The sequence below is a fragment of the Streptomyces paradoxus genome, assembly GCF_014202475.1.
Classification (GTDB): domain Bacteria; phylum Actinomycetota; class Actinomycetes; order Streptomycetales; family Streptomycetaceae; genus Streptomyces; species Streptomyces paradoxus.
Genome location: NZ_JACHGV010000016.1, coordinates 1 through 57,006 on the forward strand (window position 1 = coordinate 1; position 57,006 = coordinate 57,006).

Sequence of the window (57,006 nt, forward strand, 5' to 3'; positions counted from 1 at the left end):
CGGGCGTTGGCTCCGCTGACGCTCCGCCAGATTCCCGCGCAAGCGCGGGAATTTGAATTCCGCAAGCGGAATTCTAAAAGCGTGTCAATTCGCGCAAGCGCGAATTGACAGGAATCCCGCAAGCGGGATTCCTGAGGCTGGCTACGAGGGGAGGGTGCATCACGCTTGGGCCTGTGTAGCTACTGGGAAACCAGCCCACTACCCCCGCAAGGCAAGTGACGGTGCGTCGGCGTGAACCGGGCACCTGCCACGCCGCAGTGACGGGTTCCGCTGTGCTCCACCCGAACCCCCTCGCTGACTCCCCCAAGCCTGTGAGCCCTCCCCACAGCACCCCAATCAGCATACACGTGAACTGTCAGTCAGGAGGCGTGACTGTCTACGTGTCACTCCGGTCAACCGGAACTTTACAAGAGGAGTGCATCATCATGATGCACTGTGTAGAGTTTGGGAGTAGACGGCATCCCCGGGCGTGGGCTCTTCCTGGTTCGGATTTGCTCGGCCCTTGTGTATGCATGGGAGGTAGTAGTGCATGGTGAAATCGGGCAAGTGGTTGGCAGTGTGGAGGGTTGGACGCCTGTGCATCAGGCCGTAGAACTGAGCGACTACGAGGCGCTCACTGTGCTTCTGGATGCCGGAGCCGACCCGAACGAGCTGTGCTTCGGTCACACGTTGCTTACCCATGCCATTGACATCGAAGGAGACGGCCATCTTCAGTCGGGTCACCCGCTGAACACAGCTGCTACCTCGATCCTGTTGGCCTACGGCGCTGACCCGCAGATGCCGGCCGCGGACGTGACACCCCTTTGCAGGTCGCGCAGCACTACAACCATGAGTTGGCAGAGCGCTTGCTCCGTCGCTACCTGGCACTGGATGAGGGACCGGGTGCTCGGGAAGGCAGGGGGCGGCTGTGAAGCTGCGTGACCATCAGATTGAGGCCGTTGACGCCATCGTCCGCGGTCTCGATGTCCCGCCTGGGGGGATTCCCGCGGCCGGCCTGCGCGGGCAGGTCCATGCGGCGTGCGGGACCGGGAAGACCATCATGGCCGCGGCCGCTGCGCGGCGGATGGTGCCTCATGGGCGGGTGCTGGTCCTGGTGCCGACCCTGGAGCTGCTGGCCCAGACGGTGAAGGCGTGGCACGAGGCCGGGCACAAGGGGCCGGCGGTTGCGGTGTGCTCGCTCCAGGACGACCCGGAGCTGTGGAACCTGAAGGTGCGCTCCACCACGAACCCGGTGCAGCTGGCGCTGTGGCACGGCCAGGGGCCCGTCACCATCTACGCGACCTACGCCAGCCTCGGTGTCCTGGCGGAGGCCTTCGAGGGTGCCTACGGCCAGAAGCTTGATCCAGTAGACCTCGCGGTGGTTGATGAAGCCCACAGGGCTTCGGGTTCGATGGGCAAGGTCTGGGCGGACATCCACGACCAGAGCGTCATCCCGGCCTGCCGCCGGCTGTACCTGACGGCCACCCCGCGGATCTGGGAAGAGCGCCTCCATCGGGAGGTCGCTGAAGGGGTACGGGATCCGCTGCCGCAGGAGATGGCGGCGTCCATGGACGACGAGAAGGTCTTCGGGCCCGTCCTGTACAAGCTCTCGCTCGCCTCCGCCGTATCGCGGGGCCTGTTGGCGCGGTACCAGATCATCGTGCTGGAGCTGAAGGACCCGGTCCTGACTCCCGAGCGGCTCTATGGCGAGGACCGGTACAGCGAAGAAGTCCGCGGGCAAAGGCTCGGGGCGCTCCAGGCCGCGCTGCTGCACACTATGGCGCAGCACGGTCTCCAGACGTGTATCACCTTCCACCACCGGACGATAGAGGCACAGGCGTACGCGGAGGGCCTGCAGCGCGTCGGGGCCAAGCTGCACGCCGACCAGCCCGAGAAGTACCCGAAGCGGATCTGGGCCAACTGGCTGTGCGGCGAGCACGCCCCCGAGCGCCGGCGGGAAGTCCTCGGCTCGTTCGGGTCCACCGCGCAGCGGGCCGTGCTCTCCAACTGCCGCGTCCTGGGCGAGGGCGTCGACATCCGAGCCGTGGACTCCGTAGCCCTGCTCGACCCCAAGGGCGCCCCCCACGACATCGTCCAGGCCATCGGCCGCGCATTGCGGCAAAAGCCCGGACAGGGAAAGCTCGCCTCATTGATCGTGCCGGTATTCCTCCAGCCGGGAGAAACACCAGAGGACATGATCGGCTCCGGATCATATCGCCCCCTGGTGAAAGTCCTTGAAGGGCTGCGCGCCCACGACGAAGAAGCCATCGAATTGCTCGCCATCCCGCAAGAACCGCAGAAAGACGTCGCGCAGCCATCCGTGAACATCGGCACGGAACCCGAGGAAGACGAGGACGAATCCCGCCTTCTGCTCCGTTTTGCCGCTCCGCGCGACCCGGTGATGGTCGCGAACTGGGTGTCCTTCAACGTGATCGACACCGAGAAGCAGGACTGGGCGCGTGGCTGGGCGAAGCTCAAGGCGTACGTGGAGCGGGAGGGCCATGCCCGCGTGCCCTACGGACACCGCGAGGGAGCAACACCCCTTGGGCAGTGGGTCGCGGAGCAGCGCAGGGCCTACGCGGCCGGGGAGATGAACGGCCAGCGCGCCCGCCGGCTCGAGCGGCTCGGCATGGTCTGGTCCATGGCCGACGAGCGGTTCCAAGAGAACCTAGAGGCGGCCAAGGCCTACTACGACCAGCATTGGACCCTCTGTGCCCCGAGGTCCGCAGTGGCCCTGGACCGGCCGGTAGGGCAATGGCTGTCCAACCTCCGGCGCCCGGGTGCGCTGGACGGGCACCCCGAGTGGAAGCAGGCGCTCGTCGAGGTCGATGAGCACTGGAACCCCGAGTGGCCGGCCGACTGGCAACGCCACTACGTCTGCGTACGCGAGCTCCTACGCGACGAAGACGGCCAGGCCCACATCCTCCCCGGCGTCACCATCCACGGAATGGACATCGGCAAATGGCTGGCCCGACAGCGCAAGCCCGAGGGGTGGGAGGCCCTGACGGACGGGCAGCGCCAGCGCCTGGAGCAACTCGGCATCACACCGCTGCCGCAGGAGCAGGAGACGCCCGCCAAGGCCCCCAAGACGGCCTCCGGCGCCTTCGAGCGGGGCATTGCGGCCCTCGCGCAATACAAAGCCCGCACGGGCTCCGTGAAGGTCCCCAGGGGCCACGTAGAACGGCTGGAAGACGGCACGGAGGTCCGACTCGGGGTGTTCCTCAGCAACACCAAGACCAGGCGCACCAAACTCACCACCGACAAACTCACCGCCCTCGCCGACCTCGGACTCGACTGGGCTGCAGAACAGTCCGGGCGCTGAGATCTGCCGATGGACGGGCATGCCCATTACCGGATGGGCCGATAAGCCGTTTGGTTCTGTATGCAGGATGCCGGGTGGGACGGAGCGAGGGCACCGCTCGAAGTCGAGTCGGTGGATGTGCTGTTCCAGGCTGCAGGCGGGGCTAGGGAGTGTTGGAGATGGTCGTCAGCCGCCGCCGAGGTGGCCTTCGAAAATTGTCCGCCACTGAAGCCGTTCCCGGCCCGCAAAGGCAAGCGGCTGGCGCCGGGGTGGTGGTGGTCGGCCACAGCCGGACGGCTGGTGCACCACGGGTCCGCAGCGATGCGAATGCACGTGATGCTGCTCGACCGCGACCCGCGCGTCAGCGCTCTGGCCGCCCGGCTACCCCGTGTTAGCTGATCCTGCCGAGGGTTGCATGGTTCCAGTCCCAGTTCTTGGCCAGGTGTTGCCTGTCTACGAGCCTATGGGCGAAGAGAGGTGTGCCGAGCTGGGTTACCGGTGGATTGTGAAGATCAGGCGCCGACCACCCCAGGAGGCCAGGGCCATGATGTAGGCCGCGGCTAGGGCCCCGAAGGCTTTGAGCGCGAGGGCTCCGTCGAGCCAGGACAAGCTGGGCAGGAGCGGGTCGAACATGCCCCACACGGCGCCTGCACCGATGATCGCGTGCGTTGTGATCCGCCAGCGGGCGAAAGGATCGGTGGTCGATCCGTGCTTATGGGCCGGCCGGAACACGAGGTACACGGCCTGGTTCACCAGTACGCCCAGAAGGAGGACCCTGACGTAACCGATGCCGACGGAGAGGATGTTCCGGACGAGCGTTCCCGCAAGGTCTTCGAGACGGACAGGACCGAGCAACCTGCCGCCCAGCCAGTGGGAAACCAGGGAGCCTGTCACTGCGAGCGGGACAGCTGGGAGCAAGTGGAATCTCTCCCGCCCGGAGTCTTCGGCAGGCATGAGGCTCACTCGGGCGAGCTCCCGGTGTCCGAACCTCGTCCCGAACGCTAAATAGCTGCTGCTCTTAGTGTAGGAACCAGGCGGAAGGCGGTAGAGCTCTCGAAGGGAGAACGTCCCCTCCCCCAGGTCGGTAGGCCGTCGAGCCAATTGCTGTTCCAGGCTCTGGGTGTGGGAGCCGGCCTGTTCCAGCTCCCGGTACTGCCGACGCGTCGTCTCCAACAGGTCATCGATTTCGGCTGCCGCCTTGGCCTGGGCCTCACGAGCCAGGTCACGCTCCGCGCGTAGGCTCTCCAACTGAGGGCAGACGCTGCCGAGAATCTTTCCGACATGGTCCACCAGCGCCTGGTGGTCAATCAGGCCTACGTCTCTGGCGTGATGCTCCGTCATCCAGGACATGCGGCGCAGGGTGTCTGCCAAAGTCTGGTGGATGCGGGTCAGCTTGTCCCTGAGGTAGGCGTTCAACTCCTCGGGGTTGGCGCCGTCGAGCAGTGCATCGAAGTGGAGGCGGCGCAGGCGTGCGTCCTCCTCGTCGCTTACCGGCACGCCAACCTGCTGGCCAGCGAAGGCCAGAACATCGATGAAAGGGGCCGGGGCGGTGCGCTCGCCGCTTAAGAACCGCGAGATGGAGGTGTAGTCGTAGTCGACCTTCTCGTCCGGGCGCTGGGCGGCCAACACCTCGCCATAAGACTGAAGGATCTTGTGGGACAGGCGTCCACCGGTCTTAGGCGCTTCGTCCTGGATCCTGCGGTACACGGCCCGCAGAGCTCTGGCGTACTGCTTACGTGGGCCGACCGCGCCGGCGTCGGACGCAGGCCCGCCATGTTCTCTATAGCTCCCCACGGCATCTTCCCCGTCTTCCACGGTGTCTCCCGCTTTCCCGTGGCTGCGGCGCTTCTCGCCCCCATGCCCCCGCAAGCCATGCTCGGGTGCTGGCCAGGCGGTAGGAGTCGGTTCCGGTCTCGATGATGGTGCCGTTGAAGGTGAGCCGGTCGACGATGGCGGCGCAGAGACGGGGGTCGGTGAAGGTCTTTGTCCAGCCGCCGAACGACTCGTTTGAGGCGATGGCGACGCTGTTCTTCTCCTCCCGCTCGGTCAGAACCTGGAACAGCAGCTCGGCGCCGTGCCGGTCCAGTTCCATGTATCCGAGCTCGTCGATGCACAAAAGATCGACGCGACCGTAGCGGGCGATGGTCTTATTCAGCTGCTTCTCGTCCGCGGCCTCGACCAGCTCGTTCACCAGCTTCGTGGCCAGCGTGTAGCGGACCCGGTAGCCCTTCATGGCCGCCTCGGTGCCCAGAGCGATGAGCATGTGGGACTTGCCGGTGCCGGAGTCGCCGATCAGGCAGAGGGGCTGCCCCTTTTTGATCCACTCGCAGCTGGCGAGGGTGTTGACGGTGGCCGCGTCGATGTTGGGGTTGGCGTCGAAGTCGAAGGTCCGCAGTGACTTCTCCCTCGGGAACCCGGCTGCCTTGATCCGCCGTTCCGAGCGCCGACGGGCCCGGTCGTCGCACTCCGCCATCAGCAGCTCGGCGGGGAACCCGCGGTAGGTCATCTGGTCCTTGGCGGCCCGGTCAGCGATGTCGGCGAACTCGTTGCGGATCGACGGCAGCCGCAGCAGACGGCAGGCGGTGTCGATGGCGGTGGTGGCGGCCTGCTCGGTCAATCCTCGCTGGCGGGGCAGGGTCACTGTACTTCTCCCTCTCGGTGGTCACCGCCGCTGGCGCGACGTCGGAGCAACTGGTCGTAGGGCGTCACCGAGGGAAGCGGCCTGGTGTCCGGCGGCAGGTGGTTCAGCTTCCACTCGTGCAGGAACGTCACGGTCGCCGGCGGCTGCCCGGTGGCCAGCGCAGACGAGGTGGCTGGAGCAGGTTCGTCCTCAGTCGGGGCGGCTTTGCGAGCCTCCAGGGCGACCGCGTCCGCGGTCAGGGCCCCGGCCCGCAACGCTGTCGCCAGACCGGCGACCAGGTGCTCGTGCGGGATGTGCCGGGCCATCAAGAGCACCTCGATCAAGGCCTGGGTGCCCTCCGTGTCGCCATGTGCCTTGACCGCTGCCGTCCACCAGGCGTCGTGGACAGGGGTGAACTTGCCGGCGGAGCGGGCCTGCTCGAGTGCGGTCGCGCCGGGGAAAGCACCTGGCTTGCGAATCAGGGCTTCGAGGTAGTGGTCCAGTTCCAAGCGGCAGCCGCCCTTGGCAATCAGCCGCTCATGGCGGGCCACTTCCACATTCCTGTCGTAAACCACCAGGTGAGAGGCTACCTCGAGCTGCTGCCCGTGCGCTGGCAGGCCATCACCCCCGCCGGCATCACCATCCACCACCGCACCTACGACCACGATCTCCTCGCCCCGTACCGCGGCCAGACCTCCCCCGTCGCCGGCCGGGGCGGGAAGTGGGAGATCCACTACAACCCGCATGACGTCCGCCAGATCTGGGTGCGCCTGCCCGACGGCGAGCTGACCGAAATCCCGTGGATCCACCGCGACCACGTCCACCAGCCGTTCAACGACCACACCTGGCAGCATCCGCGCCCACGCCCACCACAGCAACCACGACGACACCCAGCAGCATGAGGCCGGCCTGGCCGACGCCCTCGACCAGCTCATGCGCCGCGTCCACACCGGCCACGCCACCACCACCGAACAAGCTCTCCTCGCCCGCGCCACCACGCTGCCGGTTCCCGCCGCCCGGCACCCGCACCACGGCACCGGCCCCACCACCGGCGAGTCGGCGCAGCACGACGAGGACGACAGCATCGACGAACTCGACGACCTCCCCGAGGACGACACCCGCCCCGCCGCGGCCGCCGGATTCGGGCTCTACGACGCATACGAGGAAGCCGACAAGTGGTGAATACCCGCCCCCACCCCGCAGCGCACCGACCGCCCAGCGCACACGCCGACCCGGGCAGCGCCGACAACACGGCCGAGCCGTCCTGGCCCCTGACCACCTGGCAGGGCTGGCAGCACTTCGCCACCACCGACCCGCCCGCCCCGCCCCAGCCCGACGACCCGCCCCGCAGCCGCGACGAACGCCGGACACCCGTCGAGCTCGGGGCAGGCAGGTCAGGCACTGAAACTCTCCCAGGCGTCGGGCCGCCGCGCTTACGGCCATCGGCATGCTCAGCCGATCATCGCCGCGAGCAAGGCCAAGTGGGAAGCCCTCGCACCCACCGGCAGTCGGGCGGGGGCCACAGGCTCTCGCCCGCCCACCGGCATACCGCCCAGGCCCCAGAAAGCCTTCTCGGTCACTGCTTCATACCGCGTCCGAGAGCAGTTGATGTGTGTCCAGATCAAGTTGCGGCGTGCCAGGTCAGAGGACCTCGAATTAGAGAAGCAGCAGGTCAGACGTCTCAGAGAGTTGTCCGGCCCTAGTCGAGATCCCGCAGGCCAGAGGCTCTCAAGTCGTCGACGCAAACCTCACCTCTGGCTGGTCGTGACACCACACAGGAGCAGCCGGGAGTGGTGGTCTACAGGACGGTGCCGGACAGGGCGCGGCGGTCGCCGGACATCGCGTAGCGGCGGGCGGCGAGGCCGTGCTCGAGGGGGCTCGCCGATCTCCTCGCATAGCGGGGCGAGGTCGGCAGCCTCGGCGTTGGACAGGTAGGCCGGTGCGACTTCGCGCATCAGCTCGCCGATCGCCCAGGTGCTGGCGGCGAGTTCGTCGATGCCGCGGCGCAGCGTGGCGAGCGCGGGATCCGCCGACGGATCGGCGGGCGGCGGAGGCGGTGCGGTGCGGATGTCGCGGACGGCTTGGAGAACCACCGCCCGCACCGTGGGCTCATCGAGGACCTGGAGGCCGCTGAGGGCGAGCGTGGCGAGTCGGCGGTTGATCAGCTCCGCGACGTCGCCGCTACGGCCGGACACGGCGATCAGGGCGCGCCGGGACAGACCGTAGTCGAGCGCGGCCGCGGCCGGGCCTGTGTCTCGCGTGCGAGACGCCTCGGTGCCGGCGGTGACGGCGCCGTGGATCGCAGCGAGGGAACGGGCGACGTCGAGCAGCCGGTACGCCTGCGCGCGACTGATGCCCGCGAGCGGCATCAAAGGGACCGCCCTTGGGGGCGAAGTTCTTGCATGAAAGTGGCCGGGGGGCGGCGGCGCGGGCACGGCTAACCATGCGTGAGATCCTCATCCGCAGAACGGAGACTTCTCGGGCTTCATGTGCCACGGTTCATCGCTGACCAGGCGCACCCCCTTCGGCTTCTGTGCCCAGTCTTCCGCCTGCTTGACGAGCCCGCCGCTATCCCGGCGCCACACTTTGCCGTTGGGGTCCAAGATTTCCAGCCGGAGTCTGCTCAAATCTTGCTCTGTGAGATGTTTCCTCACCCACGGTTCCTTGGCCGACATGGCGCTCATCAGCAGTCCGGTAGGGATGTCAAACTGTTGGCATGGTGGGAGAGCCTGGAGATCCCACCACACCTCGGGGTCCTTGAGGACGAGGCGCACATCCATGATCCGAGTACTACCGTTGACAACGGTCAGTGTGTTCATATCCCGGTAAAAGTCCACGCGCCGCGCGTACGTTGACTTGTCCCGCTCGCTGGCCTGTTGCTGCTCGTCCCTTGCGCGTGCCTCGTCTCGGATGGCGCGCCTCTCCTCGGATTTGGCTCGCTGCTCGGCTTGGGCAGCACGTTCCTCTTCTTTGATGGCTCGTTGCTCAGCCCTGATGCCGAGAACAAGCCCCCCCAGGGCAGCCAAGACGGTTATGACCGTCGCCGCGATCGTTCCAAGGCGAGCCATGTCCATTACCGGAGAGTCGGAAGCGGGCTCCGCTTCACCATCGCCTTGAGCCTGTCCCGCGGCAGGACCTCTCGTATTTTCCTCCTCGCCTGACGCCCATCCCCCCTCGCCCATACTGGCGTCTGCTGGTGGGGCCGGCGTGTCGTCGTCGGGCGCACACGCTCTCACGTCATCATCGTTGCCCCGCCCTGCCGTGCCCCGGTCATCGGACACTGACCTCGCGATGTCCCCGCTACCGCCGGACCTGCGGTCTTCATCACTGGGTGCAGCCATGACTCATGGCTGTCCCGGCTGCGGATCATCCAATCGCTGTTTCCAGGGCGAAACGTCTCGGCAGCGTTGATGATGGGCGCAACTCTGCGGGCGAACTCTTCGGTCGAACTCGCGACTGGGAATCCGCGTGGACTGAGGAGACGGTCCCGCGGATCACTACCGAGAGCAGTGGCTGTGGTGCACTGCCGGCCGAACCCTTCGTCGTCTTTGTCGGCATAGGCAAGGAAGGAGACCCCTGCGGCGCATGGCCTGGTCGCGGCCGCGGCACCGGGCGGTGCAGAACTTGCGCGGACGACGAATCCCGGAGCGTATGCCGCGTCGGCTGACCGGTACATCACCACCGACAGATCCTACCGGCTCTGCACTGCCATCCCCCGTCCGCTGTCTCCCTCGCTGGACGCGGCCGCGCACCTCACCGGCCGTGACGTCGCCGCGGCGGAATGTGCGTTCGCCGGCACCCCGTCCTGCACGCACTGCTCCCACTGACCCTTGCGACACTGGAAACGGCCCGCCTCCGGCAGCTGCAATGCCAGGGGCGGGGCGGTGTCACCGGGTGGCTACTCGAGCCAGACAATGTCCAGCACGGACAGGTGCCGCAGGGCGCGGTTGACGAAGTAGATCACCGAGAGCTGGCCGACGGACGCGATCCGAACGTCCTCGCCTTCCGGGTCGTCGGCGTCCCACTGCGGGTAGCCCCAAGGGGCGCCGACCGCCGCGTCCAGGACGTCGTGCACCAGCTGCGCGTCCTGATCGATGCGGTCACGCCGGACATCTGATCCGCGACCACGGACGTCGACCTCCTGACAGGGCGTGAGCGACGTCGAGCAGCGACTACGCCTGGGCACGGCACGCGGCTTGGTCTCGGGGGATCACCGGGCAGATTCGCTGTTCGGCGGCATCAGAATCGGTCGGCGGCCTCGCCTTTGGTTGTCGGACAACATCGAACGGAGCTGCCTGATAACGCATGCTTCCAAGTCCGCGATCAGCGGCACGCCGCCGTCGACCGCAGGGTCCTCTATGAACCCGACCACAGGGTCGACGATGTCGTCGGCTCCGTCCTTGCACCATCTAACGGTCCAGCCTGGCGGGGCAGGGAAGGCGTCGGCGTAGCCAGCGCTCTCGCGTACAGCCACGAAGCCGGGTTCCTTGTTGGCCTGGACGAGACGGCCGGCCTTGCGATCCAAGATCAGAGCGTTGCCCCCGTCGTCCCAGCCTGCCACTGGCTTGGGGCGTTCGAACGTCTTGCCCAGCTCCGTCACCTTGAACACGGCAACCCAACGCGAGTCGGCCATACGAGTCCCCTTCTGACAGCCTGTCTGTGCGCGGTAAGAGTAGGACCGAATACTCATGTCACCTGGCAATAGGTACAGTCTCGGACACCGGACGCGTCCTGATCGACGCGATCACGCCGGTAGTCTGCGTCGGCGCCGCCCCCGCCGCAGTAACAACGCTCATGGGCACCTGGTTTGGCATCAGGCTGACCCGGCGGAATCAGCGGGCCGATGCCACCGCCGCGGAACGGGAACGCGGCCAAGGCGCGGGCGACGTCCAGCAGCCGGTACGCCAGCGGGCGGCTGATGCCGAACTCCGCCTCGCAGCACGACACCTAAGCGCTGTCCCATAAATGATCTACGACGGGGTTCGTTGACCTGCCTGCCCCTTCGTCACCCGGCGAGGGCGAGGTTGTGCAGGCGGGCGATGCCGAGCATCGCGTGGTGGACGCCGTCGCCCTTTGAGACGGCAGTCGCGGAGGATCTTCCAGGTCTTCATCCGGGCGAAGGCGTGCTCGACGCGGGCACGGACCTTGCGGTGAGACGCGTTGTGTTCCTCTTTCCAGGGCGGGAGTTCGGTCTGGCCAGGTTCGCGGCGGTGCGGGATGACCAGGCCGGTGCCGCGGTAGCCGCCGTCGGCGATCACGGTGGCGGTGCCGACGGCGTCCTTCGCTCCGGACAACTCCCACGTTTCCACCCTGACATCTGTCAGGTACCCGCCCGGCAACGCCCCCTGGTAGGCATGTGACATGTCAAACAGAGCCAGGAAGGGAACCACCATGAGGAACAAGCTCCGCAACCTGCTGGCCGTGGCCGCCGTCGCCGCTGCGACCGGCACCACCGTGCTCATGGGCGCGACCGGCGCCTCCGCCGCCGCTCAGGCGGACTGGGCCGGCTGCCCGGACGGCAACGTTTGCATCTACGCCGAGGGCCGCTACAGCAACATCGGCGCCGGAGACATCACCAACAAGTACTTCCGCTACGCCACCTACAACCTGTCGAACCAGGTCAACCAGCACTGGGTCCTGAACAACCAGAACGGCCCGTTCGAGGACGCGTACGTGAAGCTGTGCACCGGTTACAACGGCACCGGCGACTGCAGCAAAGTGCTGGGTCCCGGCTACGGGGAGTACCTGAACCTGACCCCGATCAACTCGATCGTCCTGTACCGGTAATTCCCAGCGGTCCCGCGATCTCCTCCGCCATCACCCGGCCCGCCTCGAACTCCAGCGTCTCGTCCCCCATGGCCTGGTCGGTGTCGAGGCGCTTGCCGATCCCCGTCTCCGCAGGGGCAGTTGGCGCTCCGAGAACGACGTCGACGGTGGCGAAGACGTGCCGGAGGACACTGGCGGTGAGGACGGCCAGGAGCAGGACCTCGTTCCGACGGTCGGGGTCGCGGCAGCGGGAGTACTGCGGTTCAGCGAGGAACGCGACCCGACCGTCCTCACCCAGTTCGTCCGGCTGCGGGTCATCGACCCCGAAGGCGCCTACTGGCGCCGTGGCATCGAGGCAGCCACACGGTGGTTGCGCGAGACCGGCAGCAGCGAGCTGCGCGTGCCGTACACCTTCGTGTGTCCGGAGGACTGGGACAGCAGTGCGGGACATCCGCTGGGGGTCTGGGTCGCAGATCAACGCCGCTATTACGCGGCCGGGACGCTGGACGCCAAGCGGGTCACCGCGCTGGAGAACCTCGGCATGGTCTGGTCCGTGCACACCTCCGCGTGGGACGCCGGCCTCGCCGTCGCCCGCGACTACGCAACCGTCCACGGCCACTGCCTCCCAGGCGCCGCGGTGGCCTGGGACGGCTTCCCCCTGGGGACCTGGATGATGAACATGCGGGCTGCTGCCAGGAAGGCCAGTGAGAACGCCGCACGCCGCGCGAACGGCGAGACCGACATCTCGTATGCCGGGGAGCTGTCCGAGGCCCGTATGGAGGCGCTTTCCGAGATTGATCCGGGGTGGGCACCCGAGTAGGAGATCGGCTGGCAACGCGCGTACCGGCTGACGCTCGCACACGTGCAGGCCGGCGGCGCGCTCCCGGCCAGGCCGGGCGACGTCGTCGTCCAGGGCGAGGACCTCGGAGTGTGGATCGCCGGGCAGGTGGCCGCGTGGGACAAGCTGACGCCGACACAACAGTACCTCCTGCAGACGATCGGCGTGGATCCCGAGAGCAGGGGCGTGGTGGTGCCGGCGCGGCGTTCGCAGAGCGACCGGTGGGCGGCCAACCTCGCGGCCGCCCGCCAGTTCCACGCCCGGGAAGGGCACTTGCGGCCGGCGCGCAAGCACATCGAGATCGTCGACGGTGAGGAGATCAAGCTCGGATCGTTCCTGGACAACATCCGCCGCCGTGCCGCGAAGCTGCCAGCAGAACGGCGCGCGGATCTCGACGCCCTCGACATGCGCTGGTAGAAAGCGCGGCTGCCGGCGTCACATCCGCGCCAGATTCCCCCATTACAAGTACACCGGTGAAGTTGGAGCGCTCACCGTCAGACAGCAAGGCCCGGACCAGCAGCGGTCCGGGCCTTCCTCGTCGCCCGGGACCAGACAGGAAAGCAAGCTAACCGACGGTCTAGTGCTCAGGAGCAGCCGTAGTGCGAAGGCTGCGCAACTAAGGGCTGTGTCGCAACGATCTTGGCTCCGAGTACGGAGCGGCCTGAAGAGCCGGCGAGGTGCTCAGCTGGTGGTTCGTGAGGTGTTCAAGGACCGGACGTAGTCGGCGAGTGTGCGGAAGTCGTTCTCCCGCAGGCCGATCCGCGGGTTGACGTGGTGGAGGAGCCCGGGGCCTTGGTGGTGGGCGGTCACGTACGTCTGATCCAGCTCGCTCTGCTCGTCGTCCACCCAGGCGAAAGGACGGCCGCCTGCGTAGTCCACCAGCGGTCCGGTCTTCCAGTGGACTCCATCAGGGCGTTCCTGTAGCAGGACGGCGCCGAAGTCCACGAAGGGAAGTTCCGGAAGGCCGAGGACCGGTGCGATCCGCCGGTTGGCGTCGTCCATCCATGTGGTGGCCCAGCACAGTTCGAAGCCGAGCTGGAGCAGGGTTCGTCCGTGCTCTGGGTTGAGCCAGAGACGCAGGGGGCGTCGTCGGGAGGAGAGGCCCCTGTCGTCCTCATGGGCATCGTTCCGGGGGACTCTGAGTGTGATGTAGCCGTCGGGGCGCCTCTCCGGCTTGGCCGCGTAGGGGTTGAGCGGCCCGTCCACGTCGAGGAACAGCAGTGGTCGGTTCACGGTTTCCCCCGGTCTTGCGCACTGTGGACTGCCCCGATCAGCGTAACTGTGGGATTGTCTCGGCGTTGGGCCGGCCTGAGTGATGATCATGATGTGGCGAGTGTGATCACGGCATCGGAGCCGTCCTGGATAGCCCCGTTCGCGGCGCTGAGCCCGCGCTGCTTCGGCAAGCTGCTGACCACGTTGCGACGCGATGGAGCAGATGTGGTCCACCGAGGCCGGCCGTGGAGACTGCCGCTGGAGGACCGGGTGTTGCTCGTCACGACCTACTGGCGCACCAATCTGACGTTACGGCAACTCGCTCCGCTGTTCGGCGTCTCGAAGTCGACGGCCAGCCGAGTCATCAACCACCTCGGACCCCTGCTCGCACTCCAGCCCCGCAAGCGGTTCGGCAAGGACACCGTGCTCATCGTGGACGGCACCCTGGTGCCCACCCGCGACCACACGATCGCCGAGCGGTCGAAGAACTACCGGTACTCCACCAACCATCAGGTCGTCATTGATGCCGACACCCGCCTGGTCGTCGTGGTTGGCCGGCAACTCGCCGGGAACCGCAACGACTGCAAGGCATGGGAGGAGTCCGGCGCCAAGGACGCCGTCGGCAACACGGTCACGATCGCCGACGGCGGCTACCCGGGCACTGGACTCGTCATCCCGCACCGCCGCGAGCGCGGCCAGGCCCAACTGCCAGCCTGGAAAGAGAAACACAACAAGTCCCACAAGCAGGTCCGCGCCCGTGTCGAGCACGTCTTCGCCCGCATGAAGACCTGGAAGATCCTCCGCGACTGCCGCCTCAAAGGCGACGGCGTCCACCACGCCATGCTCGGCATCGCCCGTCTGCACAACCTCGCTCTCGCCGGATAGGCAAGCAGGCCGCACAGCGAGCCACCATGCCCGAGGTAACCAGAAGATCATTTACGGGACAGCCCTTAGACCGTGTCCTACGTGGTGAGGCGGTCGTTGGTCCGCGCATGGGGCGGGGTACGTGGAGTTGGATTGTTCCGGACGGGCTGTGGGAGATCGCGCAACCGCTGATCCCGCCCTCGAGAGTGCGGCCGCAGGGCGGCGGAACGCAGGACACCCCTGATGAGACGTTGTTCGCGGCGATCGTCTACGTGTTGGTAAGCGGCTGCGCTTGGCGTCAACCGCCGCCCTGTTTCGGCATATCGAAGTCGACGGCTCACCGCCGGTTCCTGATCTGGTCGAGAGCCGGTGTCTGGGGCCGCCTCCACGAGGCCGTGCTGCACCGGCTCGACGACGCCGGCCTCATCGACGTCACCCGCGTCGTCCTCGACACCGCCCACGTCAGGGCTAAAAAGGGGGCGAACACACAGGTCCGAGCCCCGTGGACCGGGGCAAGCCGGGTTCCAAGATGCACATCCTGTCGGACGCGAACGGACTGCCCCTCCTCGTCGGCATCTCGGCCGGCAACACCCACGACAGCGAAGGGCTCAAGCCCATGATCGAGGGTCACCAAACGAGACACGACCCTCACAACGGCCGCCATTTCAAGCCCCAGCGGCTCCACGCCGACAAGGCCTACGACAGAGCCGACCTGCGCAGATGGCTCAGATGGAAGCGCATCGGCGTGCGCATCGCCCGCAAAGGGATCGAGTCCAGCGAACGATTAGGGCGACGCCGCTGGGTCATCGAGCGGACGATGTCCTGGCTGTCCGGCTACCGCCGACTCAGCCCACGCTACGAGCGTCACCCCCGCAACTACCTGGCCTTTCTCGGCCTCGCCGCCGCACTCTGCTGCTACAAGCGACTCGTCCGCCTCACCACGTAGGACACGGTCTTAGTGCTGTGACCGGGAATGTTCGCCGGGGTCAGCTCGATCAGTCCGGTCGTGCTGCTTCCCACCTCCATGAGGTTTGGCGGGGGAGGCCGTCGAGCTCTCCGCAGCCGGTGCACCAGAGGAGTACCTGGGTGGGGTCTCCGGGCGGGGCGGCGGGGAAGAGCCGGTCGAGCACTGCAGCACTCAATGGTACTGGTGGCAGCCAGTGCACGGACAGTCCCTGCGTGATGTCGTAGGTGTGCAGCAGGGTTTCGGCAACGCCCATCGCCGCGAACCCTTCGGGATCGTACGGGCCCAGTGCCAGGCGCTGGTAGCGGCCATCGATGGGGAGCTGCGGTACGCGCCGGTGAGGTGCATCTCCACCGTACGCAGGGACACATAGAGCGTTCGGTGCAGCGGCAACGATGCGGGGAGCGTTCGTGGGCTGGACGGCCGTCGTCACATGCCGTGAGACTGGCAATGCTCAGCTTCGCAGTGGTCCTTCGCACCGGTAGTCCGAGGTGCCTGCCTCCCGGTCGGACCAGATTTCCACCTCGCCGAAGGAGCAGTTCATGTCAGCGAAGTTGGTCGAGGCCGCGGAGGTGCGGTCAAGCAGGAAGTGGTCGACCGTCTCGGACATGTCCTGGAAGACCCCATCCGGGCTGCCGGCGTCTTCGAGGCGGGCGGTGACCCGGCCGGTGCAGACGAATCGCCGCATGCCCGGGTCACCGTTGTCGGTGCAGAGCGGCGTCACCCCGGTCGCCGCAGCGAAGGAGGAGGCTACCGCGGCGGCGGTGGCGTCCCTCAGCCGGTCGTTGGGCTGGTAGCGGGTGTTCGGAACGAACAGGTCGTCGACCTCGGCGATCCGGGCGTGCAGGAAGGCGTCGTAGCCCCGCTGGACCGCGGTGTCCCGGCCCAGCCTGTCGCGCCAGGCGTCGAAGGCGGTCGGGTCGTCGGCCCTCAGGTGTCGGTACATCTCCTTCAGCTCGGCCGGGCGTTCGCTCCGCAGGTAGGTGAAGAACGTGCCCGCGTAAGCGTAGAAGCGGAAGCCGTCTCCCTCGTAGGTGGCGTGCAGCAGCCGGTCGACATCCATCCGCGGGCGGCCGTTCGCGGTGTCGGCGATGATGCTCCTGACCAGTGACCTGCGTGCGGCGACACCGTCGTCGCGAGTGGCCCCGCCGAAGAACTCAGCCGTCCCCTCGTCCATGGCCGTGGTGCGGTCCCGCTCGTACCAGGGTCCCTCACCGAAGTAACCGGGCACGGCGAATCGGCCGTTGAGATAGTGCACGTACTCGTGCCGGAACAGCTCCTCCAGGGTGAGCGAGGAGTCCTGCGGGACGCGGCGCTGGTACGTGTAGAAGGTGGCGTTGCGCTCGATGTAGATGCCGCCGTTGTCGGTATCCATGCCGGTCAGCAGCGGATGGTAGTTCTCGTAGTCCGCGCGGGAGGCATACAGGACGATGGCGAGGCTGGTGTTGGTGTCGCCGACGAGCGGCTCCTCGGTGCCCAGCACCCGGTGGAACTGCGCCTTGACCTGCTTGCTCGCATAGTAGAGCTGGTCGACGGTGGCACGGTCGAGGCCGGTGCGCACCACGATGGCCCCGTTGTCGTAGCGGTATGTCCGGGGGAAAATCTCCCGTTCGATGTCGTCCTTGCAGACGGCGTAGGGCCTGCAGGCTCCGTAGAAGTCGAGCCAGGATGCGAGCCGCGCCCAGGGCGCGCTGCCGCGACCGAAGTTACGGACGACCGGGGTGAGGAGCGCACCAAGGTCCGGCACGATCGCGGCTGTCAGGGGCGCGATCTGCCCGAAGCGGCCGTACTCGGCGAGGGCGTCGCGCGCGACCCACTCGTTGGGCGTGCCCTTGAGGTGGGTGTAGGTGGAGAACGCGCGGAAGGCGTCGCGGTAGGGGGCGTTGCGTGCGACGAGCGTGTGGAAGGCGGTGTCGTTGTTGCCCGGGTAGACGCCGAGGTAGTTCACGGAGAGCGCGGCGAGGGCCGCTCCTCCCCAGGAGGGATCCTTGTAGGTGATGGTGTGGTACCGGTTCATGGTGGCCAGCACCTTGCGTATCAGGCCGAGTTGCGAATGGCGCAGTCCGGTGGCGCTACCCGCATAGAGCGCCTCGCGCAGCGACTCGGCGTTGGTGCGCGTCGCGTCGAAGGACCGGCGGGCGGTGCCGAAGGCGTGGATGGCGCGGCGCATGGTCTCGGTGGTGGGCGGGTCGGTGAGGTCGATCTCGCTGCGGGAGAAGTCGTGGTAGGCCACCGCGTGCAGGTAAGTGAGCATCTCCAGCAGGTGGCTGCCGTTCCTGCCGTCGTGGGCGGCGGCCAGGGCAGAGATGCGGCGGGAGACTGTCTGGACATGCGCATCGGACATGGCCGGCGCGAGACGCGCGTCCCAGGTCCAGATGATGTCGCGCAGGCAGCCGTCGGCGGTGACGGCCGGGTCGGCGAGGAAGTCGGCGAACTGCTCCGGTCCGAGACGGGTGACGTCGTCGAGGGTGCACGCGACGGCCGAGGAGGACGCGGTCTTTGCGTTCCCGGCTGCCGTGGGGGTGGTCGACGTGTATGGGCCGGGGACGCGGGTGCCGGTGCGCGCACCGGGCGCGGGTGCCGGTCGCGGCGTGGGCCGGGGTGTGGAGGCGAGACGTTCGACCTCGTCGTGCGGGTGGCCGACGGCGGAGACAACTGGGCCGGTGAGGAGGCGGGGTTGGGGCAGCGTGTGCGCCTCGGCGGCGGGCGCGTTGCAGACGCCGGTCCCGAGCAGCGTCACCGTGGCGGCCGCGGCAAGGAGGGCTCTGCGAAGGGGACGGCGGCGGCCGTTTGATCGCTGGGACACCTGCGGCTCCTGTGTCGGAGTGGAGGATGGGTCCTTGCAGCGGTGCGCACGGCGAGCGACAAGACCAATGACGGGTACATGCCACTACTGTGTGACGTGCAACATAGTAATGTGACATTGCACTGACAATCCCTCGGGCGGCACGCAATCCGGATGGCTGCATTCCCGGGGCACCGGAGGGTGCCGACCGGACACTGTCGGCCTCGCCGTCCAGTAACAGGAGGGTCACCCCGTTACCGTGCCACCGGTGGCCAGCAGCGCCGCCGCCTCGACGGCGGGGCTCCGCCCGCCGCGCACAGCGGCCAGCCCCACTTCCGTGGACGTCATGTCCGGTCCGGCGTGCGCCCCCCGACGACACCCGGGGGCACACGTCCCCGGATCGATTCCGCAACCGACTATCAATACGCGCCCAGCAAACGCCGTCCGCCACGGTCACCGGCGCCGGATCCGCGCCGCTGCCACGAAGGTCACCGGCGACACCGGGTCAGCCACCCCATGGCGAACACGACGAGCAGGCCGGCCGTCACCGGCACCGGGCAGCTCCACCAGCAGGCCCTGGGGCGGCACCCGTCCGCTCTGGTGGGCCACGCAGACCGTGCAGTCCCGAACGCGCCGGGCGACGCCGGGTCACGTCGCCCAGCAGGACGCTGCGCGCATCGCGAACAGCGCCCGGACCAGCAGCCGGGCAGTCTCCAATTGAGACTTCATCCGCCGCGTGCACCGCGGTGTGCTGCGAGGACAACTCCAGAGCGGCCGTCACCTCCGCCCGGGTCGGCTCGCCCGCTGCCTCCGGCCACCACAGCGACAGCAGCGCCGTGCGGACGCTGGAACGATCGGTCACCGCCGGGAGCCCACGATGACGGCCAGTCGGCGCTCGACCGGGCCGAGGTCGCATTGCGAGGTTGACGAACGTGCCGCCGATGGCCATGTGCAGCCGCTCCAACTGGAGACACCGGCCGGGTCGTCCCCCTGCCAGCGGGTGACCTCGGCGACCTCGCGCCTCCGGCCCTCCAGCCCGAGTCGCACGATGGTCAGGTCGACGACGCTGGCGCCCGGGTCGGCGATGGACACCGGTGCCGCCCGCCAGTTCGCCCGCGCCGAGCCGCGGATGCCCGAGCTGCTCGCCGACGTCGCCACCTGGATCGTCGTCCCGGTCACCGCGGCGGCCGGGACGGGCGAGCTGTGCGAGGGCACCTACGCCCTGGAGGCCCTCGGGCGCGTCTTCGTGACCTCGCTGCAGACCTGGGCCCCTCGACGTCGAACACCACGACCTCGTCGGCCATGCGGGCGTGCAGCGCGTCCGCCTCGTCGCGGGAGCGCAGCGCCACAATCGGCAGGTCCAGCTCGCGGGCTGCGCAGATCACCCGTACCGCGATCAATTGAATGCGGTACGAATGAATCGTTAATTGACACCTCCGGGGCAGATGCAAGTCAAACGGCGGGCATTCCCCAGGTGATCCCATTCCCGGCCAGGGCGACGATCCACGCGCGGAGACCCTTGTATTCGGCAATGGCGCAAATTCGGCTTCAGCACGGCTTCACATACCGACATGCTCTGGGTGCCCAAGCGCCAGCGCCGATCACCGGTCGAGCGGGCGTCGGCCATGGCGGTATGGGAGGAGTCAGCGCGGACTGAGGCTATTGAATGCAGCAGGGACATTCGGGTGTCGCGCCGGGGTGGGTCGCACCGAACGTTCGGCGCTTGCGGCCACACCCTCTCCCCCGGTACTCCGCCGGAGCCGGTTATCAGGTCCCGGCCGCGGTCGGCAGACCGCAAAAGGTAGCGCTCCTTCGAGCGAACACAGCATTCTCGGCCGGGAAGCACTCCGCACAGTTGCGAGATCGACATTCAACGCCCTATTTCAGGAGCAGGTCATGAAGAGAACGCACCATCGCACCGGGGCACTTCTGGCCACGGTGTGCGGTTTCACTCTGTGCCTCCCTGGCGTGGCCCACGCGGCCGACGCACCGACGCCACATCTTTTCGCCACGACGCTGGTGAACAAGACCGGCACCACGATCACGGTCACCGCCGGAGTCGGCCGGGGCAACACGATCAGCGTCTGGCAGTCGGGCAGCAACATCAGAATCAGAGACACCGGAGACACGGTCGCACCGTCCGGCGACTGCACCGCCATCAGCACGACCGAAGTCGCCTGCAGGGCCGCCGACACGACCGAACTGGTGGTCAGCGCCGGGGACCAGGACGACACCGTCACCTCCTCGCTGGCGGCCCTCGGCGTCACCCTCATCGGCGGAGCCGGCAACGACAACCTCTACGGCGGATCCGCCAACGACACCCTCGAAGGCGACGAGGGATCCGACTTCCTTTCCGGCAGCGCCGGAAACGACACCCTGACCGGTGGAGCCGAGGCGGACAGGATCTTCGGCGGCTCCGGCAACGACTCCATCGAGGGACGCGGCGGCTCGGACATCGTGGACGGCGGTGCCGACAACGACGTGATCTACGGCGGCAGCGGCAACGAGCGCATCGTCGCCGGCGCCGGCAACGACTACGCCGAGGGCGGCAACGGCCGGGACACCATCGACACCGTGGACAACGTCAGCGGCAACGACTACGTCGAAGGCGGCGCTGACGTGGACGACTGCCGCGCCGACTTGGGCGACAACGTCAGCGGATGCCCCTGACCGGCGTGAGTGAGCAGCACGTCAGTACCCGTAGACGGCGAGACAACACGAAAGGCGGGCACCGATGAGAACACGAGGTATCTGCACCACGGTGGTGGCCCTCGGCGCACTCACCTGCGCTCCGCTGACCGCCGCTTCCGCCGCGCCCGGTGCGGCCCCCGGCGGAAGCCTGGCGGACACCACGGTCGTGCAGGAGGTGGGCGACACTCTTAGCGTCACGGCCGCCCAGGGTGTGGCGAATGACATCACCATCCGGCGTCAGGGCAACGTTGTCGTGGTGACGGACGCGGGGGACACCGTGTCCGCCGTTGCCCCGTGTCAGTCGACGGGGACGCACACGGCGGAGTGTCCGCTGCCCGTCACGTCGATACGGGTCAACGCCAACGACTCCGATGACAGCGTCAGCATCTCCCCGAACCTGGAAGCCGCCGGAACAGTGATCGGCGGTGCGGGTGACGACCGCCTCAACGGCGGCCCCCGGGCGGACCGGCTCGTCGGCGACGACCCGGATGCCACTGGCCTGCGGGCGACGCCGGGCAACGACACCATCAACGGCGGCCCCGGCAACGACACGATCTCCGGGCTGGCCGGCAACGACACCATCTACGGCAACGCCGGCAACGACACCCTCAACGGCGACGACGGCAACGACACACTCGAGGGTGCCCAGGGCAACGACACCCTCACCGGAGGCCGCGGCAACGACACGCACATCGGCGGCGAGGGCAGCGACACCCTCAACGCCGTGGACAACGTGATCGCCAACGACGGCCTCGACGGCGGCCTCGGTTTCGACACCTGCAACCGCGACACCGGCGACACGGCCGTCAACTGCCCCTGATCAACCACTCGTTTCCTCAGTACTGCGCTGCTCAAATCGGGTGGAGGCGTCGCCGGACAGCCGTAGCGGCTGTCCGGCGGCAGGATGACAGCCGGTGATGAACGACTGCTGTGCAGCTTCGTTTGGATCAGTCGCCGGACTCCGAAGCGGGGTGGTTGCTGGCGGGATCATCGTGAGGTGATCGACGCGATCGCCTTCAAGTTCCAGACCGGAACGCAGTGGGTCCGCCTGCCGGAGAAGTACGGCAACTGGCGGGGCGTCTACAACCGGCTGCGGATGTGGGCCGTCGATGGCACCTGGGAGCGGGTGTTCACCGCGCTGATGGCCCAGGCCGACACTGATGAGGACCTGGCCTGGGCCGTGTCCGTTGACTCCACGATTGTGCGAGCTCACCAGGCGGTTCGGACTGCAGCGGCATCTGCGGAAGATCCGCCAGGACTTCAGGCTGGCGACACCACGTTCGACCGGTGCGCGTGCCGCGGCCAGAGCCCGGTTCGGTCTTCTCGGTTGGAGTGAGTTCTTGCAGGGGCCTGCGCTTGAGGCCCGTGGTCAGCCAGGGGCCGCCGCCCTGGTAGGTGAGGTCGGCCAGGATGGGCACGCCCTGGCGCTCGCGGATGCGGATGATCCGGGGGTTAGGGCAGCGGTGAGGTCGTGAGCCCGGCCCGGCAGTGCGGGTGAGAGCCACAGCAGCCGGCCGTCCGGATCGGTGACCACCTGCACCACTCCGTGCCGGCGGTGCTTGTGGGAGTAGTCCGCGCGTGAGTCGCCGACCCGGTCGCACTCGGCGAGTGTGCCGTCCAGCAAAACAAAGTCGGGATCGGCCTCGCGCAAGACGTTCAGCAGACCCGGCGCGCGCGCTGGGCGAGCAGGTGGATGACCGCGCTGGTGTAGGCATGGGCGGTGGACTCGCTGATCCCGAACCCGGCAGCGATCTCGCCAGGGTGGTGTGTTCGCGCAGGTACACCAGCGCCACCATCGCGCGCTGGGACGGGCGGAGCTTGCAGCGCCGGTCACCCACATGGGTGACGATGAGCTGGTGCCCACTCCACGAACGCATGCGGCAGGTCGAGTGCGGCAGGATAGATGACCAACGAGGCCCCTGAGCAGCATGGTTGAGACGTCAGACATCTCGATCAACTGCGCGGGGGCCTCGCTCGTTGCCCTTGGCGGGCGTCACCTGATCGAGGCCCGGCTCGAGAAGCTCAGTGCTTCATCGGCTTCAGCGCTTGGTACGGGTGCTTTGAAGTACGCCGTCGTCGTGGTTCCGGTGAGCACCGTCAGGGGAAGGCGTGACGCCCCGTCTCGTGGTGCTTCCACAGGGGTCGCGTCCCTCGTCGTAGAGCACGGTCCAGTCGTAGGAGTGCTGCCCCGGCCGCGCAGGCCGGCTCATGCGAGGTCGAAGGCACGACGGGCGCGTTCCACCTCGGGCATGTGGGTCGCGACCCACTCCAGGAGCACCTCAACCGGCTGCCGCATGGTCTTGCCCAGGGGGGTGATCCGGTACTCGACGGCGACGGGGCGGGAACTGAGGAGCACGCGCTCCACGATGCCATTGCGTTCGAGCCGGCGCAGCGTAGCGGTGAGCGACTTCTGGGTCACCGCGGGGATCGCACGGCGCAGGTCGTTGAAGCGACAGGGTTGTTCGCAGAGTTCGTTGAGGACGCTCAGCGACCACTTGTCGAGCACTTGGTCGAGGAACTCCCGGTGGGGGTGCTCGATCCTGAGTTCACCGTCGTGGCTGTGCGTAGTAGCCGGCACGATACCTGGTCTCCTTGAAGTGTCCTTCGTCTACCAGGTAGCAAAGGTATACCGAGTTTGGTCGAAGTGAGGAGACCTCCATGTCCGTCCGTCGTTTCACACCCGAAGGCATGATGCAGCCCACCCCTTACGAGCATGTGGCCGTGGGCACTGGAAGGCGTCACGTGCATGTCAGCGGCCAGGTCGCCCGGTCGGCGGACGGGTCTCCCCTCGCCCCGGGAGACCTCGCCGGACAGGTCGCCCACGCGCTGCGGAACACCGGGAAGGGCCTCGCGGGGGCGGGTGCGTCGTTCGACGACGTCCTGAGGCTCACGTTCTACGTCACGGACTGGGTGCCCGAGAAGATCGACGCGTTCATGGAAGGGGTCGGGCAGGTGGCGGAGGAGATCGGGTTGACGGTGCCGCTTCCGCCCTCCTCGCTCATCGGGGTCGACTACCTGTTCGAGCCCGACGTCCTGGTCGAGGTGGAGGCGACCGCGATCCTCGATTGAGTCGGCTCCCGGCGCCGACGCGGTTTGCCTTCTCTCTGCAACCCGCGTCGGCGCCGCCTCATCTCTCGGCCCGGTCTCACGGCATCGCAACTGGACCAGACCGACCCACGTGTGCTCGGTTTGGCGTTCGGCGGTGATGGCGCGCTGCTTGCACTCGTCGCACAGGTGCGGGTGGGTGTCACGTGGGGTTCCCCACCCGGCGGGCTCGATGACCTTCCACCGGGTGTCGGTGAACCGGGTGCCGCAGTCGGCGCACACGGGACGGCGTGCCTCCCGCTCTGCCTTCTCCCGCGCGGCGATGCGGCGTAGCTGCTCCTTGTACGCGCGCTCGGGGGCTGCGTAGCTCGGCCTGCATGCGCGGGTCGTGAGCTTCGGGGCGCGGATTGCCGATCGCCTCGAGGAGCGTCTGGTGCGGTGGCTCCTTCGCTTCAGGCCGCCCTGGTGGGCGCGGACTCGAGGGAGCAGCGTGCAGGGGACCCCCTTGTCCGCGGTCTGACCGTGGCCGGTAGTGGTCGTGGTCAAGACATCTCAGGGGGCTAAGAAGTCAAGCCGGCCTCCTGGGAGATCGGCTTGTGGGCAAGGAAGCTGGCGATCTTCCATGTCAGCTTTTCGTCGGGCTCCTGCACCAGTTGAGCGTCGATGGTGAACCCGGCCCGGTTCAGCAACTCCGCAAGCTGGCCTGGAGGCAGGCGATAGGACTCGAAGGACACGGGAAGGCCACCGTAGGCCTGTGTAGGACGACGGTGCTCACCGGAACCGACGTGACCCACGAGGAGAAGATGTCCACCGGGCGCCAGGGTGCGGTAGAACTCGGCAAACACGAGCGGCAGCAGTTCGGGAGGCGTGTGATGGGTGGGGTAGAAGGCCAGGATGCCGCCGAGCGCGTCGTCTGCGAACTCCAGGGCGGTGATGGATCCCACCGAGAACGGCAGGTCCGGAAAGGCGGTGCGCGCCAGTTCGATCATCTTCGGGGACACGTCGATGCCGATCGGCGACACCCCGAGCCCGGCGAGGTGTGCCGTCACTCTGCCCGGGCCGCAGCCCAGGTCTGCGACCGGTCCGAGGCCAGATGCCTGCACGAGTTCGGCGAACGCGGTCAGCATCGAGCGTGACAACGCGTCCAGCTCTGTTGGGGGCTTGACGAGGGCGGCGTAGGCGTTGGCCACGGTGTCGTATGACTCCCGGACCTCAGACAGGTAAGAAGGCTCAGTCACGCGGGGACTCTAGACGGATGCACTGACATCGCCGCTGCCCGAGCTTCCGAGTCCCGCAGAGCTTGGAGGAGGGGTGCGAAGGCGTGTTGTTCGTCGAAATGCTGCCGGGTCTTGAGGCAGTGGTGGAGCTGGCCGAGGAAGCGGTTCAGCAAGTGCCGCTGTGCGGCGGCGTGCCAGTCTCCATGCTCGCGTCGGCGTCGGTAGTGCGCGTTCGCTCCCGGTGAGGCGGTGAGGGCGGCGAAGGCCCAGAGGAAGCCGGCGTTGATGAGGCGATTGTTCTTGACGAAGCGTCGGCCGACGAACCGCTTCTTGCCTGAAGCCCGGGTGATGGGCGCGGATCCGGCGTACGACTTCAGCGCCCGGGCGTCGGCGAACCGTGCCCGGTCGTCGCCCAGCTCTGCGAGCACGCGGGCGCCGAGCATGGGCCCCAAGCCCGGGAAGCTGAGCAGGATCTCGCTGTCGGCGTGCTGGTGAAAGGCGGCTGTGGCCGCCTCCGCGAGGTCGTCCGCGGCCTCGCAGGTGGCGTCCAGCTGCTTGAGCAGGGCCTGGAGCTGGTGGCCGAAGGCGTCCTCGACGCCGGGCAGCTGGTGGGCGTACTCGGCGCGGAAGACGTCCCGCAGCCGCTCGGCTTCCGCGTCGCAGCCGCGGAGGCGGCCACTGCGTTTGAGGGCGCCCCGCAACTGGGCGAGGGTGAGCTTCGAGGCCTTGGCCGGGGTCGGGGCCAGAGTAAGGATGACGCGGGCGTCAGCCCTGGTCAGACCGCCTTGTTTGCCCTGGAAGGCCAGCAGGGCAGCGGGGTAGTACTCGCGTAGGAGCGAGCGGACCTGGTTGGCGACTTGCTGCCGAGTCCAGACGGCGTCCTGCTGGGCTCGGGCCAGGACCGTGATGGCTTGGGCGAGTCTGAGTCGGCCGGCAGGGGTCGGTGGGCGTGCATGTCGGTGCGCAGGATGTTCGCGAGGACCAAGGCGTCGCCCGGGTCGGACTTCTTTCGGCTGACGCCGTGGCGGTCGCGGTAGCGGGCAGCGGCGAGCGGGTTGATCGCGAAGACCCGACGGCTGCCGGTGCGCAGGCTCGCGACCAGGAGGCCGTGGCTGGTCTCGATGGCCACTGGTATCAAATCGTCTGGGCTGTCACCGTGCTCGGCTAGGAGGGCCAGGAGCTTGTGGTAGCCGGCCGCGTCGTCGGTGATACGGGCTTTGGCGAGCAGAGTGCCGGCTTCGCCTACGAGGGCGACGTCGTGGTGGCGCTCCGCCCAGTCGATGCCGCAGAACACGGTCAAGCTGTCCTCCCTAATTCATCTGTTTGTGCAAGTCACGAGCACGTGCGGGTCACGCGGCGCCCTAATCCAAGGACTCGTTGGTCCGCCATCTCAGTAGCCGTTCGCGACACCAGCGCACTCCAGGGGCTCGATCTTTCTGCAGAGCTCGCGGGCTCGCGGATGAGCAAGAGGTCGACCCTGGAGCGGGCTCGCGCCTTGACGATCAACGTCCGAGCAACCCCAGTGAGTTTCGCGGTAATCACGGAGGCGCCGGGCTGCGCCGCTCTTGACAGAGGCCTCAAGGGCCCGGGGAAACGGAGGCATCAGCCCGGCGCCCGCGTCATCACCGCGAGCCCTGCAACGGACAGCGATGCCGCTCTTTGAGGAGGCCTTGACGGCCAGGAGGGATCCAGGCATTCGCTGTCCTGTGCGAGCAGTCGCCCCGGGTCGTTGCATGGGCCCGGGACGCCTGCTTACGCACTGGATCAGGAGAAACGCGGCGGGTTCGCACCAGGTGGAGGCGCGGCACCGCCCCGTCGATGTCGCCCCTCGCCCCTCCCCTACGTCGTCCAACTCACCCAGTGGGCTCCACTCGGTGGAGTGGACGCTGAGCACGGTGTCGTCCGCTCCCGGCCGGTGGACTCCACTCAGTGGGGTGGATGTCGGACACCGTTGGTGCGCACCACCGCATCGGGTGCGTGGCTTTGTCCGCGAGATTCACCCACGAAGCCAGACGAGCGGGGGCGTGGACAGCAAGTCCCGCTCCAAGATGCGCGTCGAAGTAGCGCGGACGCGCCGGGCGCCGGCAGGCCGTAAGGTGAACGCCGGTGACGAAACTGAGCCCAGTTCCCGCAAGAGCAGTGAAGAAACCAGGCAGATCAGCCGCGTGTTCTTCGAATCACCGGGCACGAGGAGCAACGGAGGTTGATAACTATGGTTCCCCTGCTTCTCGTCCTGCTTCTGGCTCTGGTCCTCTTCGGCGCGGGCTTCGCGCTGAAGGCACTGTGGTGGATCGCCGTCATCGTGCTGGTCGTCTGGCTGCTGGGCTTCGTGCTGCGCAGTGCGGACACAGGCGGCCGCAAGGGCCGCTGGTATCGCTGGTAACCCACCACACAGAAGCCAGCCTGTGGGCCCCGGGAACACCCGAGGCCCACAGGCCTGTTGGGTCTCAGGACATCCCCAGGCAAACCGTGTATCCACCACCATCCCGGGCACAAGGCTCCATAGCTGGGGCCCGGTGAAGCAGCGGAACCTGCACCTCCAACCACCGGACCCCAGCCACCCCCCGACACCCCGCACGGCCGGCACGGGCTTCGCGTGGCGAGGACGCCGACGTGCACGAGCTGCCGAAGAAGAAGACCGCGAAGAAGCAGCCGGCCAAGAAGACCGCCGCGAAGAAGACCACGAAAAAGGCCGCGGCGAAAAAGACGGCCGGGCGCTGGCCGCGCAGCGCCTAGTCCACGATGCCGAGCGCCGTGTCCGGCCTGCACTTCGAGCATGCCGGCACCTGATGGCGCAGTGCCTCGATCGCCTGCGCCCTGGTCGCAGGTCTCGCCCGCTTGCCCGGGTCCCAGCACTCCCCCGCGTGGACGGCAAGCGTGTTCTTGCGGTCCAGGCCGCGCTCGATCAACCACTCGGGCGCCGGCGGGCGCCGCGCTTCGCCGACACGCCGCTCCGCCTCGCGGCGTTCCTCGTCGGCGATCCACCTGCGGGTGCGGACCAGGTCGCGCTCCTGCACACGCTCCCGGAAGCGCAGCAGCGCGAGTCGCGACGCCCCTGTATCGTTCATGCGTTCGATTCTATGATCAGGGCGCCACACAGCCCACCCTCACCCCCAAGGGCAGGAGCAGGCATTGAACAGCAAGGAGGCCGCACGCAAGCTGAGCGTCGATCCGGCCTCCCTCTCCCTTGCCCCGCCCGCGCCCCGCTTCGCGGAGACCTGGAAGCGGATGGAGCAGGAGCCGCCCTGCTCCGCCTGCGGCCAACCGTCCCGCACCAGCGGTGTAATCCACGACCCGGACCACGGGGACCGCTGGTTGGACCGGTGCCGGCAGTGCTTCCTTGAGACGCCGCCCACGCTGCCCGTGACGCCGGAGCGGTTCCTCGAAGAGCTGCGCGATGTAGCGGCCGACGCGCAGCTGCGGCTGCGCACCTACACCGACGCGGGCGGATGGGAAGGTGAGTGACGTGGACGACGACCCGTTCCACCTCACCCTGACGGCGGACGGGAAGCCGGTGATGCACGGCTGGTGGGGCAAGAAGCCCGCAGCCGAGCACCAGTACCTGTCATGGATCGGCTCGTGGGGCAGCATCGAGGTGCCCGGATCGTTCTGACCGAGCGCGCCGACGACGGCGAGCGGGTGCTCGCGAACTGGCCTGAGGACTCATAGGTCAGCCGTCGGCCACGAACTCCGGGTGACGTCGGGCCTTCTTCACATCCGCCTCGACCTGGTGGCGCGGGGTGCCCTGTTCCTTGGCGTGTTCCGTGACCGCGGCCTGGACGTCGTTGGCGAGGCCGCGCCAGGCCCGCCAGGCGGTCGCCCACGAAGTCTGCTGCTCGTCGGTCCAGGCGGTCCGGGTTGGTCGCTTACGGGCGGTGCTCTGCGTCAACAAGCACGACGGTGGTCGGAATCCTGCAGTAGGCGTGTGACTCGGAGACGCCGTCTGCGGGCACCCACGGTCCGTAGTTGATGTTGAGGCTGGAACCGCTGCCGCAGGTGACAACTGCGCGCTGAGTTCCGTACCCATCGTGGCAGATGGAGTATCCCCAACCGGGGCTGGGCCTGGCAACGGTGCACAGCTTCTGTGCAGTTGCAGACGACACCGGGGCCGTCAGTATGACGCCACTCGCGGCTAGCGCAACTGCGCCTACGCCGGCCATAATTCGACGCTTCATCTATCCTCCAGAGGTTGGCACGCTTGTTTGTTCCGTGCGTTTCGCTGGCCCTTACGGGAGCCGCTGATGGATATGCGATGCAGCCAGCGGCCCGCTCCGCGGGGGTGACTCAGGCGTAAACCTGCCAGCGGCTGGTGGGACATGCAGATGTAACTGGTCCCGAGCGTAAGCGGGCTGACCCTCACCTGTGTCCTGACACCTGTCAGGAGCGCACGGGGGGCTGTGAGCGGTACGCCCCCCATCGTTCCGATCAGCGATGAGGAGCTCGGGCTCATGTAACGGCTCACCCACGCCCTTTATAGAACGTGAACGCGCCCGGCTCCCCGGCCGGGCGCGTCTGGTCTCCTCGGAGCGGCCCTGGCGCCGGCGAGCCGCACCGCGCGGCGCGCAGGGCTCCTCCACTGGAGTGAACCAGCGGGCAAAGTCGCCTGCCCTTCCCTTCGCAGCCCGTATCTCTGATGCCGTGATCAAAAATCTGATGCGTGCCGGGGCCGTCGCCGCCCTGGTCCTTTCCTCGATGTGTGTCACGGCCTACGCTTCCGGCGAGCCAGCACACAGCGGGCCGCCATCGAGTGCCCTTCCGGCTACGTCTGTATCTACCCCGAGATCAATTTCGGCGGGCAGCCCTGGGTGCGGCGTGCCGCGGACGGCAACGTGAAGGATCTGCCCTCCGCGATCCGTGACCGCGGCAGCTCCATGCGAAACAACTCCGATCGCACCGCCCGCGTCTACGAAAAGCGCAACCGCGCCGGACGCTGAGTGTGCGTCACCCTCAGCGGCGGCTCCATCCACGACCTGCGTGGCTACAACCTCAACGACCAGACCCGCTCCCTGAAGATCAACCGGAACGACTGCGGTTAACCCCTCTCCACCCAGTCCAGGCGCCCGATTCTTATGCAGCAGTCAGCCCCGTCCGGCCAACATCACCGGGCGGGGCTGATCAGCATGCGCGATACGAGGGGCGGTCGCCTACAACAATCTTCCCTGTAGGCAATAGGTGAGGCTCGGGGACACTGTCCCCTCCACAACCAGACTCCTGCCAACACAGCCGCCCAGAGCGGTATTCCAAGAGTGCGCCACTGGTCCGCGCGCACCAACTCATGGTCGGAGACTGCCGGCGGACTTCCCGCCGCGCCGTCCCAGCGGCCAATGAGCCGCTCCCGTGCTGCGCTCACCATGCAGCTCTGCTGGACAGACAGAGATCCGGTAGCGATCTCGGCGGCCTGCCAGCACAGCGAACACCGCAGGAACAGTGGTTCGCCACCTACTCATTCCGCCCGGTCACGGTCAGTCAGAGGCCGTGAACGTTGAGTAGGAGGTTCGCGGTGTGAGCCGGGACCTCGTGTAGGGCGTCGCGGGTGGCATGAGAGGTCAGCCAGGACGCGACCTCCGATGGCGACGCATGGGGGTGTTTCTCGAGGTAGAGAGCTGCCGCACCAGTGACATGGGGCGCCGCCCAGGACGTCGCACCGGAGTCCTGATAGCGGTCGGTCAGATTCCCGGGGAGAAGCGAGGTGATGTCGTGGCCGGGGGCATACAGGTCCACGCAGCGCCCTCTGTTCGAGCTGCCCCATGCCGACGTCCATGGCCGGTCCCGCGTGGTACTCGCGGCCACTGTGATGACGGCGGGAATGTCGGCGGGTGGGTGGCCGCAGGCATCCTGGCCGTCGTTGCCCGCTGAGGCCACAACCGTGATCCCCTTTTCGATCACTTTCTTAACCGCCGCCTTGAGCATGGGCGCAGGATGGTCGAAATTCAGCGACATATTGACCACGGCGGGCTTTTCGGCGTGTGCGGCAACCCAGTTCAGGCCCCGGACGATGGCGGCTTCCTGTTGCTCGCGCGGAACCGGCCGGGTTCCCTCGCCACCTTGCATCGCCCGTACCGAGACGATGGTGGATTCTTTCGCCACCCCGGTGTCCTTGCCGCCGATGATTCCCGCGACGAACAGGCCATGGATAATGCCCGCCTCGTCGGAGCACTGTCCCGCCTTTCCGCCCATCGTGTCGACCCCCTGGATCGCCCGGCCCTCGAACTGCTGGTGCTCAACATCCAGGCCGCAATCGACAACATAGACCCGTACGTCCCTCCCGGTGGCACGGGTGCGGTAGCGGTGATCGAGCCTGGAACCGCTCTGGTCGAGCCTGTCCAGATTCCACGGGACACCACGGAGTACCGGCCCAGTGGCGGTCGGCTCAGGCCGCGGTGAACGGGAAGCATCCTCCCCTCGCGACGGCAAGGACGCCCCCGGGCCGGGGGTGGCGCTGTGCGCCGGAGCCTGCTCTCGGCCCGCGCTGGTCGTCGCCTCCCCTGAAGACCCGCAGCCGCTCATGACCAGACAAGCGACCGCAACAGTCAGAGCGGAGATGGTCTTACTTCTGTTTCCCACCAGGTTCCTCTCGTGCCGTGTGCATCGAGAGACGGGCAGCAATGCGGCTTGGTTCACGCACCAGCCAAAGTTGAGTACCGCACGCACAACCGTAGGTGCCAGAACCACTGAACAAGCCTCGATCCCTGCGGTCACGGAGGCATGCCTAAAGGCTGTCCCGCAATGATCAACTGAGTCGACACGGTCAGCATCGAGGATTGCCGCCTTGGGCCGGCCTATCCGGCGAGTGCGAGGCTGTGCAGGCGGGCTATGCCCAGCGTGATGAACGCCGTCTCCCGTCAAGCGGCAGTCGCCCACGGTGGCGGACTGGTCGCGGATCTGGGCGGCGACGGCTGATCCTCGTGAGCAGTCCCGGGGCGACAAAGATCTTCTCGGTCACCATCACCGTCCTACAGCTCTGGCTGCCCTGACATTGCGGACACGACTTAGGGGCCTCCGCGCCGAACGAGGCCAGCGTGCTGAATCCCCTATCACCCCCTAATGAGGCGGCAGGTCAACCTCCGAGGACGCCTTCGACTCGGAGTCGACCAGGTGCGGGGCCGTCACGGCCGGGCCGTTGGGGCCGGAGACGGCGCCGAGTTGGGTGAGGCCGGCCAGTACGTCGGTGCAGGTCCAGTACTCGACGAACCTGCCGCCGGAGACCCGCAGGATGTCGTGGCCGCTGAAGGCGACGGGGGTGCGGACCGGGGCCGTGGCGTGCTCGAGGCCGCCCGAGTAGCGGGCGCGCAGCGTCCAGCGTGCCGCGATCAGGTCGCCCTGGACGATCGGCCCGAGGTCCACGGTGAGGGCGATGTCCGCGAACACCGCCATGGTCTGCTCGATCTCGGGGAGCAGCCGGGCCGGGCCCGTCACCGCTTCCGAGTCGCTGCCGTCCGGCCGCGCCTGGTGGACGACGAAGCCGGGATCGAGGATCTCGTCGGCCCGGCTGAAGTCGCCCCGCCATAACGTGGTCCAGTGGCTGTACAGCTCGCTCATCCGCTCGATGGATAGGGCGGTGCTCATGATGCGCTCCTTGGGTGCACTAGTATCTGCACAACGAAGTATCTGCGTGACACAGGAAATTGAAGGGGCGGATGCCGAGCCGTGTCAATCGAGAATCGCGAGGGCCTGATCGCCGCCGTCACCGTGGCCGCCCGGCGGCAGCACGCCGCGTACACCCTCTACAACCAGGCCATGGCGGACCGGCTGGGACTGCATCCGACGGATCTGCAGTGCGTGAGCCTGCTCGGCCTCGAACCCGAGCCCCTCACCACGGGGCAGATCGCCGAACTGACCGGCCTCACCTCGGGTTCGGCCACTCGGCTCGTCGACCGGCTGGAACGGGCGGGGCTGGTCGAGAGGAGGCCTGATCCTCACGACCGCAGAAGAACCCGTGTCTCGCTCACCGCCCGGCGCGCACCGGAGGCCGAGGCCGCATGGGATGCCCCCGGCAGCGCCTTCGCCGCACTGCTCGCCGAGTTCGGCGACGAGGAACTCGGGGTGATCGAGCGCTACTTGCGCCGCTCCACCGAGGTGGGATCCGCGCAGGCCGCACGGCTGCGGGAGCGGTAGACCGGACGGACGGGGCGGGGAATGGGGCCGCCAGCCCCGGCGCATCAGCCGCCGCAGACCGAACAGGGCGATCAGAACGGCACCCGCGGCGATCGCGCCGGTCTGGCTCCTCCTCCGGCAGCGCGTCGATGTTCGCGAACAACTCTTCCTCGGTCGCCATCTGATGTGTGCCTCCACACGAACCCCAGCAGCCTTATCCTATTATTTAACCTCGTAATTATCCTGATCTGATCGACTCTCCTGGGAAGCGTCCTGGTAGTCAGGCGCTTGTATGAGTGGGAGGAAAGGGGGCATCGCAGACACACAACTCCAGGACGTGCGGCTGCCGGTCGGCACCTGGCGATCGGTCGGAAATCTCGCACACGGCGGTCCTCCAGCGCGGCCGACTTCGCAGCCGCATGCTCTGCCTGGGACGCGCTCGTGAACCGGCTGGCCGATGCCTGGTGCTGACTGGAGGGCGCACGTGCTGCTGACCCGCGAGCCCAGCCGGTCCGACGCGTTCCACCAGGTCTTCCGCGATGGGACGGACCTAGCGAAGAACCCACAGAGTCTCACGAGGTTCGAGGCCGCGAACGAGAGCAATTATCAAGACCTGTCGACGGGAGCCGCACCGATCAGCGGTGACAGACATTCATGTCACTTGCTGCCGCACAGGATCGTGACCACGTGTCGGCCGGCGAAGCGGTGGGGTGACGGTGTCGGTGAGGGTCACCGGCTGGCCGACCACCGACGGATCCGGCACCGAGACCACGGCCGGTCGCGCTGCTGCTGGCGGAGCTTGCCGATCAGCTTCTGTGAACCGTCACAACCGATCCAACGGTTCCGCACTGCTCGCGGCGCCCGGGGCTGTCGCCGGTGGGCCGCGACTACGGCTCTGCAAGTTCCGCGTCCCCCGTTTGTGCGGGGTATTGCCCCAGGGCTGGCACGTGGCCCCCATCAGCCTGCCCGCCCCGTTACCCGAGGAATGGCCCGCACACCGGGGCACTGATCAGCTCGAACCCCGCTCCGGCAGGGCCGGTGACAGGTGGGCCCCGGCGTCTTGCCATCCGGTGGGTGATCGCAGCCGAGGCGGGTGACCTCGTAGTTGTCGCCTGCTGATCACCAGTCCGTCGCTTCGGCAGCAGCAATGTGGGCGAACTGCGATCACACCCCATCAGAAGGAGTCGATAAGCAGCAAAGCCTCCGTATGGCATATTCCGTTCCTAGACTCACGCAACACTCCATCGATGGAGGCCACTTGGAGGTCTGCGTGCTGCACTCACCCCCCGGCGACGAGCAACAGCTCGTCCTGCCCGTCGGCTTCGACGAGATCGTCCGGGTGATCGACCGGTACGTCGCCGACCGGCGGGCTGGTCTGCCACCCCTGTCACGATCCCGCGGACGCCGACTGCCGGCCCTGCTGCTGGCCCGCGAGCCGGATGGCGACCCGGCCGCAGGCACTGCGGAGCCGGATCCGGGGCTCACCGCACTCGTGCTGGCATACGGGCAGCGCCTTGTGTCCTCTGCCGGGAACTTGACGACGCGACATCTGGCCAGCCTCGCGCCACACGCCGTCATCGACGACGTGCGGCTCATCCGGGGCGGCGCGCGGGAGGACGTCGTGGGCGGGCCGCACGTGCTGCTGCTGGAGGATGTGGCACGGCAACTGCGCACCTCCATGCCGGAGGGGGCCGGGGCCCTGCGGCTACCCGAGTTCGACACGTGCCTGGCGGTGCTGCGCGCTGACCTCCCGCCCGGGGACGCGGAGGAGGAGCGGCGGGCCCTGCGGGTCATGCTCTGCGACAGGTACACCCAGCGGTTCCAGCCGGCCGCCGAGACCGCGCAGCTCGGCGAGGCCATGGGCGGAAAGTGGGGCGCGGTCCTGCAACTGCTGACCGTCCTCCCCGGCTGGCTGCGGCGTCTGTGGTACGGCATACGCCTCGACCGACGCCACCCGTGGGCGGGCCGCATGCTGGGCCAGACCGGCCGGAGCTTCCTCAATGCGGCGGCAGGACTGCGCGCGGCGCACCAGCACACCCTGGCCCAGAACGCGGCGGAGAGCCGGCATCCGGAGGCGGCTTCCCTGGCGGCCCGCGACGAGGCGGTGGTCCGCCAGGTCCTCCTCACCGCGCTGATCCGAGACCTGGCCAGGGCGGCACGGCCACGGCTGTGGAGTCGGCTCCGTCCGCGGCGTAGATGGGCCTTCGTCCTACTCCTGCCGACCGTGGGCGGCGAGGGGTCCGCCTGCCGCAAGTTCCTGGACACGTACGCCGCCGTCGCCCGCGACAACGGCTCCAGTCCGCTGCTGGTGCTGGGCGCCGCCACGGACGAACTACCCTCGTACGCCGCTGGTCTGCCGCGCCAGTCCGTGCAGGGCGGCGCCGACGCCCACCGAGCCGGCCGGGCGGCGGCCGCACTGTTCTCGGCGGCGGTCGCCGGCCGAGCCGCCGATGCCGTGCACGTGCTGCCCCTGCCACGCACGCCCGACGACGGCACCGCGGCGGAACGGCTGGCCTCGCACCGCGCCGTCCACTTCCGTCGCCCCCGCCGCCTCGACTGGGCGCGTCCGGTGGCTGCCGCCACCGCTGCGGCGGTGCTGTGCGCCGGCGGCGTCGCCTTGTCCAGGGAGCTGGTGGGACTCTTCTTCGACGAGCACCGCACGCCTGTCGGGCACCCCACCTCCTCCTGTCGGCAGGTGCCGACAGGAGAGGTTGTCGGCCTCACCGACGGCATCGACGGCTGCGACCTGGCCCATGGCCTGTACGCGCCGGACCTCAGAAAGCTGGTGCGGACCCTCGGCCGCCAGAACGCTCAGGTGAACACGGACCGGCCCTATCGAACGCTCGTCTTCTTCGCGCCGCTGAGCGTCGGCTCGGAATCAAAGCGCACCGTGCCCACGGGCTTTCAGATGCTACGCGGCGCGCTGCTCGCCCAGAAGCAGGTCAACGACCGCCATCTGAAGTCGCAGGTACCCGTGCGGCTGCTCGTCGCCAACGCCGGCGAGTACTTCCGCTACGGCTCACGCGGCGGCCTCAACACCACCAACGGCAGTGACGTGGACGTCACGCAGATGATCATCGACCGGGCGGACAAGGACCACATCGCGGCGGTCATCGGCCTCGCCCAGAGCCGTCCGGAGTCCCAGCAGGCCGCGATCGAACTGGGGACCCGGGGCATCACCGTCCTTGGAACCGGCGTCTCCGGCCAGCGCATGGTCGAGGGCAACTCACCCGTGTCGTACTTCCAGCTCTCACCGCCCAACGCGCGCATCGCCAAGGTCATGGCCGCCTTCGCTCGCCACTCGCCGCGGCTGCGGACCCTGGCGGAGCCGGCCTCCGGCCACTCCGGTCCGGCCGCCGTCGTCGTCTTCGACCCTCGGGACGAGTATTTCAGCGCCGACCTCGCCCACCGTTTCGACGCCGCCTACCGCTCGACCGGGCCCGTGCACCTCGTGCCGTACGGCGAGATGGAAGACGGGCGCCCGACGAGCGATGTAGCCGACACCGTCTGCACGTTGGTCCACCGCACCAACGGCTTCGTCCTCTATGCGGGCCGCTCTGGCGTCATGGAAGACCTGTTCCACTCCATGCAGGGTGACCGGGAATGCCGCGCCCGCCAGGGCCGCGTGGCGGTGCTGGCTGAAAGCCCTGCCCCGGGCCTGACCATGCATCCACGGCTGATGCCGCAGAGGTACGGCGGTCTGACCCTCTTCTACAGCCAGTTCAGCCGGCCGGCCCCCGGCGGGCCGTTCGCCAGATCCTTCCGGGAGGCGTTCCACCTGTCCGCGGAGAACGACGCCGCGGTGGGCTACGACGCCGCCAACATCCTCTCCGAGGCCATGAACGCGATCTTCACCACAGACCGCTTCTTCTCACCCAGTGCGCTCGTCACCTTCCTGCAGGATCCCGGCGTCCGCGAGTACGTCGGGGAATCCGGGGTCATCACACTGGACAGCGGTCACAACTACCCCCCGAACAAGGAGATCCACATTCGCGAGATAACCCCCGAGGGCACGCAGGTCACAGACCTCACCTGCGGAGTGCTCGCCGATGGCGCGCGATCCGTCACCACCTGGGGGCCCGGCGGCCGCTTCGCCTGCCCGCTGGACGCAGTCCCCTGATGACGGCTCAGGCCGGAGCAAGACGAAGCTCCTGGTAGGCCCTCGTACCGCGCGGCAAGGGGAAAGGCAGGTACGGACACGGTATAGAGCCGGGCCAGGGTGGAGGACGACCGGTGGATCGCCTTCAAGTCGCACTTCACGATCGAGAGCTTTTACTGCCGTCCGGGCATCGAAGGCCGCTCACGAGAAGGGCGGCGTCGAGGGTCAGATCGGCTACTTCCGCCGCGACCACTTCGTTCCCGTCCCTGAGGTCGCCTCACTAGCCGAGCTGAACCAGATGGTCGAACAATGGGACCGGCAGGGCGACGCACGCCGGATCGGTGCCCGGCCCGAGACCATCGCCGAGTACTTCGCACTCGAACAGACCGCAGCCGTTCGACGAACGTGTCGCGGCAGCGGTGCAGGGCCTGAAGCTGTATGGGAACAACGGCTACACCAATGAATGGGACCGGACTAACGCCGGACGAGTCCTCAGCGACCTGCGAGACGAGGGGCTCCTGGACAAGGAGTTGGTGCTCGGGGCCGTGGCCGCCACCGGTGCCGTCTCTCATGAGGGGCTAAAACGCTTGGGCCGGTGATCGATGGCCTGGGCTAGGCGACCCACTGTGCCCGCTGCGCGGGCGTCGGAAGCCACCTCCGGAGTGCTGGCTTCGGGTCCCTCGAAAACGAGCGGCCGACCACGATTTTCCGGGATTCAAGGCGCGTGATTGGCAGCTTCGAGTCGGGCAATCAGGAGCGTGACGACCACGTCAGGTCCTGTGACTACCTGGACGTGGCTCGGCATCCCGAGATCGGCTTCCGGAGCCAGCGTGTGGAACGATCCGACGCTGATGCCACTTTGTACGGCGAGTTGACTGTCTGCGGGGTGTCTCGGCCGATCGCCGTCACACTCGGCACGGTTACCCACGAGGGCAAGCGGATGACGGCGAGCGGCACTACCACGATCGACCGGTACGCCTTCGGCATCACCAAGGCCAAGGGCATGACGGGTCGGCATCTCAAGATCACTTTGGAAGTCGTCGCGCACTGCTGAACCGATCGTGGTGCTAGGGTCCGTCTTCAAACGGATCTTGCCCAGAGCAGGAACGATGCGAGGGTGACCGCTGCTTCATAGGAAGTGGCGGTCTTCTCGGAGCTGGTAGCGATGCCTCGGAAGCCCTCGATCCGATTGAAGCAGCGCTCGATCGTGTTGCGCCGTCGGTAGGTCTCCCGGTCAAACCCTGGCGGTCGGCCGCCGTGGCCACCGCGCCTCAGCCGGTGCCGCCGCTGGTCAGTCTTCTCGGGGATGGTGTGCGCAATGCCGCGTTGTCGCAGGTAGGCACGGAAGCCTCGGGAGCTGTAAGCCTTGTCTGCGATGACCCGGTCGGGCCTGCAGCGCGGCCGGCCCGTGCCGGTGCGCGGAACCCGGATCCCTTCCAGCAGAGGACGTGCACAGACACTGTCGTGGCGTTGGCCGGGCGTCACCAGGATCGCGAGCGGGCGGCCCTTGCCGTCGCAGGCAAGGTGGATCTTGGTGGTTAGTCCGCCTCGGGATCGGCCGAGAGAGTGATCGTCCGGTTCGTCTAGCCGGTGCCGCCCCCTTTTCGCCCCGTGGCGGCGGCGTGCTGGTGAGCGCGGACGACGGTGGAGTCGATCTGGACCAGCCAGTCCATGTCGCCGGCCGCGTCGGCGTGAGCCTGGATCTGCTGCAGGGCTTGGGTGAACACCCCGTCCAGGGCATAGCGGCGGAAGCGGGTGTACACGGTCTTCCACGGCCCGTAGCGTTCCGGCAGGTCACGCCAGGAGATCCCGGTGCGGATCTTGTAGACCATCCCGTTGATGACCTGCCGGTCCTCCACGCGAGGCCGCCTTGTCGCGGCCCGGGGTATCAGCGGAGCGAGTAACTCCCACTCCTGGTCGGTGAGTTCATGACGACGTACCACAACACCATGATCTACCACCCGGATAATCTTTGAAGACGGACCCTAGTACTCCAGCCGTAGATCGTGATCTCGATGGTGAGGGGCGCCGAGGCCAGCGTGGATCATCTCGCCCGAGATCGCCCACGCCGTCACGGGCGTCGGCTCCTTCTTCGTCTACCCGAGTTCACCGAGACGGAGGGCGTCCCGTATCTCGCTGAGCTTCGCGGTCGTTGCCGGGGTACGCTCGTGCGCTTGTTCAGCGAGTCGGAGGGCGTCGTCAATCTCGCTGAGCTTCAGGGAGGACAGGACGGCCTCCCGCTCTATCAGGTCGTCCCGGGACACAGTGGTCAGCCACGTGCACGGGGTGAAGCCTGGACGCGGGAACGCGAGCCGCAGCACGCCTTCGAACGGCAGTCCTTCACCGGCGCCCACCATCACTTCGATGCCCAGACCGCTGATGTCGACGCCCGCCGAAGCAACGACCTGCATCACCCGGATCCCGGACGTGTCCTCTCCCGACAGCAGTACGACCAACCTCCGCTCGTCGAACTGAACCCACCAGACTTCGCCACGTTGCACAAGTCCTCCAAATACAGGACGGCAGGCAGACGCTGCGCGACCCTGACGCGCTGTGGAGACGGACGCGGCCACCGTTGATCATCGGTGTGTGAAGACAAACGATCATGCGGTGGCCGCAGGTCACAGCGTAGACCCTGCCCGCTGGCAGGAAGCGTTCGAGGGCCTGATGAGCCGGATAGCGGGACGGTTCACGCGGGTGGAATCCCGGCGCCGGGCCCGGAAGTTGGTACTCGGCCTGCTGTCCGACCTGCCGCGCAAGAACTGCTGGACCATCGCCGAGTGGGCCGGGGACAAAACCCCGGACGGCATGCAGCACCTGCTCGGGCGGGCCACGTGGGACGCCGACCAGGTCCGCGACGACGTGCGCGCCTACGTGGTCGAGCATTTGCACGACGACGAGGCAGTCCTGGTTGTCGACGAGACCGGCGACGTGAAGAAGGGCACCGACACTGCCGGTGCTCAGCGGCAGTACACCGGCACCGCGGGCAGGATCGAGAACGCCCAGGTCGCCGTCTATCTGGTCTACGCCGGCCGCCGCGGGCACGCCGCGGGCTTGACCTGCTCGAGTTCGGGATTGGCGGCAGCTTCAGGCGTCTTCACGACGAGTACCTCGCGGTACGCCTCGGCGGTCGCGGTCAGCTGCAGATCCACCCCGTCCAACACGTCGGCGTAGGTTGCTGTTGCGTCCTTAAGGGTCGGCTCAGGCAGCGCATCAGTCCAACCAAGGGTGATCGACCGGCCGTCCTTGCCCATCCGCAGCATGTCAGAGCCGGAACCACCCCCGGAGAACGACAGATCGACCACAGCGCCCTTGGGGGCGATCCGGCCGTCAGGCCGACGCTCCAGAACGGGATCGACCTGCCCCCAACTGCCATCCTCCCGGTGGACGCGCTGCGGTGTTGAGGACTGGGTGAGCAGGAACGTTCCGTCCGGGTTGGCGTGCGTCGTGGAGTGTTCCGTACGGTCCGCCGTTACTTCCACGGGCTCGCCGGAGGACTTCGCCTGCGCCAGCGCGGTCGTCGGCGCCGGGTGTACGTGGAGGTCGCCGCGAACCTGGCCTGGCTGGTCAGCAAGGTCGCTGACGGTCGCCGATCGGCCCATGCATCGAGTCGTGCCGGAAGAGCTAGCGCGGAGCGTGGAAGGTCTCCGATGCGGACGGCTTGCGTCTCTTCGTGGTTGTTCATCTCCGGCCCCGGAGACGCGAGGCGGGGGCGCCGGTGCCTTCGGCGCGGCGGGCACCCTTGGGGACGGGCGCCTTCTGCCGCGGTTGCTGAACGGCCTTGCGCGCGCTGCTCCGGGAATCGTTGGTACCCAGGGACGGGCCGCCACCGGTGGTGCGGACGTGGCCGTACGGCGACCGCCCCGCTCTTGAGGTCTTCTCGGCCGGGAAGTGTGCTTGACGAAAATTGACCGTCGCCAGCGTGGACTGCACCTGCACCTGCACGGCCGCCACCATCGTGCCGCCGATGAGACTCTCGAAGTTCAGCGAGGACAGTTCGGTACCCGGATCGCGCGACCCGGAGCGCTACGCCTGCCCGGCGTCCGCGGGTGCACGGGAGGCTACGGCCTTCCGGCAAGCGCAAATGGGGGGAACGATGACTGGCCAAGTGGCGATCCGCCGGTTTCGCCAACGCCCTGGAGGCGATCACCGGCTTCATCGAGGCGTACGGAGCGCACAAGGCGCTGCGCGGGTACGGGTGAAGCGCGCGGCATGCCGCTCTCGTGCGCCGCACCGCCTCGCCCGGGCGCCCGCGCGGCCATATGAGGCACAGCATGTCGCTGCGAACAGGCGGCTCGAGCCCTGTCAGTTCTGTCCGTACCCCAGGCTGTCCGGGGCAGGGGGGAAGGCCAGACCGGTCGGTGTGCTGAGGCCCGTGAAGCCGAGTGTCACCTGTCCTCCTCCTGTCTCGCGGACGCGCACCACGCGGTTGTTGAACCCGTCGGCCACGTACAGGTGGCCGTTGCCGTCAAGGGCGAGTCCGAGCGGGGAGTTCAGTCCGGTGACGGGAACGGTGCTCTGCCGGCCGCTTGTGGTGGCGACCTTCACCACGCGGTTGTTGCCGCTGTCGGCGACGTACAGGTCGCCGCCGGTGCCGAGTGCCAGCCCGGTCGGCTGGGAGAGGCCCGTCGTGGGCACGGTCTGCTGGCCGCCGCTGTCCACCGCGACCCTGACGACCCGGTCGTTGACGAAGTCGGAGACGTACAGATGCCCGTCGGGTGCCCAGGCCAGCCCCCAGGGGTGCAGCAGTCCCTCCGTGGCCAGCACCGTCCGGCCCCCGCCGTCGGCGGCCACCCTCACGATCCGGTCGTTGAAGCTGTCGGCGATGTACAGGTTCCCGGCCGGGTCGACCGCGAGCCCCAGCGGGCGCGACAGATCGCCCGCCGGTACGACCGACTGCTCCCCGCCGTCCGGAGGCAGGACGACGACCCGGTTGTTGCCGGTGTCGGAGACGTAGAGCCGGCCGGCGGCGTCCCAGGCCATGCCGGTCGGACGCACCAGGCCGTCGAGGGGGACGGTGACCTGTTCACCGCTGTGCGCGGACAGGGTCAGCACCCGGTTGCCGCCGTAGTCGGAGACGTACGGTGCCGGGCCGACGGGCGTGCGGGCGTCACCGGCCCGGACGGCGTCCGTCGCCCCGGCGGGCAGCGCGCAGAGCAGGACCAGTCCCAGCGCGGCGGCCAGCCGCCGGGACCACCTCCGGGCCGGCCCGCGGCCGCTCGTCGCCGATCCGGCCGTCATCCGTTCCATGACTCACCCGCCTGTGTGCTCCGACGGTCGGCCCCGTGCCGTACCCCCGCCGACCCTAGGAAGCGCCGCGCGCCGGTGCGGGAGCCACGCCACCGGGCCGTTCGCCCGCCACTCCAATGCCCCCGGAGCGCGTCGCCCGGGGGGAGGCGCCACGCCGTAGCCCGGCTGGACGCTCCGGCCGGAGGACCTGGCGTGCTCTCGCCGTAGCCGACCGAGCGCATCGACCGGTCCGGCAGGTGCAGCAGGCATCAACCCGGCATCCGGCGGGAAGAAACGGACTTCGCCTACTTCGCCACCTGACTCGACCACCCCGCCACGGCAGTCTCGGTGCTGGAACACGCTCACTCCCGCACCACGTCCCCCGGCCGCCCGCGCGCTCCTGCACCTGCGAAGTTCTCCCGCCCGAGCGCCTCCACCCAACCGGGTACGCGGGCCCGGGAGTGTGCTGACGTAGCGCACGCCCGGGCGCGATGCGCCATCGCGCCGGCAGACTGTACGAACTGGGAGCCGGACGAACCCGGAGTACGCCTCCGGTTCTGCCTGGACGTGCACCGGGCCGCCACCCCGTAGCCCGCCGCGGGTACGGGCCAGCTTTTGGCTCAGCTGCCCAGGGTCGTGCCGAACGCCGGGGCGCCCGAGGTGGAGACGCCGGTGGCGGACGGGCCGAACACCGAACCGTTCGTCAGGCTCTTGAAGGACCAGACCGCGCCGTCGCTCCCGTTCTCGCCCGGGCCCGCGACCGTGAGGTCCGCCTTGCCGTCCTTGACCGTGTCGGCGAGCAGGACGCGGCCGCCGAAGCGGTCGTTGTGCTCCGAGGTGCCGGGGACGCCTGACGTGGACTGGGAGAGGGTGAGCGCGCCGGTCGCCGAAAATCCGGTCTTGCTGCCGTAGAGGATCGTCACCGTGCCGGTGTCCTCGGAGGCACCGAAGGACTCGTACGTCGCCCCGACCGCGAGGTCCGCGTGTCCGTCGCCGTTGATGTCGCCGAGCGAGACACCTCCGCCGAAGCCGTCGCCGGACTCCGGGGCGCCGGGGACGCCCGTCGTGGCCTGGGTGTACGAGGCGGTTTTGCGGTTCTCGGTGAACTGGGCCTCCGCAGCTCCGTAGACGAGGGTGACCTTGCCGCCGAGTGCGCCCGAGGGATCGGCCGCGCTCTCCCGGTGGTTGCCGGTCACGATGTCGGCGTAACCGTCCTTGTTGACGTCGGCGACCGAGGAGACGTAGCCGCCCGGGAGGTACTCCAGCCAGTCGGTGAAGTTGGTGATCCGGCCGTCGGCCCAGGCCGTGATCGCGTCGTCAGTGCCCTTGGCGCGGCCGTGGACGATGAGACTGTCGAAGCCGGCGCCCAACACGTCGCCCGAGGACAGGTACTCGACGCCGTACGTGTCGTTGAAGGGCCGCGACCCGTAGCCCATGCCCGCGGTTGTGGAACCGCTCATGTGCTCGCCGGACCGGGCGAACGGACCCTTCATGATCGTGATGTTGGAGTTCCCTGTGGCGCCCACCGCGATGTCGTCGTCTCCGTCGCCGTCGAAGTCCCCGGCGGTCAGTGCCTGTCCGTAGTGATCGCGGTCGTTGGAGATCACGTTCTCGAGGGTCGAGGCACCGGACAGCCCCGCCGTGCCGCCCCAGAGGATGACGACTGTGCCGTCGTCGGGGTCGGGATTGATCTCGTAGCCGATGTCCTCGCTCGGGGCGCCGACGACCAGGTCCGCGTAGCCGTCGCGGTCCAGGTCCGCCGACGTGACCGCCTTGCCGAAGGCGTCCGAGGTCTCCGCGCTGCCGGGGACACCGGTCGAGTTCTGGGTGATGGTCTGGTACTTCGTCGTCCTCAGGCCGGTGGACGAGCCGTAGACCACGGACACCGCCCCCGCCTTCGTCTTGCCGCCGACCGTGGCACCCGGCGCGCCGATCGCGAGGTCGCGGTACCCGTCGCCGTTGAAGTCATACGGAGCCGCTGGGGTCGCCGCGTGGGCGGCGGGCACCGCCAAGGCGAGCGGAGTCAGGCCTGAGGCGAGGAGGCAAGTGGCCATCAGGAACGGGCGTGTACGCAAGACGTCTCCAAGAGGGAGGGCCCGCGCCGAGTGGGACGCGGGCCCAACTGCCGTAAGGGTGTGCGAGCAGGAGACCACTGAAGGGGCGGGAGGGTTGTACGGGCGTTCCGGTGAACTTTGGGGGTGCGCCGAACAGGTTCAAGCCGACTGAGAAGACGCCTGTGACGCCGAAGACGCCGGCAGCTATGGCGGCCGTGACAGCCGCCCGACAACGCCCGGTCATCAGCGGGCCGCTCCAATGCAGCAAGAGGTCGCCTCCTCGCAACGGAAGCAGAGCCGTGCCAGCCGTTCGTCTTCGTCCAGCTCGACGCCCGGGCGCAGACCGCAGGTGCTCTGTCAGGCACGCCCGGACCTTCCAGACGAGCCTCCCGCTGGTGTCAGCGATGCTGTTCGGACCTGTCGCGGCCCGTCTGGTCGGCCCCACGATCCCCACCGACTTGACCGAGACGGTGACGGCATCGGCTGCGAGGAGTGGAACACCAGGACGAGACACCGTGGGAGAGCCTCGTCGGCCGCCTGGTGGAGGTGGTGCTGGTGGACGTGGTGCTGGAAGTGAGGGCCTGGGCCGCTCGCGCGGCGGGTTCACCAGCAAGCTCAACCTGAGCGCGGACGGCCGCTGCCGCCCGTTGTCCCTGATCGTCACTCCGGGCCAATGAGCGGACTGCACCCAGTTCAGGCCGGTTCTGGAGAAGATCCGCGTTCCCGGACCTGGCCCGGGCCGGCCACGCCAGAAGCCGGAAAGTCTCGCGGCCGACAAGGCATACAGCAACGGTCCGTGCCGTGAGTACCTGCGGCGTCAGAGCATCCGTCACACGATTCCCGAAAAGACCGACAGCCAGGCGGCCCGGCTCCGTAAGGGCTCACGCGGAGGACGGCCACCGGGCTTCGCCGGAGAGCGGTACAAGAAGCGCCACACCGTCGAACGGGCGATCAATCGCTTGAAGCAGTCCCGCGCCGTGGTCACTCGCTGCGACAAGCGCGGCTACGTCTTCCTCGGCACCGCCACCGCCGCAGCCGTAGTCATCTGGCTACGGACCTGACGATCGGACACAGCTCAGCCACCGTCTTCGGCGGGTCGCTGGTGCCCACACGGCACCACGCCGCCGTTCTTGTCGAAGACCTCGGCGTCATGACCTGCGTTCACCCACACCGTGATGCCCTGGTCGTGCACGACCACGTTGAACGGCGACTGCTCCGGCTCCGTCTCGGTCACCACCGTGAACTCCTCACCAGGACGCATCCAGCAGCAGAGCCGCCGACGATCTCTGGGCTCGTGGTTGCGAACGTGATCCAGCACTGCGGCTTCAGTACTCGCCCCTCGATCGAGGTACTGCCCAGGCCAGCACATAGCCGAAGCCGTTGACGGCCCAGTGCAACGCGGCGGGCGCCAGTAGGCTTCCGGACCGGCGCCGCAGCTCGCACAGGACGACCCCTGCTGCGGTCGTGGCGACAACGGCGGCCGCGACCGGCAGCACGCTGCCTGCCGGTCCCGTGCCGAGGACCGCTGCGGCCGCGTTGGCCCGGCTCAGCCCGCGGGAGGGAAGCACATGCCAGAGCCCGAACAGCAACGACGACACAGCCGTGGCCCACGCAGTACCGCGCCGACGCCGCACCATGGCCCACAAGACACCTCGGAAGGCGACCTCCTCCAGCAGCACAGTGCCGACCGGCACCCGGATCAGCACCCGCCACAGCAGCTGCCCAGGGGTCAGGCCCGCGGCGCGCTCGTCCTCGAACGCCTCCCTGGTGGCCGGCAGAGCAAGCCCGACCAAAAAGACGGCAAGAACCGCGCCTACCAGGACCGATGCCCACCACAGCCCTCGGTGCAAGGCAACCGTGTCGAGCCCGAGATCGGCGCGGGTGAGACCGTCCCACCGGGCGATCAGCAGCAGCGCGGCAGCCGCGACCACGCAGGTGGGTAGGTAGGCGCCGGGCGCGAACAAATTGTTGAGCAGGTTCGCGCCCACCAGGACGGCGAGGACACAGAACATTCGCATGGTGCCACCAGCATCCCTCGATCCACACGACGAGCCGGGATGACGGGGCGAGCGGGCTACGGCTCAGGAGTCTTCCAGGCCAGGCGCTCGCGCCGAAGGTGCGCCCGGGACGAGGCCTACTTTCAGCCCACCAGCGACCGTGCACACACTGGCTCACACCTCCGGACAGCCTCCCCACTACACCCGCAGGCGCTGCTTCGCACCGGCGGGGATTCGTCGTCCTGGTGCTCAACCTCGTGCCCGCGACGGGAGGCCGGGCGGGATAGGCAGGCGCCCCTGCACATGCGCGGCTGTGGTTGCCCTCATAGCCTGGTGTTGCTCGGGGCTAGTCACGGAGGTTTGTCATGCCCCGGAACATTTGGAGCGGCGCGATCAGCTTCGGCCTGGTCACCGTGCCTATCTCCGTGGCCAGCGCTACCGAGGACCACTCGATCCGCTTCCACCAGTACCACCTGGAGGACATGGGCCGGGTGCGGGTGCGCAAGTACTGCGAGATCGAGGACCGCGAGGTCGACCAGGGTGAGATCGGCAAGGGCTACCAGCTGACCAAGGAGCAGGTCATCCCGATCAGCGACGAGGAGTTGCGGGACCTGCCACTGCCGACGGCCAAGGCGATCGAGATCGTCGCATTCGTGCCGCTGGACTCCGTCGACCCCTTGAAGATCGGCGAGGGCTACTACCTGGCGCCGAGCGGGCAGGTCGCCGCGAAGCCCTACAAGCTGCTGCGCATGGCGCTGGACCGCAGCAGCAAAGTGGCTGTGGCGAAATACGCCTGGTCCGGCCGCGAGCGCCTCGGTCTGCTGAGGGTCCGCGAAGACGCCATCGTTTTGCACGCAATGCGCTGGCCTGACGAGGTCAGGTCGCCGGAGGAACTGCTGCCGCCGCCGGTCGAGCTCAGCGACGAGGAGATCGACGGCGCGCTCGCACTCATGGACAGCATGACCCGCGAGGACCTTGAAGGTGAGGAGTTCCAGGACACCTACACCGAGGCCCTCGAGCAGATCATCGAGGCCAAGCGGGAGCACCGTGAGCCGCCGAAGACGGAGGAGCCAGCGTCGAAGCCAGGGCAGGTCGTTGACCTCATGGCCGCCCTGACCGAGTCCGTGGAAAAGGCGCGAGCCTCACGCGGCGAGGACGCCGACGTGCACGAGCTGCCGAAGAAGAAGGCAGCGAAGAAGCAGCCGGCCAGGAAGACCACCGCGAAGAAGACCACGAAGAAGACGTCCGGGCGCCGGCCGCGCAGCGCCTAGGCCGTGTTTTAGGTAGCGGGTGACTCTTGGCCGGATAGTTCTTCGGCCAGTTCCATACAGCGCAGGCGGGCTGGGGAGAAGTCGTAGGGCATCTTGCCGGTGGCTTCGAACACGCTCATGGAGTCAGCCTCCCGCCTGCCAGAGCCGAGGTCAGCCTCGCCCTCGCCGTCATCGGCTGTGGCAGGGTGCACAGTGTCCCAGGCGTCGAAGAGGGCATCGTCGTCCTTCCCCAGGCCGGACTCCTCGATGACGGCCTGCAGGGCGCTTTCGAAGGCGTGCCGCTCGACGGCCACTTGAGCCACCCGTGGATCATCGACGGCGACACTGTCATCGAGGGCCTCCTCGGCGTCATCGATGCGGTCGGAATCCTCCCGCAGAGCGGGATGCGTGGCCAGGACGACGAAGCGGCTGGCCTGGACGGCCGCGCCGAGCGGGCCGAAGATCCGCTCAGTGACCAGCAGACTGTCCAGGTCCGCCTGACGCAGGGAGCCCTCGGGCAGGCTCTTGAGGCGTTCGGTGACGACGTCGGAGAGCAGGCCCATCCGGCTGCCTTCGGTGCGCATCCGCTGCACGGCGGTCCGTTGCCGCCGCAATTCCGCCTCCTGCACGGCGAGGGTTTCCTCCAACCGCTCCAGGATGCCCGCGATACCTTCTCCGCTGTCCGCACCGGCGGAAGCCGTGCCGGTGGTAAAGGCGTCACGGATGTCGTCCAGGGCGATCCCGGCATCGGCCATCTTGCGAATCCACAGCAAGCGGATCATGTCCTCGTACCCGTAGCGGCGGCGGTCATCGCCACCCCGCTCAGGCTCGGGGAGCAGCCCGATCTCGTGGTAATGGCGAATCGCCCGCGGCGTGCTGCCGGCGAAGGCCGCCGCGTCACCGATCTTGACCTGACGGGGTGGCGTGAAAGACGAATGCACGAGCAGGGACCTTTCCTCAAGGGACTGGGACGTAAGTCCACCGGACCACATGCCGCTACGGAAGGTGCAACCCCATACACACCGCTCCGCCCAATGCCAAGAAATGCGCCCTTCCTCCGTAACGACCACAGGGCCGTCCTTTCCTGCTGTGGCATCCGCACGACGGCAGGCTGAGGGTTCACACCACTGATCAATCGCCGCGACCTGAACCGTCGCCTCGAACCGAACCGCATGTTTATCGAACCGGGTCGCCACGGCCCGGTGCTGCTTGAGACGGCTGATCCCGCATTCGACCGCGTGCCGGGCCTTGTAGTCCTCGCGGTCGAAGAAGGGCGGACGGCCGCCGCCACGTCCGCGGCGCATGCGGTTGCGGACCTGATCGACCGGCTCAGGAATCGTGTACCTGATGCCACGTCTGCGCAGGTAGGCGCGATTCGCGCGTGAAGAGTACGCCCTATCGCCTCGCACCCGCAGCGGGCGGCTTCTCGGCCGACCGACACCAGGCCGGGGCACCCGATCGCTTCAGGACCGGCTCGAACTGCGGACTGTCACCGCGCTGCCCGGCGGTGTTCAGTAGCGACAACGGCTTCTGTCCCTGCTCACACGCCAGATGAATCTTCGTGGTGAACCCGCCTCGCGACCTGCCCAGTCCATGGTCTTCAGGTTCGGCGCTCACTCCGCCTGACGGTTCCTTCTGCACAGCACCGCGCCGGCGGGCACCGGCAGCATGCTGGTGTGTCCGGCAGATGGTGGAGTCGACATTGACCTCCCAGAAGATCAGCCCGGCCGTATCAGCCCTCGCCTGCTAACAACGTCAGCAGCCGGGCCCCACACCCCGACGCTGCCATCTCCGGAACAGTCCATACACTGTCTGCCACGGTCCGTACTCGAACGGCAGGTCCCGCCACGGAACTCCGGTCCGAACCCGCCACCGCACACCGTCTATCAGCCGCGACAACCAGGCCCCCTGCGACTCATGCCGACCGCAGGCAGCAACGACTCCAGCACCGACCACTGCTCATCAGAAAGATCCCCTCGCCCCACATCTTGATCATCAGCATGCAAAGCGTGTACAGGAAGCCGAACCCAAAACACGGCCTAGTACTCCAGCTGTAGAGCGTGATCAGCCGTCAGGCGTCGAAGCGGTGGCGGGCGGCCTCGATGTGCCCGAAGTAGCGGTGCGTCCAGTCGCACATTCCGTCGACGGTTGCGCGTAGACCCTGGCCCGGCTCGGTGAGGGTGTATTCGACACTCGGCGGGACGGTGGGGTGCACGTTTCTCTCGACCAGGCCGTTGCGCTCCAGCATGCGCAGGTTCTGGGTGAGCATCTTGTGGCTGATGCCCTCGATCTCGTTGCGCAGTTCGCTGAAGCGCAGGGTGCGTTCACCGAGAGTCTCGATGATCAGGAACGCCCACTTGTTGGCAACGTCGGAGAAGATCTCTCGCGCCAATGAGTCCGCGCGCCTGAGGTCTGCTTCCTCGGATGGGCCCTTGATCTGCTTGGTCACCATCGGGTTCCCCAGTCACTGGAAAGTGCGTTCTTCCATGTCAGCGTCCACTCTCCTACGGTTCCTGAGTAACCACAAGAGACCGAAGGCGCCCTTATTGCGTGGACACGAGCCCACAGGCGCTCAGGACAAGGAGGCAGGCAGCATGGCCATGAACCTGATAAACCCGAGTGGATTGCCCAAGATCGATGTCTACCGGCAGGTGTCGATCGCAACGGGGTCGAAGCTGGTCTTCATCGCCGGCCAGGTCGCCTGGGATGCCGAGGGGATCACGGTCGGCGAAGGCGACCTCACGGCGCAGGTCGAGCAGTGCTACCTCAATATCGGCACCGCTCTGGCCGAGGCTGGCGGCTCCTTCGACGACGTGGCGAAACTGACCTTCTACGTCGTCGACTGGACCCCCGACAAGATGCCCCCACTCCTGGAGGGCATCTCCCGGGCGTCCGCGAAGCTGGGCATCACCCCGGTCCCGCCGGCCACGCTGCTGGGTGTTGCGGCCCTGGACGTCCCCGACCATCTGGTCGAGATCGAAGCCACCGCGATCCTCGACTGAACGGATGCCCTTCGCCCACAGAGCACGGAAGTGCCAACGAGTGTACTCAGTGGCCAACCAGCCTGCTCAGCACATCAGGTCTGATGCGCGGCTTGCCGATGATAATGGCCGACTCGGGACCACGCGGGGCCTGATGGCGTCGCCGCAAGTCGGACCAACTCAGCCAGTGGGCGTCGTCGTGCACGGGTCGCACGACCAGGGCGACGAACACGCGCTGGATCTCATTGCAGCTGAGCGGGATCAGCTCCTCCGGAGCGGGGTGCCGGGCGTGCTCATCAGCACGGACGGCAGCGAGGAAGGCGTGGGCGAGCATGGCGAGGGTGACCCAGGGGGTCCAGGAGACGAAGCGGCGGACTTGGTGCTCGTCGAGCCCGGCGAGCACCTCCTCGGCCTGGAAGGTCTCCTCCACCCGCCACCTCGAACCCGCGACTCGCACCAGCGTCGTCAGGGGCACCGGGCCGGGCGAGAAACAACGGTAGAAGGCGAGTTCACCGGCGGTGCGGTTGCGGCGGATCAGCAGTTGGCTGCTGCCGGGGTGCGGATCGGTGAGATCGATGACTGCCCAGTCGTAGAAGCGGTGACCCTTGGCTCCGGCCCCAGCGGACAGCCGTTGCCAGGCCCGTTCGGGGAGCCGCTTGACCAGACTGTCTGCCCGGAACTTGCCTGCAACGGTGGGGACTTCGGCCGAACAGGCGATGGCCAGCACATAGCTCGTACCGCGTGCTTCCAGAGCCGCCCGTAGCTTCGGGTTCCCGCCGTAGACCTCGTCCCCGGTAATCCAGGCGGCGCGATGCCCGGCGTCCAGGAACCGCTCGATCATCAGCCGGGCGAGATCCGGCTTGGTCGCGAAGGCGGTCTGTTCGGGAAGGCCCGCAGCCTGGCAGCGATCCGGATCGTTTGCCCATGAGCGCGGGTGTACAACTCCCGGTCGATCGCTGCGTGTCCACGCCGACCGGCATAGACAAGGTAGACCGCCACCTGGAGTTCTCGATTCTCCCGGCAGTGTCGGTGTACTGGCGCTGAACGCCGACAGTATGGGCGCCCTTCTTCACATCCCCGGTCTCGTCAACCACCAGCACGACCTGCTCGTCGTTGAGATGGTCCACGACGTAGTCGCGGACATCGTCGCGTACCGCGTCGGCGTCCCAGACGGCCCGGCACAGCAGGTGCTGCATCTCGTGTGGGGACTTCTCCCCGGCCCATTCGGCGATCGTCCAGCAGTTCTTGCGCGGCAGGTCCGACAACAGCCCGAGCGTCAACCGCCGCACTCGGCACCGGGGTTCGACCAGCGCGAACCGACCTGCGATCCGCCCATGAGCACCTCGAACCCTTCCTGCCACCGAGCGGGATCTATGCTGTGACCTGCGGCCACCGTCTCATCGTCAGTCCACACAACTCACGATGATCAACGGTGGCCGTACCTGTCCCCGCACCGCCCTAACCAGCAAGATCACGATCTACAGCTGGAGTACTAGTGGTGGAAGTCGGCGTCGACGTCGCCCGCGACGCCTCCGGCCGATGGCGACACCCCGCGCGCTGGCACCGCGCCCGCCCCGACCTCTCCCCCGCCCACGTCCCCCGCCTGACGTCGCCGCCACACTGAGAGGGGCTGGGGATCTCACCCCCGTGGCCGCGTGTCCTGCTTGCGGCATGGCTTCCCCGCTCCTCGCTGGCCGGCCCCCGGCGCCGCCTGGAGTCCTAAATCGTTGCGGCGTGAAAGCAGAAGCGGGGCGGGCGGCCACCCGCACAGGAGGGCCGCCCACGCGCGCTGTCACAAGCTGAGGTAGAAGCGCACGGTCGTGCCGTCGTCGCCGGTGTGCACGCGCACCAGGTCGGCCACGTAGTGGACCAGCATCAGGCCCCGGCCGCCCAGTTGGCCGTGCTCCGGCGGGCGGCGGCCGGCCAGCGGATCGGTCAGCCGGCCCGCATCGCGGACCTCACACACCAACTGCCCCTGCTCGGCCCAGATGGCGAGTGTCCCGCGGCCTCCGCCGTGGACCACGCTGTTGGTCGTCAGCTCCGCGACCGCCAGCTCCACATCCATCAGCCGCTCCCCGGCCAGGCCCAGCCGCATCGCCTGAGCGACAGCGAAATGGCGGACCGCCGGAAGGTCCTCACCACCGTAGGAAAAGGCCGCCGCATCCGGCACCGTCGGCAGCTCCTGGTTGTAGCGGGAGACGACCGCCTGCCAGTTGTAGACGTCGCTGACCGACTCACGTCCATCGCCGCTGATGAGGGTCGGGTGGGTAACCCGCGCATCGGCGATCACCTGCGGATCCAGCCGCACCTCGTCGTAGGGGCACAGGATCGTCACCGCCCGGCCCTCGAACGCGGCGTTGATCAGCGCCTCGTGCTGCGCGCACGCCGGGTACTCCACCGCGCTGCGCCCGGCCCAGATCGGCTCGCCGATGATCCGTACACGCCCCTTCGGATGGGCGTCGGCGAATCCGCGCAGCACCTTGGGAATGATCCGCCCCGGGTTGCGGCCGGCCTCGGTCATGTCCAGGAACAGGATGCCCTTGGCGTCCCCGCCCAGACCTGCCTTGATCAGCTCCAGGTTGGGGCCGGGCACCGCCACGGCCATCGGCTCGCCGTTGGTCAGGCCCTCGCGCAGGAAGGCCACCGTCTGCTGCGTGTACTCCTGCTCGGTGCGGTAGAAAAGGGCAGGGTGCACGAACGCCTCGTGGGTGGTCACCGTGCTCATCACAGAGCCACCTCGATCCGGTCCAGGCCCGGCCAGAACATCTCCAGAACCCGCGGCAGCTGCGGCGGGGGATTCTCGACCACAACCCTCCCGTCGGGCAGGTTCATGGCGGTGACCGCCAGCGCGGTCACCCCGGCCACGTCGACGAACGCCACATCCGACAGCTCCACGTACGACACGCTCGCGTGCTGCCGGGCCAGCTCAGACAGGGCCTGCTCCCAAGACGGGCGGGTGAGGGCGCTGATCTCACCGCGGGCACGTATCCCGGAACGACCGGGCAACGGGCTCACCTCCAACGCGGCCCTCCCGGGCACCGCCGGGGCGGGCCCGCCCACCACATGTGGGGCATCCACGCTCGGACTCCTTCACATCAAGCCGCCTGCCGACCGACCCGGCACAGGCAGAGGCAGAGGAAAAGCTCCTCCCGGCGGGTCAGTGTATCCAGGCGGCAGACACGCCTGGTTTGTAAGCAGGTGGTGACGCTCCCAGTGGGGTTGGGATGCAAGCCCCCGCGGCTGTCCCCCGGAAAGCTACTACCGGGGGACTCACGCGTAGTGACGCCTCGGAATCCGATGGATGCTGACAGCGGAACCGGGGCAGGCGTGTGAGAGTGCCTCTGTCCGCTGATGTCCGACCCAGGCCTGATGATGGGACGCGACGTGCAGTCTCTCGCGCAGGCGGCCCCGCATGACACCGACGCGTGTTCTGCCCTCCAAGGCCTGCAGCCCCCTGTCTGACGGGTCCATGAGACGTCGGTCGATCAGGACGGCGGGCGCAGCCACGTCCCGTGCTCTTCCCAGTGCCGGCCGACCTCTGGGGGACGAACCCTGACCCAGTGCACCGGGTCCTCAGCAAAGCTCTCGGTACAGCCGGCATCGGATGCTCCGGTTGGCATCCTGCTGAAGTCCGCGGCCGGGATCGTCTCGAGCCGCCACGTGACCTCGCGCAGAGGAAGCAGCCGTCGCAGAGCGGGAGCGCGCTGAGGACGCTGGCGCACGCACGATGGCCATCGCGGCCTCGTCCGGACCGGGGAGGCCGCGTGCGGCGCTGCTGTCGGCGGGCGGGTGCAGAACTCCACCATGGTCGTGAAGCGGTGCAGGTAGTCATGGACGCGGGGCGGGTGGTAGCCCAGCTCGCTCCAGCGATGTCCGCTCGCCGCGAGTGCTGTGGCATGCAGCACGAAGTCCTTCGCGCGGGCGCGTTCCCGCTCCGTCACACCCCAGTCGAACTTCGCTAGGCCGAACCCGACGGCACCGCGCCCCATGACGTTGTGGTCCTGCAGGGTCAGCAGCGCCGCGAAGCGGAAGTCCCAGTCCTCGGAGGCGAGATCGGACACGGCCAGCATCAGCACGTCGACGCGGTGGCGCCATTGGACAGGTCCAGGTCGTGACTACCGCCGGAGAAGATGTTGCTCACCGACCTATGATGCGATCCCGGCCCTCCACCTGCTTGGAGAAGACGCATGACGGATGCGAGCACCGGCAAAGTGGTCGTGAACAGGGCGATGTCCCTCGATGGGTTCATCGCCGGTCCGGGCCACACGATGGACTGGATCTTCGAGCACATGACGTCGGCGACGTTCCCGGAGGTCATGGCGGCCACGGGCGCCATGCTCATCGGCCGGGGCACGTACGAGGTCGGCAAGCGCATGTCCGACGAGAACACCCACTACGACGGCGGGGCGCAGTTCGTCCTCACCCACCGCCCGCCCGACGAGCAGGACCCCAACGTCACCTTCCTCACCTGCGACATCGAGGAAGCCGTGGCCACGGCACGCCGAACCGCCGGCGACAAGAACCTGGAGATCCTCGGCGCCGACGTGGCCGCCCAGTGCCTGCAGCGCGGCCTCGTCGACGAGATCCTGGTGTACGTGCTGCCGGTGCTGCTCGGCAACGGCGTCCGCTTCGCGCCGCCGGGCCTCGACCGGATCGACCTAGAACCGTTCAGCAACGTCCAGTCGGGCGGGGTCACCATGCTGCGCTTCCACGTGCGCAGGTAGGCACGGTCGCAATCGCCGAGCGGTTCCGCCCGGCGCCGCCAGGCCCTCACCTTGCACTGCGGCGAACAGAACACCGCGTCCGAACGGCGATCGACACCGGCCACCGACCGAGCCCGCACTCCGGACACTCTGCCTCGCCGGCGCCGTGCTGAGCCGCCGCCAGAAGCCTGCGGAGCCGACGCTTCGCCCGCCACTGCCTGGCACGACAGGCCGACGAACAGAGGTCCGCCCGGGGCCGTGCATCCGGCCTCAGCCGTTCCCCACAACCCCGACAGATCCTCTCCCCGGCCCGCCCGGCGTCCTCGGACACCACGCCAGCGTAGGACTCCAGGCTACTGAGAACCGGGGCTTCAAAACACGCACTACGCGATGTACCCCAGTGGGAGATCATCCCCTGTAACGGAATCAGAAGAGTTACCTCATCTACGCGGCTGGGCGTCCAGCACCTGCTGGAGCGCCTCGAACTCCTCGACGCACTTGCCGGAGCCCAGTGCCACGCTGTCCAGCGGGTCCTCGGCGATGTGGACCGGCATGCCCGTCTCGCGGCGCAGCCGCTCGTCCAGGCCTCGCAGCAGCGCTCCGCCGCCGGTCAGAACGATTCCTCGGTCCATGATGTCGCCGGACAGCTCTGGCGGACATTTGTCCAGGGTCGTCTTGACGGCGTGGACGATGACGTTGACCGGCTCCTCGATCGCCTTGCGGACTTCGGCGGCGGAGATGACGACAGTCTTCGGTTGCCCGGAGACCAGATCCTGGCCGCGCATTTCGGTGTGCTCGTCGGTGTTGAGGTCGTAGGCCGAACCGATCGCGATCTTGACCTGTTCGGCCGTGCGCTCACCCAGCAGCAGCGAGTACTCCTTCTTGACGTGCTGGATGATCGCACTATCCAGTTCGTCGCCCGCCACGCGGATGGACTGGGCGATGACGATGCCGCCGAAGGAGATGACCGCCACGTCCGTGGTCCCGCCGCCGACGTCGACCACCATGTTGCCCGTGGCCTCGTGGACCGGCAGGCCCGAGCCGATGGCCGCGGCCATCGGCTCCTCGATGATGTGCACCCGCCGGGCGCCGGCCTGGGACGACGCCTCGATGACGGCGCGGCGCTCGACACCGGTGATGCCCGAGGGCACACAGACGACGACCCGCGGACGAGCCAGATACCGCCGCTTGTGGATCTTCAGGATGAAGTAGCGGAGCATCCGCTCGGTGATCTCGAAGTCGGCGATCACGCCGTCCTTCAGCGGACGCACGGCAACGATGTTGCCGGGTGTACGCCCGATCATCTTCTTCGCTTCG

The 57,006-nt window shown here is 67.9% G+C and carries 52 protein-coding genes and 11 pseudogenes (1 of these 63 only partly in view); 28 read left to right on the forward strand and 35 right to left on the reverse strand.

Features of this window, described 5'->3' with window-relative positions:
• Positions 1-576: 576 nt before the first annotated feature.
• Positions 577-921: an ankyrin repeat domain-containing protein gene (locus tag HNR57_RS41000; RefSeq protein WP_376772325.1), complete on the forward strand. Its 345-nt coding sequence runs from the start codon at positions 577-579 to the stop codon at positions 919-921.
• On the forward strand, positions 908-3,301 hold the full coding sequence (locus tag HNR57_RS34815; RefSeq protein ID WP_184566637.1) for a DEAD/DEAH box helicase: 2,394 nt from the start codon (positions 908-910) through the stop codon (positions 3,299-3,301). Before HNR57_RS41000 ends, HNR57_RS34815 begins: the two co-directional genes overlap by 14 nt.
• A gap of 471 nt (positions 3,302-3,772) precedes the next feature.
• Here HNR57_RS34815 and HNR57_RS34820 read toward each other — a convergent pair whose 3' ends face one another.
• The 3 genes and pseudogenes from HNR57_RS34820 to HNR57_RS34830 form a co-directional block, all read right to left on the reverse strand.
• A complete protein-coding gene (locus HNR57_RS34820; RefSeq protein ID WP_184566639.1) occupies positions 3,773-5,095 on the reverse strand; it encodes a hypothetical protein in 1,323 nt (440 codons plus the stop codon).
• A 58-nt stretch (positions 5,096-5,153) separates the two neighbouring features.
• Positions 5,154-5,921, reverse strand: a pseudogene (istB, locus tag HNR57_RS34825) (IS21-like element helper ATPase IstB); the annotation flags it as partial.
• Positions 5,918-6,457, reverse strand: coding sequence for a hypothetical protein (locus HNR57_RS34830; protein WP_246555261.1), 540 nt, complete (start codon positions 6,455-6,457; stop codon positions 5,918-5,920). The pseudogene istB and the gene HNR57_RS34830, both read right to left, overlap by 4 nt.
• Before the next feature lie 21 nt (positions 6,458-6,478).
• Between HNR57_RS34830 and HNR57_RS34835 the strand changes: the two genes are divergently transcribed.
• Together HNR57_RS34835 and HNR57_RS40000 are read left to right on the forward strand one after the other, a co-directional pair.
• On the forward strand, positions 6,479-6,802 hold the full coding sequence (locus HNR57_RS34835) for a Mu transposase C-terminal domain-containing protein (protein ID WP_313675621.1): 324 nt from the start codon (positions 6,479-6,481) through the stop codon (positions 6,800-6,802).
• A 31-nt stretch (positions 6,803-6,833) separates the two neighbouring features.
• Positions 6,834-7,082 (forward strand): hypothetical protein, encoded by a 249-nt coding sequence (locus HNR57_RS40000; RefSeq protein WP_246555265.1) that lies wholly within the window; start codon positions 6,834-6,836, stop codon positions 7,080-7,082.
• 566 nt (positions 7,083-7,648) lie between these two features.
• Here HNR57_RS40000 and HNR57_RS34840 read toward each other — a convergent pair.
• The 5 genes and pseudogenes from HNR57_RS34840 to HNR57_RS34860 all read right to left on the reverse strand — a co-directional run.
• Complete coding sequence (locus HNR57_RS34840) at positions 7,649-8,269, reverse strand: hypothetical protein (RefSeq protein WP_184566890.1); 621 nt, start codon at positions 8,267-8,269, stop codon at positions 7,649-7,651.
• An 87-nt stretch (positions 8,270-8,356) separates the two neighbouring features.
• The gene (locus tag HNR57_RS34845; RefSeq protein WP_184566640.1) at positions 8,357-8,974 is read right to left on the reverse strand and encodes a hypothetical protein; all 618 of its coding nucleotides are present in this window, start codon (positions 8,972-8,974) and stop codon (positions 8,357-8,359) included.
• Positions 8,975-9,798: 824 nt separating this feature from the next.
• Complete coding sequence (locus tag HNR57_RS34850; protein WP_246555267.1) at positions 9,799-9,975, reverse strand: hypothetical protein; 177 nt, start codon at positions 9,973-9,975, stop codon at positions 9,799-9,801.
• A gap of 135 nt (positions 9,976-10,110) precedes the next feature.
• Entirely contained in the window at positions 10,111-10,533 is a 423-nt protein-coding gene (locus HNR57_RS34855; RefSeq protein ID WP_184566642.1) for a hypothetical protein, read from the reverse strand.
• Positions 10,534-10,905: 372 nt separating this feature from the next.
• A pseudogene (locus tag HNR57_RS34860) lies at positions 10,906-11,206 on the reverse strand (transposase); the annotation flags it as partial.
• Positions 11,207-11,291: 85 nt separating this feature from the next.
• Between HNR57_RS34860 and HNR57_RS34865 the strand changes: the two are divergent.
• Positions 11,292-11,687 (forward strand): hypothetical protein, encoded by a 396-nt coding sequence (locus tag HNR57_RS34865; protein WP_246555269.1) that lies wholly within the window; start codon positions 11,292-11,294, stop codon positions 11,685-11,687.
• On the opposite strand, the pseudogene HNR57_RS40005 reads toward HNR57_RS34865, so the two are convergent.
• Positions 11,662-11,775 (reverse strand): annotated as a pseudogene (locus HNR57_RS40005) (DUF5063 domain-containing protein); the annotation flags it as partial. The gene HNR57_RS34865 and the pseudogene HNR57_RS40005 overlap by 26 nt on opposite strands.
• A 69-nt stretch (positions 11,776-11,844) precedes the next feature.
• Here HNR57_RS40005 and HNR57_RS40010 point away from each other — a divergent pair.
• A complete protein-coding gene (locus HNR57_RS40010; RefSeq protein ID WP_313675627.1) occupies positions 11,845-12,486 on the forward strand; it encodes a helicase associated domain-containing protein in 642 nt (213 codons plus the stop codon).
• Between the two features lie 42 nt (positions 12,487-12,528).
• Positions 12,529-12,921: a helicase associated domain-containing protein gene (locus tag HNR57_RS40015; RefSeq protein ID WP_313675629.1), complete on the forward strand. Its 393-nt coding sequence runs from the start codon at positions 12,529-12,531 to the stop codon at positions 12,919-12,921.
• Positions 12,922-13,185: 264 nt separating this feature from the next.
• On the opposite strand, the gene HNR57_RS34875 is transcribed toward HNR57_RS40015, so the two are convergent.
• Positions 13,186-13,737, reverse strand: a complete 552-nt coding sequence (locus HNR57_RS34875; protein ID WP_184566644.1) for a hypothetical protein — start codon at positions 13,735-13,737, stop codon at positions 13,186-13,188.
• A gap of 93 nt (positions 13,738-13,830) precedes the next feature.
• Here HNR57_RS34875 and HNR57_RS34880 point away from each other — a divergent pair, with 93 nt between their 5' ends.
• Positions 13,831-14,601 carry a transposase gene (locus HNR57_RS34880; RefSeq protein ID WP_184566646.1) on the forward strand — a complete coding sequence of 257 codons (771 nt, stop codon included), beginning with the start codon at positions 13,831-13,833 and terminating at the stop codon, positions 14,599-14,601.
• Positions 14,602-14,708: 107 nt separating this feature from the next.
• Positions 14,709-15,526, forward strand: a protein-coding gene (locus tag HNR57_RS34885) for an IS5 family transposase (protein WP_184566648.1) whose coding sequence is annotated in 2 segments (ribosomal slippage) — positions 14,709-15,051 and positions 15,051-15,526 — 819 coding nt in all. Because the reading frame shifts where the segments join, the coding sequence is not laid out codon by codon here.
• Positions 15,527-15,998: 472 nt separating this feature from the next.
• On the opposite strand, the gene HNR57_RS34890 is transcribed toward HNR57_RS34885, so the two are convergent.
• From HNR57_RS34890 to HNR57_RS41010, 3 genes and pseudogenes are all read right to left on the reverse strand, one after another.
• Positions 15,999-18,350, reverse strand: coding sequence for a collagenase (locus HNR57_RS34890; RefSeq protein WP_184566650.1), 2,352 nt, complete (start codon positions 18,348-18,350; stop codon positions 15,999-16,001).
• A 657-nt stretch (positions 18,351-19,007) separates the two neighbouring features.
• Positions 19,008-19,164, reverse strand: a pseudogene (locus HNR57_RS41110) (sigma-70 family RNA polymerase sigma factor); the annotation flags it as partial.
• A gap of 23 nt (positions 19,165-19,187) precedes the next feature.
• A complete protein-coding gene (locus tag HNR57_RS41010) occupies positions 19,188-19,544 on the reverse strand; it encodes a hypothetical protein (protein WP_184566892.1) in 357 nt (118 codons plus the stop codon).
• A 681-nt stretch (positions 19,545-20,225) separates the two neighbouring features.
• Between HNR57_RS41010 and HNR57_RS34900 the strand changes: the two genes are divergently transcribed.
• The 3 genes and pseudogenes from HNR57_RS34900 to HNR57_RS34910 form a co-directional block, all read left to right on the forward strand.
• Complete coding sequence (locus tag HNR57_RS34900) at positions 20,226-20,999, forward strand: calcium-binding protein (RefSeq protein WP_184566652.1); 774 nt, start codon at positions 20,226-20,228, stop codon at positions 20,997-20,999.
• A 64-nt stretch (positions 21,000-21,063) separates the two neighbouring features.
• Complete coding sequence (locus tag HNR57_RS40450) at positions 21,064-21,840, forward strand: calcium-binding protein (protein ID WP_184566654.1); 777 nt, start codon at positions 21,064-21,066, stop codon at positions 21,838-21,840.
• An 84-nt stretch (positions 21,841-21,924) separates the two neighbouring features.
• Positions 21,925-22,140: pseudogene (locus tag HNR57_RS34910) on the forward strand (transposase); the annotation flags it as partial.
• Between the two features lie 87 nt (positions 22,141-22,227).
• Here the strand turns inward: HNR57_RS34910 and HNR57_RS34915 are convergent.
• Positions 22,228-22,931: pseudogene (locus HNR57_RS34915) on the reverse strand (transposase); the annotation flags it as partial.
• 295 nt (positions 22,932-23,226) lie between these two features.
• Positions 23,227-23,598 carry a winged helix-turn-helix transcriptional regulator gene (locus HNR57_RS34920; RefSeq protein ID WP_184566656.1) on the reverse strand — a complete coding sequence of 124 codons (372 nt, stop codon included), beginning with the start codon at positions 23,596-23,598 and terminating at the stop codon, positions 23,227-23,229.
• A gap of 80 nt (positions 23,599-23,678) precedes the next feature.
• Between HNR57_RS34920 and HNR57_RS34925 the strand changes: the two genes are divergently transcribed.
• The gene (locus HNR57_RS34925; RefSeq protein ID WP_184566658.1) at positions 23,679-24,089 is read left to right on the forward strand and encodes a RidA family protein; all 411 of its coding nucleotides are present in this window, start codon (positions 23,679-23,681) and stop codon (positions 24,087-24,089) included.
• A gap of 536 nt (positions 24,090-24,625) precedes the next feature.
• Here the strand turns inward: HNR57_RS34925 and HNR57_RS34930 are convergent.
• Positions 24,626-25,303, reverse strand: a complete 678-nt coding sequence (locus tag HNR57_RS34930; protein WP_184566660.1) for a class I SAM-dependent methyltransferase — start codon at positions 25,301-25,303, stop codon at positions 24,626-24,628.
• Positions 25,300-26,582 (reverse strand): annotated as a pseudogene (locus HNR57_RS34935) (IS110 family RNA-guided transposase). Before HNR57_RS34935 ends, HNR57_RS34930 begins: the two are co-directional and overlap by 4 nt.
• A gap of 912 nt (positions 26,583-27,494) precedes the next feature.
• Between HNR57_RS34935 and HNR57_RS34940 the strand changes: the two are divergent.
• Complete coding sequence (locus HNR57_RS34940; protein WP_030853914.1) at positions 27,495-27,665, forward strand: hypothetical protein; 171 nt, start codon at positions 27,495-27,497, stop codon at positions 27,663-27,665.
• A 230-nt stretch (positions 27,666-27,895) separates the two neighbouring features.
• Complete coding sequence (locus HNR57_RS40455) at positions 27,896-28,018, forward strand: hypothetical protein (protein WP_281403939.1); 123 nt, start codon at positions 27,896-27,898, stop codon at positions 28,016-28,018.
• Here the strand turns inward: HNR57_RS40455 and HNR57_RS34945 are convergent.
• The gene (locus HNR57_RS34945) at positions 28,015-28,350 is read right to left on the reverse strand and encodes a DUF6233 domain-containing protein (protein WP_184566661.1); all 336 of its coding nucleotides are present in this window, start codon (positions 28,348-28,350) and stop codon (positions 28,015-28,017) included. The genes HNR57_RS40455 and HNR57_RS34945 overlap by 4 nt on opposite strands.
• 64 nt (positions 28,351-28,414) lie before the next feature.
• On the opposite strand from HNR57_RS34945, the gene HNR57_RS34950 reads away from it, so the two are divergent.
• Together HNR57_RS34950 and HNR57_RS34955 are read left to right on the forward strand one after the other, a co-directional pair.
• On the forward strand, positions 28,415-28,747 hold the full coding sequence (locus HNR57_RS34950) for a hypothetical protein (protein WP_184566663.1): 333 nt from the start codon (positions 28,415-28,417) through the stop codon (positions 28,745-28,747).
• 1 nt (position 28,748) lies between these two features.
• On the forward strand, positions 28,749-28,895 hold the full coding sequence (locus HNR57_RS34955) for a hypothetical protein (RefSeq protein WP_184566665.1): 147 nt from the start codon (positions 28,749-28,751) through the stop codon (positions 28,893-28,895).
• A 57-nt stretch (positions 28,896-28,952) separates the two neighbouring features.
• Here HNR57_RS34955 and HNR57_RS34960 read toward each other — a convergent pair whose 3' ends face one another.
• Positions 28,953-29,171 (reverse strand): hypothetical protein, encoded by a 219-nt coding sequence (locus tag HNR57_RS34960; protein WP_184566667.1) that lies wholly within the window; start codon positions 29,169-29,171, stop codon positions 28,953-28,955.
• An 805-nt stretch (positions 29,172-29,976) separates the two neighbouring features.
• On the opposite strand from HNR57_RS34960, the gene HNR57_RS40705 reads away from it, so the two are divergent.
• Positions 29,977-30,216 carry a peptidase inhibitor family I36 protein gene (locus HNR57_RS40705; RefSeq protein ID WP_313675639.1) on the forward strand — a complete coding sequence of 80 codons (240 nt, stop codon included), beginning with the start codon at positions 29,977-29,979 and terminating at the stop codon, positions 30,214-30,216.
• 532 nt (positions 30,217-30,748) lie between these two features.
• On the opposite strand, the gene HNR57_RS34970 is transcribed toward HNR57_RS40705, so the two are convergent.
• Both HNR57_RS34970 and HNR57_RS34975 read right to left on the reverse strand, forming a co-directional pair.
• On the reverse strand, positions 30,749-31,981 hold the full coding sequence (locus HNR57_RS34970) for a S8 family peptidase (protein WP_184566668.1): 1,233 nt from the start codon (positions 31,979-31,981) through the stop codon (positions 30,749-30,751).
• Positions 31,982-32,323: 342 nt separating this feature from the next.
• Entirely contained in the window at positions 32,324-32,848 is a 525-nt protein-coding gene (locus HNR57_RS34975) for an ester cyclase (RefSeq protein ID WP_184566670.1), read from the reverse strand.
• 81 nt (positions 32,849-32,929) lie between these two features.
• Between HNR57_RS34975 and HNR57_RS34980 the strand changes: the two genes are divergently transcribed.
• The 3 genes from HNR57_RS34980 (at position 32,930) to HNR57_RS34990 (ending at position 38,529) form a co-directional block, all read left to right on the forward strand.
• Positions 32,930-33,397, forward strand: coding sequence for a MarR family winged helix-turn-helix transcriptional regulator (locus HNR57_RS34980; protein ID WP_184566672.1), 468 nt, complete (start codon positions 32,930-32,932; stop codon positions 33,395-33,397).
• A gap of 1,249 nt (positions 33,398-34,646) precedes the next feature.
• Entirely contained in the window at positions 34,647-37,496 is a 2,850-nt protein-coding gene (locus tag HNR57_RS34985; protein ID WP_184566674.1) for a type 1 periplasmic-binding domain-containing protein, read from the forward strand.
• Between the two features lie 703 nt (positions 37,497-38,199).
• The gene (locus HNR57_RS34990; RefSeq protein ID WP_313675642.1) at positions 38,200-38,529 is read left to right on the forward strand and encodes a YceI family protein; all 330 of its coding nucleotides are present in this window, start codon (positions 38,200-38,202) and stop codon (positions 38,527-38,529) included.
• A 26-nt stretch (positions 38,530-38,555) separates the two neighbouring features.
• Here the strand turns inward: HNR57_RS34990 and HNR57_RS34995 are convergent.
• Positions 38,556-39,418 (reverse strand): IS5 family transposase gene (locus HNR57_RS34995; RefSeq protein WP_184566676.1). Its coding sequence is split into 2 segments (ribosomal slippage): positions 38,556-39,059 and positions 39,062-39,418, totalling 861 coding nucleotides; the frame shifts between segments, so codons are not numbered across the junction.
• Positions 39,419-39,571: 153 nt separating this feature from the next.
• Entirely contained in the window at positions 39,572-39,976 is a 405-nt protein-coding gene (locus HNR57_RS35000) for a type II toxin-antitoxin system PemK/MazF family toxin (RefSeq protein ID WP_184566678.1), read from the reverse strand.
• A 166-nt stretch (positions 39,977-40,142) separates the two neighbouring features.
• Here HNR57_RS35000 and HNR57_RS35005 point away from each other — a divergent pair.
• A pseudogene (locus tag HNR57_RS35005) lies at positions 40,143-40,523 on the forward strand (IS701 family transposase); the annotation flags it as partial.
• A gap of 1,257 nt (positions 40,524-41,780) precedes the next feature.
• Here the strand turns inward: HNR57_RS35005 and HNR57_RS35010 are convergent.
• Positions 41,781-42,725 (reverse strand): virginiamycin B lyase family protein, encoded by a 945-nt coding sequence (locus HNR57_RS35010; protein WP_184566680.1) that lies wholly within the window; start codon positions 42,723-42,725, stop codon positions 41,781-41,783.
• A gap of 327 nt (positions 42,726-43,052) precedes the next feature.
• Between HNR57_RS35010 and HNR57_RS39240 the strand changes: the two genes are divergently transcribed.
• A complete protein-coding gene (locus tag HNR57_RS39240; protein WP_313675645.1) occupies positions 43,053-43,295 on the forward strand; it encodes a DUF6207 family protein in 243 nt (80 codons plus the stop codon).
• Between the two features lie 29 nt (positions 43,296-43,324).
• On the opposite strand, the gene HNR57_RS35015 is transcribed toward HNR57_RS39240, so the two are convergent.
• Positions 43,325-44,758, reverse strand: a complete 1,434-nt coding sequence (locus HNR57_RS35015; RefSeq protein ID WP_246555271.1) for an FG-GAP-like repeat-containing protein — start codon at positions 44,756-44,758, stop codon at positions 43,325-43,327.
• A gap of 259 nt (positions 44,759-45,017) precedes the next feature.
• Here HNR57_RS35015 and HNR57_RS35020 point away from each other — a divergent pair, with 259 nt between their 5' ends.
• Both HNR57_RS35020 and HNR57_RS40460 read left to right on the forward strand, forming a co-directional pair.
• Positions 45,018-45,335 carry an excalibur calcium-binding domain-containing protein gene (locus HNR57_RS35020; RefSeq protein ID WP_184566684.1) on the forward strand — a complete coding sequence of 106 codons (318 nt, stop codon included), beginning with the start codon at positions 45,018-45,020 and terminating at the stop codon, positions 45,333-45,335.
• A gap of 112 nt (positions 45,336-45,447) precedes the next feature.
• A pseudogene (locus tag HNR57_RS40460) lies at positions 45,448-45,819 on the forward strand (transposase); the annotation flags it as partial.
• A 14-nt stretch (positions 45,820-45,833) separates the two neighbouring features.
• On the opposite strand, the gene HNR57_RS35030 reads toward HNR57_RS40460, so the two are convergent.
• The gene (locus tag HNR57_RS35030; RefSeq protein ID WP_246555272.1) at positions 45,834-45,995 is read right to left on the reverse strand and encodes a hypothetical protein; all 162 of its coding nucleotides are present in this window, start codon (positions 45,993-45,995) and stop codon (positions 45,834-45,836) included.
• An 88-nt stretch (positions 45,996-46,083) separates the two neighbouring features.
• Positions 46,084-46,770 (reverse strand): CPBP family intramembrane glutamic endopeptidase, encoded by a 687-nt coding sequence (locus HNR57_RS35035; RefSeq protein WP_246555273.1) that lies wholly within the window; start codon positions 46,768-46,770, stop codon positions 46,084-46,086.
• 350 nt (positions 46,771-47,120) lie between these two features.
• Here HNR57_RS35035 and ku point away from each other — a divergent pair, with 350 nt between their 5' ends.
• Complete coding sequence (gene ku / locus HNR57_RS35040) at positions 47,121-48,026, forward strand: non-homologous end joining protein Ku (protein WP_184566690.1); 906 nt, start codon at positions 47,121-47,123, stop codon at positions 48,024-48,026.
• A gap of 8 nt (positions 48,027-48,034) precedes the next feature.
• Here the strand turns inward: ku and HNR57_RS35045 are convergent, their stop codons facing one another.
• The 3 genes and pseudogenes from HNR57_RS35045 to HNR57_RS35055 form a co-directional block, all read right to left on the reverse strand.
• The gene (locus tag HNR57_RS35045) at positions 48,035-48,946 is read right to left on the reverse strand and encodes a MerR family transcriptional regulator (protein WP_184566861.1); all 912 of its coding nucleotides are present in this window, start codon (positions 48,944-48,946) and stop codon (positions 48,035-48,037) included.
• Between the two features lie 147 nt (positions 48,947-49,093).
• Positions 49,094-49,990 (reverse strand): annotated as a pseudogene (locus HNR57_RS35050) (IS5 family transposase); the annotation flags it as partial.
• Between the two features lie 86 nt (positions 49,991-50,076).
• Positions 50,077-50,457, reverse strand: a complete 381-nt coding sequence (locus HNR57_RS35055; RefSeq protein WP_184566692.1) for a winged helix-turn-helix transcriptional regulator — start codon at positions 50,455-50,457, stop codon at positions 50,077-50,079.
• A gap of 142 nt (positions 50,458-50,599) precedes the next feature.
• On the opposite strand from HNR57_RS35055, the gene HNR57_RS35060 reads away from it, so the two are divergent.
• Positions 50,600-51,007 (forward strand): RidA family protein, encoded by a 408-nt coding sequence (locus tag HNR57_RS35060; RefSeq protein ID WP_184566694.1) that lies wholly within the window; start codon positions 50,600-50,602, stop codon positions 51,005-51,007.
• 74 nt (positions 51,008-51,081) lie between these two features.
• Here the strand turns inward: HNR57_RS35060 and HNR57_RS35065 are convergent.
• The 4 genes and pseudogenes from HNR57_RS35065 to HNR57_RS40045 form a co-directional block, all read right to left on the reverse strand.
• Positions 51,082-52,347, reverse strand: a pseudogene (locus HNR57_RS35065) (IS701 family transposase).
• Between the two features lie 431 nt (positions 52,348-52,778).
• Positions 52,779-53,711: an anti-sigma factor RsbA family regulatory protein gene (locus tag HNR57_RS35070; protein ID WP_184566695.1), complete on the reverse strand. Its 933-nt coding sequence runs from the start codon at positions 53,709-53,711 to the stop codon at positions 52,779-52,781.
• Entirely contained in the window at positions 53,711-54,001 is a 291-nt protein-coding gene (locus HNR57_RS35075) for an STAS domain-containing protein (protein WP_313675699.1), read from the reverse strand. Before HNR57_RS35075 ends, HNR57_RS35070 begins: the two co-directional genes overlap by 1 nt.
• A gap of 470 nt (positions 54,002-54,471) precedes the next feature.
• Positions 54,472-55,062, reverse strand: coding sequence for a hypothetical protein (locus HNR57_RS40045; protein WP_246555275.1), 591 nt, complete (start codon positions 55,060-55,062; stop codon positions 54,472-54,474).
• A gap of 111 nt (positions 55,063-55,173) precedes the next feature.
• On the opposite strand from HNR57_RS40045, the gene HNR57_RS35085 reads away from it, so the two are divergent.
• Positions 55,174-55,710 carry a dihydrofolate reductase family protein gene (locus HNR57_RS35085; protein ID WP_184566697.1) on the forward strand — a complete coding sequence of 179 codons (537 nt, stop codon included), beginning with the start codon at positions 55,174-55,176 and terminating at the stop codon, positions 55,708-55,710.
• Positions 55,711-56,129: 419 nt separating this feature from the next.
• On the opposite strand, the gene HNR57_RS35090 is transcribed toward HNR57_RS35085, so the two are convergent.
• A protein-coding gene (locus HNR57_RS35090) for a rod shape-determining protein (protein WP_184566699.1) crosses the window boundary here: on the reverse strand, positions 56,130-57,006 show its 3' portion. 143 nt of this gene lie beyond the right edge of the window; the window shows 877 of its 1,020 coding nt (coding positions 144-1,020); the start codon falls outside the window, past its right edge — the gene reads right to left on this strand; it ends in the stop codon at positions 56,130-56,132.

Bases quoted from the DNA above. Each gene is read 5' to 3' on its own strand.
- HNR57_RS34845 (WP_184566640.1), bottom strand. From the start codon at position 8,974: ATGGACATGGCTCGCCTTGGAACGATCGCGGCGACGGTCATAACCGTC.
- HNR57_RS35055 (WP_184566692.1), bottom strand. From the start codon at position 50,457: ATGGTGACCAAGCAGATCAAGGGCCCATCCGAGGAAGCAGACCTCAGG.
- HNR57_RS35060 (WP_184566694.1), top strand. From the start codon at position 50,600: ATGGCCATGAACCTGATAAACCCGAGTGGATTGCCCAAGATCGATGTC.
- HNR57_RS34900 (WP_184566652.1), top strand. From the start codon at position 20,226: ATGAAGAGAACGCACCATCGCACCGGGGCACTTCTGGCCACGGTGTGC.
- HNR57_RS35070 (WP_184566695.1), bottom strand. From the start codon at position 53,711: ATGAGCACGGTGACCACCCACGAGGCGTTCGTGCACCCTGCCCTTTTC.
- HNR57_RS34840 (WP_184566890.1), bottom strand. From the start codon at position 8,269: ATGCCGCTCGCGGGCATCAGTCGCGCGCAGGCGTACCGGCTGCTCGAC.
- HNR57_RS35085 (WP_184566697.1), top strand. From the start codon at position 55,174: ATGACGGATGCGAGCACCGGCAAAGTGGTCGTGAACAGGGCGATGTCC.
- HNR57_RS34925 (WP_184566658.1), top strand. From the start codon at position 23,679: ATGTCCGTCCGTCGTTTCACACCCGAAGGCATGATGCAGCCCACCCCT.
- HNR57_RS34945 (WP_184566661.1), bottom strand. From the start codon at position 28,350: ATGAACGATACAGGGGCGTCGCGACTCGCGCTGCTGCGCTTCCGGGAG.
- HNR57_RS34865 (WP_246555269.1), top strand. From the start codon at position 11,292: ATGAGGAACAAGCTCCGCAACCTGCTGGCCGTGGCCGCCGTCGCCGCT.
- ku (WP_184566690.1), top strand. From the start codon at position 47,121: ATGCCCCGGAACATTTGGAGCGGCGCGATCAGCTTCGGCCTGGTCACC.
- HNR57_RS35015 (WP_246555271.1), bottom strand. From the start codon at position 44,758: ATGGCCACTTGCCTCCTCGCCTCAGGCCTGACTCCGCTCGCCTTGGCG.
- HNR57_RS35035 (WP_246555273.1), bottom strand. From the start codon at position 46,770: ATGTTCTGTGTCCTCGCCGTCCTGGTGGGCGCGAACCTGCTCAACAAT.
- HNR57_RS34975 (WP_184566670.1), bottom strand. From the start codon at position 32,848: ATGAGCACCGCCCTATCCATCGAGCGGATGAGCGAGCTGTACAGCCAC.
- HNR57_RS40000 (WP_246555265.1), top strand. From the start codon at position 6,834: ATGCGCCGCGTCCACACCGGCCACGCCACCACCACCGAACAAGCTCTC.
- HNR57_RS35010 (WP_184566680.1), bottom strand. From the start codon at position 42,725: ATGGAACGGATGACGGCCGGATCGGCGACGAGCGGCCGCGGGCCGGCC.
- HNR57_RS35020 (WP_184566684.1), top strand. From the start codon at position 45,018: ATGCAGCAAGAGGTCGCCTCCTCGCAACGGAAGCAGAGCCGTGCCAGC.
- HNR57_RS40450 (WP_184566654.1), top strand. From the start codon at position 21,064: ATGAGAACACGAGGTATCTGCACCACGGTGGTGGCCCTCGGCGCACTC.
- HNR57_RS34940 (WP_030853914.1), top strand. From the start codon at position 27,495: ATGGTTCCCCTGCTTCTCGTCCTGCTTCTGGCTCTGGTCCTCTTCGGC.
- HNR57_RS34855 (WP_184566642.1), bottom strand. From the start codon at position 10,533: ATGGCCGACTCGCGTTGGGTTGCCGTGTTCAAGGTGACGGAGCTGGGC.